The sequence below is a fragment of the Phormidesmis sp. 146-20 genome (assembly GCF_052939475.1).
This window is the reverse complement of sequence record NZ_JBJPHT010000055.1, coordinates 1-48,334: the sequence shown is the minus strand read 5'-3', so window position 1 is coordinate 48,334 and position 48,334 is coordinate 1. Positions and strand designations below refer to the sequence as shown.

General features: G+C 49.4%; 42 protein-coding genes and 1 tRNA gene. 22 read left to right on the top strand and 21 right to left on the bottom strand.

The genetic code is table 11. The features are described 5' to 3' along the window. Positions 1-326: 326 nt before the first annotated feature. The 8 genes from ACKFKH_RS28290 to ACKFKH_RS28255 all read right to left on the bottom strand — a co-directional run bounded on the left by ACKFKH_RS28290 (position 327) and on the right by ACKFKH_RS28255 (position 7,953). The gene (locus ACKFKH_RS28290; protein WP_446861699.1) at positions 327-1,457 is read right to left on the bottom strand and encodes a sensor histidine kinase; all 1,131 of its coding nucleotides are present in this window, start codon (positions 1,455-1,457) and stop codon (positions 327-329) included. Between the two features lie 152 nt (positions 1,458-1,609). Further along, a complete protein-coding gene (locus tag ACKFKH_RS28285) occupies positions 1,610-2,128 on the bottom strand; it encodes a GAF domain-containing protein (RefSeq protein ID WP_446861698.1) in 519 nt (172 codons plus the stop codon). Then, positions 2,125-2,946: a DUF3891 family protein gene (locus ACKFKH_RS28280; protein ID WP_446861697.1), complete on the bottom strand. Its 822-nt coding sequence runs from the start codon at positions 2,944-2,946 to the stop codon at positions 2,125-2,127. Before ACKFKH_RS28280 ends, ACKFKH_RS28285 begins: the two co-directional genes overlap by 4 nt. A gap of 30 nt (positions 2,947-2,976) precedes the next feature. Then, on the bottom strand, positions 2,977-3,675 hold the full coding sequence (locus ACKFKH_RS28275; RefSeq protein WP_446861696.1) for a DevA family ABC transporter ATP-binding protein: 699 nt from the start codon (positions 3,673-3,675) through the stop codon (positions 2,977-2,979). A gap of 16 nt (positions 3,676-3,691) precedes the next feature. Then, positions 3,692-4,930, bottom strand: a complete 1,239-nt coding sequence (locus tag ACKFKH_RS28270) for an FtsX-like permease family protein (RefSeq protein ID WP_446861695.1) — start codon at positions 4,928-4,930, stop codon at positions 3,692-3,694. A gap of 40 nt (positions 4,931-4,970) precedes the next feature. Beyond that, on the bottom strand, positions 4,971-6,125 hold the full coding sequence (locus tag ACKFKH_RS28265; RefSeq protein WP_446861694.1) for an ABC exporter membrane fusion protein: 1,155 nt from the start codon (positions 6,123-6,125) through the stop codon (positions 4,971-4,973). A 143-nt stretch (positions 6,126-6,268) separates the two neighbouring features. After that, positions 6,269-7,048, bottom strand: a complete 780-nt coding sequence (locus ACKFKH_RS28260; protein WP_446861693.1) for an ABC transporter permease — start codon at positions 7,046-7,048, stop codon at positions 6,269-6,271. Next, complete coding sequence (locus ACKFKH_RS28255) at positions 7,045-7,953, bottom strand: ATP-binding cassette domain-containing protein (protein WP_446861692.1); 909 nt, start codon at positions 7,951-7,953, stop codon at positions 7,045-7,047. The genes ACKFKH_RS28260 and ACKFKH_RS28255 overlap by 4 nt, the downstream gene beginning before the upstream one ends. A gap of 202 nt (positions 7,954-8,155) precedes the next feature. On the opposite strand from ACKFKH_RS28255, the gene ACKFKH_RS28250 reads away from it, so the two are divergent. The 8 genes from ACKFKH_RS28250 to ACKFKH_RS28215 all read left to right on the top strand — a co-directional run bounded on the left by ACKFKH_RS28250 (position 8,156) and on the right by ACKFKH_RS28215 (position 19,667). Continuing rightward, positions 8,156-8,695 (top strand): phycobiliprotein lyase, encoded by a 540-nt coding sequence (locus tag ACKFKH_RS28250; RefSeq protein WP_446861691.1) that lies wholly within the window; start codon positions 8,156-8,158, stop codon positions 8,693-8,695. Between the two features lie 347 nt (positions 8,696-9,042). Continuing rightward, entirely contained in the window at positions 9,043-9,846 is an 804-nt protein-coding gene (locus ACKFKH_RS28245; RefSeq protein ID WP_446861690.1) for a PEP-CTERM sorting domain-containing protein, read from the top strand. A gap of 967 nt (positions 9,847-10,813) precedes the next feature. After that, on the top strand, positions 10,814-11,026 hold the full coding sequence (locus ACKFKH_RS28240) for a DUF2811 domain-containing protein (protein ID WP_446861689.1): 213 nt from the start codon (positions 10,814-10,816) through the stop codon (positions 11,024-11,026). 36 nt (positions 11,027-11,062) lie between these two features. Beyond that, positions 11,063-11,857 (top strand): RecB family exonuclease, encoded by a 795-nt coding sequence (locus ACKFKH_RS28235; RefSeq protein ID WP_446861688.1) that lies wholly within the window; start codon positions 11,063-11,065, stop codon positions 11,855-11,857. A 544-nt stretch (positions 11,858-12,401) separates the two neighbouring features. Next, complete coding sequence (locus tag ACKFKH_RS28230) at positions 12,402-13,262, top strand: DUF1614 domain-containing protein (protein WP_446861687.1); 861 nt, start codon at positions 12,402-12,404, stop codon at positions 13,260-13,262. A 289-nt stretch (positions 13,263-13,551) separates the two neighbouring features. Beyond that, the gene (locus ACKFKH_RS28225) at positions 13,552-14,892 is read left to right on the top strand and encodes an efflux RND transporter periplasmic adaptor subunit (RefSeq protein WP_446861686.1); all 1,341 of its coding nucleotides are present in this window, start codon (positions 13,552-13,554) and stop codon (positions 14,890-14,892) included. After that, entirely contained in the window at positions 14,889-18,101 is a 3,213-nt protein-coding gene (locus tag ACKFKH_RS28220) for an efflux RND transporter permease subunit (RefSeq protein WP_446861685.1), read from the top strand. Before ACKFKH_RS28225 ends, ACKFKH_RS28220 begins: the two co-directional genes overlap by 4 nt. 261 nt (positions 18,102-18,362) lie before the next feature. Further along, positions 18,363-19,667, top strand: coding sequence for a nucleotide disphospho-sugar-binding domain-containing protein (locus tag ACKFKH_RS28215; RefSeq protein WP_446861684.1), 1,305 nt, complete (start codon positions 18,363-18,365; stop codon positions 19,665-19,667). A gap of 52 nt (positions 19,668-19,719) precedes the next feature. Here the strand turns inward: ACKFKH_RS28215 and ACKFKH_RS28210 are convergent, their stop codons facing one another. Beyond that, complete coding sequence (locus tag ACKFKH_RS28210) at positions 19,720-20,613, bottom strand: amidohydrolase family protein (RefSeq protein ID WP_446861683.1); 894 nt, start codon at positions 20,611-20,613, stop codon at positions 19,720-19,722. Positions 20,614-20,659: 46 nt separating this feature from the next. Here ACKFKH_RS28210 and ACKFKH_RS28205 point away from each other — a divergent pair, with 46 nt between their 5' ends. Next, positions 20,660-21,292 (top strand): Uma2 family endonuclease, encoded by a 633-nt coding sequence (locus ACKFKH_RS28205; RefSeq protein WP_446861682.1) that lies wholly within the window; start codon positions 20,660-20,662, stop codon positions 21,290-21,292. Here ACKFKH_RS28205 and ACKFKH_RS28200 read toward each other — a convergent pair. The 6 genes from ACKFKH_RS28200 to ACKFKH_RS28175 all read right to left on the bottom strand — a co-directional run bounded on the left by ACKFKH_RS28200 (position 21,289) and on the right by ACKFKH_RS28175 (position 28,903). Continuing rightward, on the bottom strand, positions 21,289-21,921 hold the full coding sequence (locus ACKFKH_RS28200) for a Uma2 family endonuclease (RefSeq protein WP_446861681.1): 633 nt from the start codon (positions 21,919-21,921) through the stop codon (positions 21,289-21,291). The two genes, ACKFKH_RS28205 and ACKFKH_RS28200, sit on opposite strands and share 4 nt — an antisense overlap. A gap of 289 nt (positions 21,922-22,210) precedes the next feature. Further along, on the bottom strand, positions 22,211-23,344 hold the full coding sequence (locus ACKFKH_RS28195; RefSeq protein ID WP_446861680.1) for a peptidoglycan-binding domain-containing protein: 1,134 nt from the start codon (positions 23,342-23,344) through the stop codon (positions 22,211-22,213). A gap of 446 nt (positions 23,345-23,790) precedes the next feature. Continuing rightward, a complete protein-coding gene (locus ACKFKH_RS28190) occupies positions 23,791-24,948 on the bottom strand; it encodes a hypothetical protein (RefSeq protein ID WP_446861679.1) in 1,158 nt (385 codons plus the stop codon). Between the two features lie 32 nt (positions 24,949-24,980). Further along, on the bottom strand, positions 24,981-26,453 hold the full coding sequence (locus ACKFKH_RS28185; RefSeq protein WP_446861678.1) for a hypothetical protein: 1,473 nt from the start codon (positions 26,451-26,453) through the stop codon (positions 24,981-24,983). Positions 26,454-26,521: 68 nt separating this feature from the next. Beyond that, entirely contained in the window at positions 26,522-27,847 is a 1,326-nt protein-coding gene (locus tag ACKFKH_RS28180; RefSeq protein WP_446861677.1) for a hypothetical protein, read from the bottom strand. A gap of 21 nt (positions 27,848-27,868) precedes the next feature. Next, positions 27,869-28,903: a hypothetical protein gene (locus ACKFKH_RS28175; protein WP_446861676.1), complete on the bottom strand. Its 1,035-nt coding sequence runs from the start codon at positions 28,901-28,903 to the stop codon at positions 27,869-27,871. Between the two features lie 473 nt (positions 28,904-29,376). Here ACKFKH_RS28175 and ACKFKH_RS28170 point away from each other — a divergent pair, with 473 nt between their 5' ends. Together ACKFKH_RS28170 and ACKFKH_RS28165 are read left to right on the top strand one after the other, a co-directional pair. Further along, positions 29,377-31,614, top strand: coding sequence for a ComEC/Rec2 family competence protein (locus ACKFKH_RS28170; protein ID WP_446861675.1), 2,238 nt, complete (start codon positions 29,377-29,379; stop codon positions 31,612-31,614). A 29-nt stretch (positions 31,615-31,643) separates the two neighbouring features. Continuing rightward, positions 31,644-31,728, top strand: a tRNA-Ser gene (locus ACKFKH_RS28165). Between the two features lie 289 nt (positions 31,729-32,017). Here the strand turns inward: ACKFKH_RS28165 and ACKFKH_RS28160 are convergent. Beyond that, positions 32,018-32,698 carry a hypothetical protein gene (locus ACKFKH_RS28160; protein ID WP_446861674.1) on the bottom strand — a complete coding sequence of 227 codons (681 nt, stop codon included), beginning with the start codon at positions 32,696-32,698 and terminating at the stop codon, positions 32,018-32,020. A 597-nt stretch (positions 32,699-33,295) separates the two neighbouring features. Here ACKFKH_RS28160 and ACKFKH_RS28155 point away from each other — a divergent pair. Further along, positions 33,296-34,639: a class I SAM-dependent methyltransferase gene (locus tag ACKFKH_RS28155; protein ID WP_446861673.1), complete on the top strand. Its 1,344-nt coding sequence runs from the start codon at positions 33,296-33,298 to the stop codon at positions 34,637-34,639. A gap of 385 nt (positions 34,640-35,024) precedes the next feature. Here ACKFKH_RS28155 and ACKFKH_RS28150 read toward each other — a convergent pair whose 3' ends face one another. From ACKFKH_RS28150 to ACKFKH_RS28135, 4 genes are all read right to left on the bottom strand, one after another. Continuing rightward, a complete protein-coding gene (locus tag ACKFKH_RS28150) occupies positions 35,025-35,264 on the bottom strand; it encodes a DUF3134 family protein (RefSeq protein WP_446861672.1) in 240 nt (79 codons plus the stop codon). Positions 35,265-35,407: 143 nt separating this feature from the next. Beyond that, positions 35,408-36,790 (bottom strand): UDP-N-acetylmuramoyl-L-alanine--D-glutamate ligase, encoded by a 1,383-nt coding sequence (gene murD, locus ACKFKH_RS28145; protein WP_446861671.1) that lies wholly within the window; start codon positions 36,788-36,790, stop codon positions 35,408-35,410. 692 nt (positions 36,791-37,482) lie between these two features. After that, a complete protein-coding gene (locus ACKFKH_RS28140) occupies positions 37,483-40,116 on the bottom strand; it encodes a CHAT domain-containing protein (protein ID WP_446861670.1) in 2,634 nt (877 codons plus the stop codon). Positions 40,117-40,126: 10 nt separating this feature from the next. Continuing rightward, the gene (locus ACKFKH_RS28135; RefSeq protein WP_446861669.1) at positions 40,127-43,312 is read right to left on the bottom strand and encodes a two-partner secretion domain-containing protein; all 3,186 of its coding nucleotides are present in this window, start codon (positions 43,310-43,312) and stop codon (positions 40,127-40,129) included. Positions 43,313-43,523: 211 nt separating this feature from the next. Between ACKFKH_RS28135 and ACKFKH_RS28130 the strand changes: the two genes are divergently transcribed. From ACKFKH_RS28130 to ACKFKH_RS28095, 8 genes are all read left to right on the top strand, one after another. Then, complete coding sequence (locus ACKFKH_RS28130; protein WP_446861668.1) at positions 43,524-43,709, top strand: DUF4278 domain-containing protein; 186 nt, start codon at positions 43,524-43,526, stop codon at positions 43,707-43,709. 257 nt (positions 43,710-43,966) lie between these two features. After that, the gene (locus ACKFKH_RS28125; RefSeq protein WP_446861667.1) at positions 43,967-44,203 is read left to right on the top strand and encodes a hypothetical protein; all 237 of its coding nucleotides are present in this window, start codon (positions 43,967-43,969) and stop codon (positions 44,201-44,203) included. A 147-nt stretch (positions 44,204-44,350) separates the two neighbouring features. Then, positions 44,351-44,788 (top strand): RICIN domain-containing protein, encoded by a 438-nt coding sequence (locus ACKFKH_RS28120; RefSeq protein ID WP_446861666.1) that lies wholly within the window; start codon positions 44,351-44,353, stop codon positions 44,786-44,788. Between the two features lie 250 nt (positions 44,789-45,038). Next, on the top strand, positions 45,039-45,374 hold the full coding sequence (locus ACKFKH_RS28115) for a hypothetical protein (RefSeq protein WP_446861665.1): 336 nt from the start codon (positions 45,039-45,041) through the stop codon (positions 45,372-45,374). Between the two features lies 1 nt (position 45,375). After that, positions 45,376-45,507 carry a hypothetical protein gene (locus ACKFKH_RS28110; protein ID WP_446861664.1) on the top strand — a complete coding sequence of 44 codons (132 nt, stop codon included), beginning with the start codon at positions 45,376-45,378 and terminating at the stop codon, positions 45,505-45,507. A 148-nt stretch (positions 45,508-45,655) separates the two neighbouring features. Then, positions 45,656-46,192, top strand: a complete 537-nt coding sequence (locus tag ACKFKH_RS28105) for an RICIN domain-containing protein (protein ID WP_446861663.1) — start codon at positions 45,656-45,658, stop codon at positions 46,190-46,192. Positions 46,193-46,372: 180 nt separating this feature from the next. Then, positions 46,373-46,678, top strand: a complete 306-nt coding sequence (locus tag ACKFKH_RS28100) for a hypothetical protein (protein ID WP_446861662.1) — start codon at positions 46,373-46,375, stop codon at positions 46,676-46,678. Further along, complete coding sequence (locus tag ACKFKH_RS28095; protein WP_446861700.1) at positions 46,581-46,916, top strand: GNAT family N-acetyltransferase; 336 nt, start codon at positions 46,581-46,583, stop codon at positions 46,914-46,916. The genes ACKFKH_RS28100 and ACKFKH_RS28095 overlap by 98 nt, the downstream gene beginning before the upstream one ends. Positions 46,917-47,030: 114 nt before the next feature. Here ACKFKH_RS28095 and ACKFKH_RS28090 read toward each other — a convergent pair whose 3' ends face one another. Next, a complete protein-coding gene (locus tag ACKFKH_RS28090; protein WP_446861661.1) occupies positions 47,031-47,207 on the bottom strand; it encodes a hypothetical protein in 177 nt (58 codons plus the stop codon). Between the two features lie 136 nt (positions 47,208-47,343). Here ACKFKH_RS28090 and ACKFKH_RS28085 point away from each other — a divergent pair, with 136 nt between their 5' ends. Together ACKFKH_RS28085 and ACKFKH_RS28080 are read left to right on the top strand one after the other, a co-directional pair. Further along, entirely contained in the window at positions 47,344-48,111 is a 768-nt protein-coding gene (locus ACKFKH_RS28085; protein ID WP_446861660.1) for a DEAD/DEAH box helicase, read from the top strand. Beyond that, positions 48,092-48,247, top strand: coding sequence for a hypothetical protein (locus ACKFKH_RS28080; protein ID WP_446861659.1), 156 nt, complete (start codon positions 48,092-48,094; stop codon positions 48,245-48,247). The genes ACKFKH_RS28085 and ACKFKH_RS28080 overlap by 20 nt, the downstream gene beginning before the upstream one ends. The last annotated feature ends 87 nt before the right edge of the window (positions 48,248-48,334 follow it).

Sequence of the window (48,334 nt, the reverse complement as noted above, 5' to 3'; positions counted from 1 at the left end):
TGACTAATGTAGCGTGAACTTAAACTTACTGTCAAGAGATTCGCTGGAAAATGTTTTCGATCTTCTCTAGATCCCGCACTGGACAAAGCTTTGGGCTTTCTTAAGTGGGGAAGTGTGAAACAGTTCGTCTCGTCTTGACAAGAAAATTAGAACCTTGACGGCTCCCCGTCCTGAAGTCCGAGGATTCTTGGATCATGGGGAGTCCTACGACTTTACGACTTTACCCTCACCAAAATTCACTGCGATTCGCCCCACCGCTGGGTCAGTTCTGAAATTGAGCAATCTTCTCCTTCCCAGTTCTGATTGCGACTGCTGATCAATCCACCCTAGCCAATCGGTAAATGCACGATAAAAGAACTGCCTTTACCGACTTCAGACTTAATTTGAATAGTGCCGTTATGGGCGTGGACAATTCTCTGGGATAGCTGCAAGCCTAGACCACTTCCGCCTCGTTTGTGTTTGCCCTGAACGAAGCTCTCAAATAGGGTGGCTTGCTCCTCCGGCGGAATGCCATAGCCTGTATCTCTGACTTCGATCCTGACCATTGGAATCCTTAAACCATACTCAGATTCTTGGTTTGACACTTTAGATAGGTTGATGTTCACAGAGCCTTGATCTGTGAATTTGATGGCATTGCCAATAAGGTTGGTCATAACGCGATTCAGTTCTAGCCGATCGCCTTTGATCATCAAATCCTGGTCGTCATTGGCTTTTTCAAGGTTTAGGGTTAGTCCCTTATCGATCGCCAGTGGGGAGAGCGCCTTCATCACCTCTTCGGTCAGACTGGCTAGATTGACGAGAGAGAATGTCAGCGTTTTACGCCCTGCCTCGTAACGGTAAACTTCTAATAGCATGTTTACCATTGTCAGCAAGTTTTCGTTGCTTCGGATCATGGTAGCGATCGCTTCTTGAATGTCGTCAGACAGGTCGCCCATGACACCTTGAGCCAGCAGATTTAACATGCGATCAGCAGCAACCAGGGGCGTTCTCAGGTCGTGGGTCAGACGGGAAACAAAATCTTCTCGTTGGCGAGCAATCTGGTCACGCTCATCGACGCTGTGTTTAAGTCGCAATAAAGCGCGGACTCGTGCCAAGAGTTCATCAAAGTGGACGGGCTTGCGAATAAAGTCGTCTGCACCTAGATCTAGACCTTGAGCGACACTCGGCTGATCGTAGGCAGTCGTTAGTAAAATTGGCATGAAAGGAAGGGCGCTGTTGTCGCGAATGCGTCGAGTCACCTCATACCCATCCATACCCGGCATCATGACATCCAGTAGAACCAAGTCAGGCGGCGATTGATTAATTTTATCTAAGGCATCTTTACCACTGTCAGATAACTCAACCTGGTATCCCTCGTCTTGCAGGATGGCTTGAATGAGTAAACAGTTGTCAGGGGTATCATCCACCACCAGAATGCGATCGACTTTGGGCAATTTGGTGAAGGGCGATGAGTTCATACGGGTAGCCGCAGCCGAAGGGCTGAGAATTTTATCAGTCTCTAAGTAATAAACCTTTCTTGGAGTCGCTTTGCGTCCTTCTTTTGAGAGATTTTTGGGGGCTTGTCAAAAGCTGTTGAGAGGTTGAGCTAAAAGTTCAAGCAACCGTTTTATTAGGGACTGTAAGTTTTGACATAGGCAACCGCTGTTGGCGTAACTTCTTGAATGAGTTGGTTGACTAGAGATTGTTCGTCCTGAGTCCAAATTCTAGAGCATCCAAACACACAAGGCTGCAAAACGCCCCAGAGTTGTCCGTGCTGACATACATGGCCATGAATTAGGGCACGGTGCCCAAAATTTTCTTTCTCAAACTGAGCGTTCAGAATTTCTGGACTGGTCGCCTCCACATCTTCTACAAAGATTGACGGTTCAGTCTTTAGAGCAGCCGCAAACATGGGGTCTTCGTCGGGCAAAGAGTCGGGTTCAGGTTTCCAGTCTTCGTCGTAGACCGTGGGAACGCTTGAGTCACGAGTCCAGCAAAAGGGCACTCGGCCCATCTGGGTTTGGGGATTGCGAAGGTAGAAGAAGCAGCGATCGACTTGCAAAAATTCTCCCACAGCAGGCATCAATGCAGATAAAAAATCTTCTGGGGGTAGGGAAGCGTCAGGAAGCGTCAGAGAGGATGAAATCATTTTGCAGCCTCAAGGTCTTTGACAAACGTCCATTCCAGAAGATCACGCGGAGCTTGTTTGAGAGCCTGAGTCAAGCTGGCATCGTCATCATATTTAATTTGTGAGAGGTGAGAAAATTCGACATTGACGGTGAAGCGATCGTCCTCAAAGCACCAAGGCATAACCGTGACCAGTCCATTGGCAGCTTGTTTAATGTCATAGCGCTGTCCATCCGGGCCTTTGCTGATTTCAAGAGCGCGTTCGTCTTCTGGAAGTTCTTGCTGACAAAGGATTAGAGAGAGGCGATCGCACCATTGCATGAAGTCATAGGCGCTGGCAGCATCATCTTTAGAGATACCAAGTTCTTCTCGCCAACGGGTTTGGTTTTCGATTTGCTCATCCAAGAACTGATCTCCCTCTTCTGACTCACCTCGAAAGCCTTCGAGCAGACGACTCTGGTGCATTGAGTTGAGCAAAGCAACCCAACGACCGCGATATAGAGCGCCTTCCATGTGCTTGCGAAGTAGTTTGTAGTCTGGCCCGGACTCATTTTGGGTGAAGTCCATCGGAGCACCTGCTTTGGTGATGATATTCTCCTGCCATTCTCTTTCGAGGTCATCGTGGTGAGACACTGCGGCGATCGTTTCATATAGGCGAGGAGGAGCGTCTTTTCTGCGCCATTGTCCACCAAGTTGGGCTGCAAGTAGGGCATGGGCACGGTGATAGATAACGTCCCAGCCGTCTTTTGCGGGATTGACAATCACGATCGTATCTCCTGAGTTGATAGAAGGGTAAAGCTGAATCAGCAGAAACCAGAATAGCTGTACTAAAGGCTTCACAAATCTATCGGACGGTCGAAAATTCGCGTTTTAGGCAGAAGTTGCTTCTAAAGAGGCGAGACGGCCGTCTTCCATGTGTAGGGTGCGATCGGAGAGGTCTAAAATTCGGTTGTCGTGAGTCACAAGCAGAATGGCTGAACCTTGTTTTTTTGCCAAGTCGTGCATGATTTCTACTACGTCTCGCCCCGATTTTTTGTCTAGTGCTGCGGTCGGTTCATCTGCTAACACGATTTTGGGATTGCAGACCAGGGCACGGGCGATCGCGACTCGTTGTTTTTGTCCGCCAGAAAGTTCGTTGGGGTAATGATGGGCCCAATCGCCCAGTCCGACAGCTTCTAGCATGGCTTCAGCGCGATCGCGAGCTTCACTAGCCGGAATATCGGCATGAAGTTCGATCGACATCTGCACATTTTGCCAAGCCCTGAGTGAGTTTAATAAGTTGTGCGCCTGAAAAATGTAACCAATGTTGCGACGCAGTTCGACCAATTGACCTTCTGAAGAGCCTCGGAGTTCTTGACCTAACACTTTCATGCTGCCCTCTTGGGTCGATCGCAGTGCCCCGATCAAAGTCAGCAAAGTTGTTTTTCCAGACCCTGAAGGGCCCGTCATAATCACCACTTCACCAGGGTCGATCGTCGCCGTTACCTCAAATAAAATCTGCTTTTTTAGGCGACCAGTTCCAAAGTAATGATTGACCTGATCGATCGCGATAATAGGTTCTTGAGACATGGTGAAAGTTTGGGATTTAGAAGATGTCTGCTGGATCAGCGTCTTGAACTTTGCGAACGGCAATAATGCCCGACAACATACACATGATCATTGCCAAAAACAGAACTAAAATCCCCCTCTGTAGGGTCATGTATACAGGTAAAGCCGTTGCATTTTTGGTGAGGTTGTAAATACCGATACAAAGCAGATATCCAGGAATATAGCCCATCACCGAGAGAATTAGAGCTTCTTGAAAGACGACCGAAAGCAAGTAGCGATTTTTGTAGCCCATTGCTTTGAGGGTTGCGTATTCTGCCAGGTGATCTGTCACATCTGTATAGAGAATTTGGTAGACGATCACCGTACCAACGATGAAACCGATTACCGTTCCTAGTGTGAAGATGAAGCCGATCGCAGTGCTGTCTTGCCAGTATTTTCGCTCAAATTCAATAAATGCCTTTTTGGATAAAACTCTGACATCTCCCACTACAAAATCCTCCCTGGCTTGTTCGGGAGTTTTGTTAGGATCAATTCTCTGTTCTCCAGGCAAGTTTTGTTTGAATCGCTCCAATGTTTTCTCTAGGTTGGCACCTGGTTCGAGCTTGATTAAACCGATATCGATCTGCTCTTTCTTTCTAGAAGTGAAGATGCGCTGAAAGTTTAAATCACTGGTGATCAAATTGCCGTCTGCCCCAAAAGAAGCCCCTAATCGAAATAAACCGACGACCTCAATTCGACGGCTTTCAACCTCGGTTTTGATGAATATGTTAGATGACTTTGACTCCTCAAACTTTGCTGGAATTGGGCCAAATTCAGGACGGGAGGCGCTGTCAAATATTACAACATCTGCTAACCGTAATTTATTCTCACTCGCGTTGACTTCTGGAAGTGAAAATACCTTATCTCCAGGAACCAGCCCGATCACCAAAATACTGCGAGTTTGGGGTTGAGGTGGGCCGTCCCAAAATGGGTTTTTCCAGATACCAAATCCTAGATAAAGAGGGCTAATAGACTCAACACCAGAGAACCCAAGCGATTGGTACAACCGTCGCTGAGGAAATGTCTTCATTGAAATGAGCGCTGTCGATTGAGGGCTAATCAAAAAAATGTCACCCTCCAAACTTTGGTGAAGCGTGATCGCACTCTCAAACAGCGCATCCTGAAAACCCAGTTGCAAAAACATCAAGATCACCGCAAATCCAATGCCTGCTAAAGCGACTAACAGCCGAATCTTTTCACGCTTTAGTTGTAACCAGGCAAGGGGAATCGCAAACATAGAAAAAGTATTTTTGACTGAACTTAGAATTGAACGTTTTTTAAGGAGCGATCGCTACCTTAACCTGTAGATTAGTCAATCCTGCAACTTTTTGACTGTCATCCAATTTGATTTTGACTTCAACAATTCGAGTATCGATTTTATCCACTGGATCGGTATTGAGAACTTCGTTTTTACGAATCTGTAAGCCAACTTTATCCACAGTTCCCGTCATTTCTCCAGGAAAGGCATAGCTGGTGATGGTGGCTCTCTGACCAGGTTGCACTTTGCCAATGTAGTTTTCATCTACTTCTGCAACGGCGTACATTTGGCGCGTTCGACCGAGTTCTATAATGCCGTCATTGCCAACCACTTCTCCAGGATCAGCATGAACTTTGAGCACCTGACCCTCGATCGGGGCCCGAACGATCGCTTTATCTAATTCTGTTTTTGCTTTCTGAAAATTGGCCATCGCCACATTCACCTGAGCCTGAGCTTGCTGAATATCTGTCGGACGCACTTCGGCCACGCTGCTCAACTCTTGTCGAGACTGCTCTAGGGCGAGTTTTGCTTGTTCTAATGCTTGTCTGGCTTGATCTTGCTGTTGTGCTCTAGTGTCTCGTGTGAGTTGTCTATTTTGTAGATCAAGTTCGGTAACGGCACCATCCTTAAAGAGTTGTCTGTAGCGATCGTATTCCAATTGGGCGTTTCTCAACTCAGCGTTGGCTTTGAGTAATTCTGCTTCTGCTTTGGGGATTTCTGCATTGGATCTCAGAACGTTTGCCCGTTGAGCATTGATGTCTCCCGGTTTGGCTCCCGCTTGCACTTGGGCGAGTTTGGTTTCTGCCTCTTTGACCTGTGCCTCAGCCTGCATCAAAGACGCATACAGCGTGTCTCCTTGATCCATGACGGCGAGGGGTTGATTTGCCCGCACCTGCATCCCTTCTTTGACGAGCATTTTAGAAACTCGCGCTGTCCCAAAGGCAGAAGGAGCGGCAATCTTGACAACACCACCTTCAGGCTCCAACCGTCCTAGAGCCGAAATCGCATCGGGATCATCATTGGGCGACGGTGACGCGATCGCAGTAGAAGGACTGGACGAAGGACGCAAAATCGCGTAGGAGAAAATGCCGAAACCCGAAAGCGCAAGCGCGATCGCTGACCCAATCAACACTACTCGGACTCCGGTCGGCTTCATCAAGGGTTTGGAACTCACAAGTCAACTCCTAATCAGCGAGAAAAAATACTTCGATCGTCGCAAGACTCTACCCAACGGATGTATCCAGATTTTATGAAGCCATCATAACTAACTATTAGATGCTTAATAATAGTGATTTTTCTATCGCATCTTTTTGAGAGTCAGTATCCGCTCAATCGACCACGCCGTTTTGTTTCCCTTTCTGCCCATCGAAATAAAAGCAGCCCTAGCCCAAGGTAGGCGGCTCCGTTGAGTAAGGCAAAACTCAGTTGAGTCAAGTCGATCGATTGTTGACGGGCCATCAGATCGCGCAGCAGTCCCGCCCCCGTCGTCATCGGCAAAAATAGACCCACCACTTTCATGGAGCCTGTCCAAGTTTCGCTCGGCACACTCAACAAAAAGAGTAACGCAAACTGAAAGATCCCCAATAGCTGTTGAATTCGTTTGAGCAATAGGGCGAGAGATCCGATCGCAAATGACATCCCATAGGCACCCATGATTACGGAAGCTAATGGGAAAATTAACACAGGTGGAAACGCGAGATATCGTCCTGTCAGCATCATGATTAGAATCAAAATGCTAGAGATTAGAACAAACTGAATCAATAGATCCGCGATCGCTCTAATCAAAAAAACTCGGGGTGCCCCGTATGGCGTGATGAATAGCTGCTCCAATGTTCCTGTTTGGGCTTCATTTTGCAACGTACCAGCAACGCTAAACAGAATAAACGTCACTAGAGACCATAGAACGTAACCGACAATAATTGCATCCAAACGATCGCCAAGCTGCAACCCCGGCCCCGCCACATATTTTGCACCAAGAAACAGCCCATAGAACAGCGACGTAATGATAAAAATACCCCCGATCGCTTCTGCGGGATAGCGAATAAACTGAATCCAACCCCGACGCAACTCTGCCGAAAACAACTTCAAGCCATTCATCCTTTGACCACCTGCAAGAAAACTTCGGTAAGATTTGCCTGTTCTTTTTCAACCCGAACGATCGACAACGGTTCCAAAACGTGCAAAATTTGGTAGAGCATTTCTGGCTCTCTCAGATGAATAACTTTCTGATCTACCACGCTGCCTAAATGCTGAATCTTGCTGATGCGATCGTCATCCAATTCTTCTGCCAATTCGATGGTGTAACCCGTCCCCGAAAACTGTCGAATTAGTTCTTGAGTGGTTTGCTCGGCGACGATCGTGCCCTGACTGATAATTGCAACTCGATCCGACAGTTCTTCTGCAATATCTAATTGGTGAGTTGTCAACAAAATAGCGCAGCCTTCACGGGCAATTTCTCGCACCAATCGCTTTACCGTTTGCGTCGCTTCGACATCCAATCCTAAAGTCGGCTCATCCAAAAGCAACAACTGAGGTTGATGGATAAGGGCAACGGCGATCGCCAGCTTTTGCTGCATTCCACGAGACAAAGATTGGACGGGCGTTTTGCGTTTGTGGCTGAGTTCAAAGCGATCGAGCAGTTCTCGACCCCGCTGTCTGGCTATTCGACGACCCAAACCTCGCAGTACGCCAAAATATTCCAGGTTTTCTTCGGGCGTGAGTCGCCAATAGAGGTTGCGATTGCCTTCTAAAACAGCTCCCAAAAGTCCTACCGCTCTAGAGTCTCGATGAGGATTTCTTCCCGCGATTTGCACTGTGCCGCGATCGGGCAAAATCAATCCCGCAATCATCTTAATTGTCGTTGTTTTGCCTGCTCCATTAGGCCCCAGAAATGCCAGCACTTCTTGAGTTGTAATTGTCAGTGAAACATCGCGCACCGCTTCGGTCACCTTACCGCTTTGTCGATAAGTTTTTTGCAAGTGCTGCACCTCAAGTAATGGCATGACGATCAATTGCTGAACAGTTTGCTAGATATCTCCCCATGATGACAGACCTGAGATACGCCCTGCGGAGAATTTCGTTTACGGGTTTCTAGAGTATATTAAGAAGCGTAACAAAATCAGAAATAATGGTTGATAATAGAGAAGTCTTATGCATTAAAACTTTCTATCAACTGCTGCCCACAACTCTCTGAGAGGAACTTTTATGACGACATCTTTGCATCTTCAGGCTCCGGCAAACGAATCGCTCATCGCAGCTTTTTTTAAGCAGTCAGAGGGTCAATGGCGATCGGAGCGACGATACTACACGCTGCCTGATGGGGAAGCAAAAGAGATGGTTAGTCTGGTGAGCATTCGTTTTTTGGAGCAGGGTTGTTCTGAGCTTGTTGAGTTAGCAGGGTTGCACGGTTTGGAAGACACCACGATTTTGACGTGTGGAGCGGCTGTCACCTGGGATAGTCAAGACTCAGTTTCGGGACAAAAGCAGTCCACAGGCTCGACGCTATTTGGAGTATTGGGTGAGACGCTGTATCGCGATCGCGGCTTTGCCACCTCCAAGCCTGTTACTGCTGGATTTTACTTCACCAACCCCGAAACACTTTGCTTGAGAACCGAATACAAAGATTCTGTTTTTGAAGAAGAACTAAAACTCGTAGGCAGCAAATACCGAACCCGTCAGACCATTATTTCTCGTGCGGGTGAGCAGCAGATGATCGGTCAATACTTAGAAAAACGACTCGGCTAACGGCTAGTCGCCTACCAAAAACTAATACATCCAGTGCCCAGGCAGAAATGTGGCTCAATGTTGAGTCTGTTTTTGCCGTGGGCATTCTATGTTTAAAGCTAACGTGAAGAAATTCTTCTAGCTCATGTATTTTTCATGACGAGACATAAAAGGGCTTGCATTTTAAAGTGATCACTAGGCGCTAAGCGATCGCTGCTCAAATCTATCTTTTGACTGAATTATTATTCTCTCGGCTCCACAACACTAAATAGGAAGTCTCTATGTTGTTCTTGTCTGCCATCCATTCCAAAGTCAACCAGAGAAGCGTCTACCAATCGGTTCACGCTTACTGTATAAATCCAACCCCTATGAGTCATCGTCTCGTCAATCTAGCCAGCACTGTTGCTGTAGTTTTGGGCCTGGTTGTCCCTGCTCAAGCCGCCACCATTGACTTTACTGGCACCCTGACTACGCTCTCTGACCCTGGTAATGTGACAGGCTACGATCCCAAAGATTTGAGAAACGCGATCTTTGCGGGCAGTTACACCTTTGATCCGACCACTCCCAACAGCTTTTACTCAACTAGCTTAGATTTTTACAATCCGCCCTCTGCCAATCTGCCTCCTGAGCAGTTTCCTTCGGGGCGCTACGTCCAGCCTGTCGAGAAATTTGCCGTCAATATTGGAAACACCACGATCGACCTGCCCAGTGGAGAAGGAACCGCTTTTTCGCGTCAGTTTGAAAACAGCGACACAGACTCAATCACGGTCAGCACGTTGGTAAAAGGCGCAGCAGCCAGAGAAGGCTACAAAGTGTTTCTCAGTCTTGCAGACTCCACAGGACGATCCCTCTCCTCGGTGTCATCCAACGCAGAATCAACTAGCGTTCCTCAATGGGACAGCAGCTACTTTCAACTATTTCGCACTGGATCAGAGTGTGATCAGACAGTTCCAGCGGATTGCTTGTTTGCAGAAGGTGTGTTGACTTCTCTGAGCGATCGCAACGCTTCAACCGCCCAACGCTTCACGACTAGATTGACCTCTGATCTAGCAGACACCCCTCTGTCTGAGCGCAGAACTCCTGTCCCAGAACCTGCGTCGATCGCCACAATCTTGGGCTTAGGTATATTAGGGGCTGCCCGTCGATTTAAACAGCGCGGTCTAAAAAACTAGTCTCTGCCAGAAATAGTTTTTGTCATAAAATAAACAACTCATCGCTACCTAAGTTTTGCTAAAAGTCGATGAGTAGGATTGTTGTGCGTGGGGCTGTTCCTCAAAATTGGAGCCAGTTCTCGGAATTTGATGTGTCTATTTTGCGTTTAGTTTTGGGTTGATCTAAGGGGAGCGGCGCGATCGAGTCGCTTTGGACAATTTGTTCTTGTTTGCGACAGTCTGAATCTGATTGGTTAAGATCAGTTGATTAAGATCATTGGATGGTTGGGCAAAAAGCTAATAGAAGTGTCTCCATCTCTACGTCTTAATCTTCAGACGACCGTTGATAGGGTTCATAGGAGACTAAAAAAAGGGTAGGCCCTCGCGGGTAACTCGAAGAGATTGCTTTTTCGTCTCCAGCAGATGCGCTCGGAAGTGAACAGCATGAACGTTCCCTGACAATTCTTAAGCTCAAGTTTGGCGGATTGGGGAATGCCAAAAACTTTACAAAACTTTACATTTCAAGCTGTTTTCCCCACACAATCCACAGGCATTCCACAGAGATTGAAAGCCTTTTCCACACTTTTTCCACAGGTTGAGAAAAGTTCTCCACAAGTAAATCCCCTCTGATCCGCTTGATTGGTTCTCCTGTGGATAACTTGCTAACAAGTCCAGAGGGACAAGAAAAAAGGGTGCTTGTGTAAACTTATGTAACGAAAAACCGCTTGAAACCCTTATTCATTCGTTAATCAGTTTTTACTCTTAAGCCCACTGTTACAAACTGCAACGTTGATCTTCTGAGACCGATCGCGCAAAATATAGCGACTGACCTGAAGCGCTCAGACCTCCCAAAACTTCGCCTCTGCTAGAAACGGATTTAACAGAGAGCAGTTCTCAGGAGGTCTGGCTTGCGCGAATTTTTCCTGTGTTGATTCACAGGTAGAAGTTCAGATCGTTCCCGCCATTCGTTCAATTCAAGAGGCCTCCTATGGATACCAACGTCAGCATTCTGGTCGAGATTCCTGAAACCCTGCACCAGTCTTTTTTAAGCTATTTAGAAGCACGTCCTGACTGGGATCAAGACCGGGTATTTTCGGCAGCGCTGTCTCTGTTTTTGCTGCAAAACCGCACGACCAACGATCGCCAGACTGCCCGTGTCTACCTCGATTCGCTGTTTAAGCGTCCGCTCGAACAAGTCTAAACGTTTCGTTTTCAACCCCCCTACCACGATCGGGTTATGAGTTACCAAATTTCTGCAACCAAACTTCAAGCTTACAGTCGGTGTCCTTACGCCTACTACCTGCGCTATGAGAGACGGCTCAGTTCTAATGAATTTTTTGGATCTGCGGCTCTAGGGTCTGCACTGCATCAAGCGTTAGCAAAATTTCATCGCGACTGGCACTACAACGAGCCGATTCCAGATGTGCGCTGGGTAAACCGCTGTTGGGATGAGAATTCGGCGGGCTTAAGTCCAACGCAAATTGTTGAAGGGCGAGATATCTTAGAGGGCTACTATCAAAAGTTTGTGGCGGGTGAGTCGTCGCTGCGACAGCCGTTGGCCGTGGAGGGCAAAATTCAGGCTTATCTACAAGTCGAGAATCTAGAGTTTTGCATCACCGGACGATACGATCGCATCGACTACTTAAAAGACGGACTGGAACTAATTGATTACAAGTCAAGCCGAGAATTTAAGCTGCCGGACGCGGATGAGATGGATCTGCAAATTGGTCTATATTATTTGGCGTTAGAGCAAACCTATCAGCAAAGCTTGAAATACTTGAGTCTCTTGTTTTTGAGAACGGGTGAGATGGTGCGCTATCGAGCGACTCGCAAACATAAGAAACAGGTACAGCAGGTCATTTCTCATTTGGCGGTGCGATTGCGCCATGACCAAACCTGGGAGCCGACCCCAAATAAACAGTGCGATCGCTGCTCTTATGCCCGTTATTGTCCCGCTGTCTCTAGCGAACCGTTACCCCTTCCTGCCTCATTAGGAGCCTCTCCCGAATTACAACTCGCCCTCAGCCTCTAATGTGACGAATCTTTTTCGTTAAATCTAACAAGCCCCTCAACTTATTGAGCGAACCGATCGAGGGGTTCGCTTTTTTAATGTAAATCAATATCTATCGCTACACTCGATTGATGGCTCATCAAACTCAACACTTATCGCAAAGATGGCAACCGCTTGTGAGCTTCTACAACTAACATCAAACGGTTATTAAGCACTTCCCCCGGAGATTGATGAGTTATACCAACTTGATCTTTGAGGGCTACAGATCTGGGAGAGCAACCTAAACCCCTCACTTGTAGGAGACTTCAAGCCAAAGAAGTCTCGGATTCTCAAAGTCCCCCAGAATGAGGGATCTAGGGGGCGAAGGATCTGTAGCATTAACAAATTGATTTGGTACTACTTGATATAAGCCACGAATGTCAATGCCTTCTATCTGCTGTTACTGCATCAATTGGGCAACCGTTAATTTCGCCACTGTGTCATTTCTACACTAGCGATCGCTCCAATGCATAAAGTTAGCACTGGCAACTGATAAAGAGTCTAACCATCTCTACTTCTCTTGGCCATGCGTTCTATCAGGCATCAACTAATCTATTGGTTTGCTCTAAATTTTGACTTGATTAGAGAAGAGTCCGGCTGGGTTATTTTACCGAGATCTGGTCAAGGTCGTCTTTTGCTTTTGCTAGTGTTTCTGCCATTTGTGCTGCTCTCTTTTGGCTACACAATCTTTCTGATTTTCAAAATTTATCCTATTGTCTATTCCACTCTGATGACTCGGTTAGGCATTGCGTCTGGGCTGGGTTTGCCGCTTGTAATTACAGCTTTTCTTGGGTGCTTTATCAATTTGCCACTTTTCATCTTGACTAGGCATGATCCATCAGGACGAAGAAGAATCGAACTCCTGCCGCTCTGGTTGTTAAAACGCTGGGCTTCAGTTTCCGATAGAACTCGATATCAACCTTATGGTTACATTGGCATAAATTTAGCTGGGGGACTGATTCCGATCGTCTTGGCACTTTACCAATTTCATCGCGTTCAACCACTAACTATTTTGATCGTGACTGCGATCGTCACCTCCATCAGCTACTTTCTCGTGACGGTCGTTCCAGGAAAAGGCATTGTGACCCGACGACCAAGATTTTGGCTGATCACGACGATCGCTGCCCTGTCAGCAATGGCTTTGGTGTCTGGTGGAGTCGATCGCGCTTCTGTGGCATTTGCGGGGGGAGTTTTGGGAACGACGATCGGGGCTGATCTGCTTCATCTTAGAGCTGTTCGCCCTGAAAATGCAGGATCTCCTCTCAGCATTGGAGGAGCAGGCTTTGATGATGGGATCGTTCAGTGTGGTCTGTGTGCCCTGATCATTGCAGAATGGCTGCCTGCGGTAGTGGGCTATGTGTTGGGGAATGTGTTGGGGAATTTTTAGTATTCCTGTCATATTCCTGTCAGATTCTTCTGAGACAATTATTCCAAGTTGTTTTGGGCTACGGGGCGTAGAGAAATTAGGGTGCTACAGCTCCTGCAATGATTTCAATGCAAACAATTTGATAAATCATGTAGGATCTCTGTAGCGGCTTGAATTCTTAATGTTTAATTAATCTTTCTAGCAGCTTTTTTGTCCCAGTTCTATTGCTTGTTTATTTGAGTTCTGTGCGATCGCTCACTGCAACGTTTGAAGTCTGCTTTGTCCTCTAACCCTCGATCGGTCACAAATCATGGAATCTTCCAACGCTCAAGATCAGCCTATTACTCCGACGCAAACGACAGAATCCCCTGATCCCAACCGTCGCAAGCCCTGGATCTGGTTCGTGTGTGCGATTGCTCTGACGACTAGCGGACTGGTTGCCTGGCGATGGTTTAGTCCAGCGGGAACTGCTCGACCTGCGGTGGCTCAACCTCAAAAACAACCGCCTCGCGCCGTCGAAACCGTTCAACTTGCTGCGGGAACTGCCAGTCGGAGTGTGCAGCTATTGGGACAGGTCGAAGCCAGCCAACAATCGACGATTCGCGCTCAAACAGGCGGCATTGTTGAAGAAATTCGAGTACAGCCCGGCGATCGCGTCACAGCGGGGATGACGATCGCGGTTCTTGATGACGCTGACCAACAGTTAGGCATTTCTCAGGCACGGGCCCAACTGGCTCAACAGCGCAGTAACTTAGCTCGGCTCGAAGTCGGGACACGACCCGAAATCATTGCTCAACGACAGGCGGCCGTCAGTGCAGCCAAAGCGCGAGAGCGAGAAGCCCAAGACAACTTACAGAGAACCAACAGCCTCGTCAGAGAAGGGGCCATTTCTCAACGGCTACTCGTCGAAGCCAAATCCGCAGTCGATGCAGCAAAGGGAGAACGACTTGAGGCAGAAGCGGAACTAGCAGAAGCAAAAGCGGGCGTGATTCGCGAAGAAATCGATGCTCAAAAAGCCAATGTTGCAGCGGCTCAAGCAAGCTTAAATCAGGCAGAACTCGCCCAACAACGCACCCAAATTGTCGCCGCCGAATCGGGAATTGTACAAACTCGACACATCAGCCGAGGCGATCTGGTGCAGAGTTCAGGTCAGGTGGTAACGCTAGTTTCGAGTGATCAGTTCGACGTGTTTTTAGAATTGCCCGAAGACTTGAGCGGCAGCGTTTCGCCAGGAATGCCGATCGCTCTCACCACCCGCGCTTTACCCAACTGGAAAGGACAAACCAAAATTACCGCCGTGGTGCCTTCTGCGGACAGTGCTTCGAGGCGACAAAGAGTGAGAGTTCAGTTGACCAATCCGCCCAAAGGACTGCTGCCTGGAATGGCGATCGCGGGCACATTGACCCTGCCTTCCAATCGATCGAACTTCGTCGTTTCTCGCGATGTGTTAACGCGCCGACAAAATCAGTGGCTTGTGTTTACGATTGCTGATGGGAAAGCAAAGCCAACTCCTGTGGAAATGGTTTCTGACATGGGAGAGAAAGTCGCGATTTACAGTAACGAATTGAAATCAGGACAAGCGATCGTGATTCGCGGTGGAGACGGTTTGAATGAAGGAATGCCAGTCAAAGTCGTAGGAGACAAGTCATGAAATTGATTGAAACCGCCGTCCGCTGGCGACACGGAACCTTTGTGCTGTTTTGCTTGTTAGCGTTGCTGGGTGTGTTCTCTTTGCTGAGACTACCGTTAGAATTGCAGCCTGGAGGCGATCGCCCCGAAATCACCATCAACACTGTTTATCCGGGTGCCGGGCCGTCTGAAGTTGAAGATTTGATCACGCGCCCGATCGAAGAACAGATGGAAGAAGTGCTAGGCGTTAAAGAAATCAGCAGTGCGTCTCGTGCGGGACGAAGTGCCATTACATTGGAATTTCAAGAAGGCACGAATGTGAACGATCGCTTAGTGGATGTCATCAACCGTCTGCAACAGGTGCAGAGTCTCCCTCCCGAAGCGCAAGAATCGAATGTGGAATTAGTGGGCGGCAACAGTTCGCCGATGATGTGGATTCCGTTTGATACCAGGGATGGGTTTGAGCCAAATCCCGATCGCTACCGTGACCTGGCCGAAGAAGTCGTCTTGCCGAGGTTGCGTCGGATTCAAGGCGTAGGGCAATTCATTGTAGTGGGCGGTCGGCTGCGCGAAGTCGAAGTCAAAATCGATCCCAAAGCCTTGTCTGATCGCAATCTGACGATCGGGGATGTAGTGCGCGTGTTGCGAGAAAACAATCGAGACATTCGGGGCGGGCCCCTGGAACTAGGACGACGGGAATATCGGGTTCGCACCCTGAGTCGATCGCAGGACATCGATCAGATTGCTGGATTTGTACTAAGACGCGATCCGAGTGGAATTGTCTACATTCGCGATGTGGCACAGGTGCAAATGGGGCGCAAGCTTCAGGATAGTGCGCTGTTGTTTAAAGATAAGCCTGCGGTGGCGGTCGGGATCATTCGTCAAATTGGTGCCAATGTTCCAGAAGTCTCAAAAGGCGTGAGAGCGGCGATTACAGAACTACAGGAACAGTTCGATCGCCAAAATGAAGGCATTCGCTTTGTCTATAACTATGATGAGAGCGAATACATTAACCAATCGATTACCTTTGTTCAAGAAAACCTGATCGGAGGTGCATTATTAGCAACAGCCGTTCTCGTATTATTTTTAGGTTCCATGCGAACCGTTGCCGTCATTGCCATTACCATTCCAATTTCGTCGGTCATGATATTCACAGTCATGGCACTGTTGGGACGCTCTCTAAATATTATTAGCCTGGCCGGATTGGCCTTTTCGGTTGGCATGGTCGTGGATAACTCGATCGTCGTGATCGAAAACGTCTTTACTCACATGCAGCAGGGCAAGAATGCGTTTCGAGCGGCGATCGACGGGACGCAAGAAGTCTGGGGCGCGATGCTCGGTTCCACTTTGTCCAACGTGGTCGTCTTCATTCCCTTACTAGTCGTGACGGGTGAAGCGGGACAACTCTATGCAGACATGGCGATTACGCTGTCTTGTTCGGCGATCTTCTCGCTAGTGGCGGCGATTACCTTAGTTCCGATGCTCTCTGGCTTGTTTCTCAAAGAATCGGAAGCCATGCAGATGATGGAAGGTGGGGAATATCGCGGCGGCAATTGGTTTGAGCGATCGATTGCCAAATGTTCTGCGGTGTTTCGCCACTTCCAGGGCAAGCTCGAAGCCTTTTTGTCTAAGACGGTGCGCTGGTCGATCGGGCGAGGCAGAATGGGCCGTCGGCTGCTCGTTCTTTCGATTCCCGTCTCTCTGTTGGTTGCCAGCTTTTTTCTCCTGCCGCCTGCCGACTATCTGCCCGAAGGCAACCGCAACCTGATTCAGTGGCGCTCAGAACCTTTGCCAGGAACCAGTATTGCAGAGTCGATTCGCCAATCGGAGCCAGTCCGAGCCTTTATTAGAGCGCAGCCGGAAGTCGATCGTGTCATGTTTGTCGATCGTCCTGGGGCATTGCGGGCGATTGCGGCGATTCTCAAGCCAGAATTTGCGACGACTCAGGGATTGGCCGACATGGTAAATCGGTTTCGCGCTGCGAGTAACAACTTCGCTGGATATCGGTTTATGGTGCCAGTTCGACCCTCAATCTTTCGCGACCCCGGCAAGGAATTTGAGGTAGATATTGTCGGATCTGACCTGATCCAGTTGAGCAACGTCGAGAAAGAAATCACGGGCAAACTTCGCGCCTTTAACGGCATTCGCAATGTGCGATCGAACTTTGTCATGGGTGCCGGAGAACTTCAGGTCATTCCCAACCGAGAACGGCTGGCCGAAGTTGGGCTTTCTGAATCTGAGGTGGGTTCTGTCGTCGAAGCGGCTCTAGGCGGTCGTCTTGCATCAGACTTTATCGACGGCAAAGAAGAATTGGATGTCTCGGTCGAGCTACAAAATACCTTTGTGCAAACCCCCGAACAGTTACGCCAACTGCCCCTCTACGCGAGAGGAAGACGAGTACAACTCAGCGACGTTGCCGAAGTGCGAGAAGCCACCGGAGCCGATGTGATCAATCACGTTGATTTGGAGCGATCGATTACCCTCACCGCTTCGCTCAATCCGGATGCTCCGTTAGCGGCGATCGTTCAACGGGCCGAAGAGGAAGCACTCGCGCCCTTACGAGCCAATCTGCCTGCTGGTGCTCGATTAGAACTCGCTGGCACGGCTGACCAACTAGCCACAACGGTTTCTCAGTTAGCGACTGCTTTCTTGTTGTCGATTTTGATCACCTACCTATTACTGGTCGCGTTGTATAAGTCATTTCTCTACCCAGTCGTAATTATGGCAACAATTCCGATGGGAATGAGTGGCGCACTGTTGAGTCTAGTAATCGCGAATCGAATTCCCGGTGTGTCTGCGGCGTTAGATATGATTACTGCGTTGGGATTCCTGATCTTGACGGGAGTCGTGGTTAATAATGCGATTTTATTGGTCGATCGGGCCCTACAGCTTCAGGAACAAGGAGTTGACTACGACACCTCGCTCTATCAGGCAACTCAAGATCGATTACGCGCCATTTTTATGTCTGCGGGAACCAGCGTCTTGGGAATGTTGCCTCTCGCCATCTTACCCGGTCAAGGCTCAGAACTCTATCAAGGATTGGGCATTGTTTTAACGGGCGGACTTGCTTTCTCCACCATTCTCACGCCCACCGTTGTACCCGCCTTGATGGGGCTGTTGCGCGACTTTTCGGGTGCAAGATCTAAGTCCAGTCAGCCTGCCGAAGTCATCGAGGAATCCGTCCCTTCGAGCTACCCGCAAGGAGTCGCCACGTCCAAAGTCGATGTTTGAAGTCTCAAAGTTCACACAAAATTGAGAGAAGGCGAAGGCTCTGAGCAACCATTTAAGAGTCAGTTTTGGATGGAGGAGAAGACCATTCGCAAAAGCCATCGATACCAATGTGGGGAATATAAAGTGTGACGGCTGTGGCAATAGCAGAGTCAATCTAATGTCTCGGTTCCAGTAGACCAGCCGAAGGCACTTGCGAAGCTAACATTAATCACCAGGCATTCTGGCAGATAATAGAATATTGACCAACGTGAGGTGAGTGGAATGGCTAAGTTTCTCATCGGAACGATTCCTGTGGTGGGGCATGTGAGTCCGGCCCTCTCGATCGCGCGTGAGTTAGTCAATCGAGGACACGAAGTTTGTTGGTATACAGGAAGTGCATTTCAGGCGAAAGTCGAGTCTACAGGAGCACGGTTTGCGCCGATCGCTTCTGGGCTTGATTATTCTTATCCAGAAAACGTCCCGCAGGACTGGACAACCCAACGCAATGCGCTACGCGGTGCCGCCCAACTCAAGTTTGACCTGAAGCACTTCTTTGTTGATGCCGCCGTGGGGCAGGTAAAAGACATGACGGCTATTTTGCAGGACTTTCCGGCAGATGTGCTGCTGACAGATTTTTGCTTTTTGGGCGCTGCCTGGATTCACGAACAAGGCGGGCCACCGTGGGCAGGATTTGGCATCTCCGCTCTGGCATTTAGCAGTCGCGATACAGCCCCGTTTGGTCTGGGACTCAAACCAGATGCCTCCCCCTTCGGGCAGTTTCGCAATCGGGGATTAAACTGGCTTGCTCAAGCGCTGCTGTTTCGAGAAGTGACGGCATACACGAATCAAGTTCGTGCCGACTTGGGGCTGCCTCACAGCACAACCCCTTTCTTTGACACCCTCTCACCTTTTTTGCACATCGCTGGAACAGTTCCAGAGTTTGAATATCCTCGTCGAGATTTACCTGCTCAAGTCCATTTTGTGGGGCCGCTACTTTCTTCAATTGCAACGGAGTTTACGTCCCCTGCCTGGTGGGATGATCTCAAAGGGAGCCAGCCTGTTGTTCATGTGACTCAAGGAACCGTTGCCACCGATCCAGACGTGTTAATCGTGCCAACCCTACGGGGACTTGCCCAGGAAGAAGTCTTGATTGTTGCGACTACAATTGGCAAAGCGATCGAGAGTATTGCGCCTGATGCAATTCCTGCCAATGCTCGAATCGAGTCGTTTATTCCTCATTCTGAGCTATTGCCCCATGTCGATGTGATGATTACAAATGGCGGATACAACGGTGTGCAGATGGCTTTGGCGGCGGGGGTGCCTTTAGTGGCGGCGGGACAATCAGAAGATAAGCCTGAAGTGTGTGCGCGAATTGAGTGGGCGGGTGTTGGAATTGATTTGAAAACAGGAAAGCCGACTCCTGAGCAGATTCGCGCTGCGGTGAAAAAGCTACTATCCGATCGTCGCTACCAGACTCGCGCTAAGGACTTTCAACGGGCAATTCGTCAGTATGATGCCCCAATGCTGGCGGCAGCGCGACTAGAACAACTGGCAATCACGAAACAACCCGTCATTAGAACTGAATAAACCTGACTCTACTGTTTGCACGATGCCAGCCACAGACTAAACCTGTAGGGACTCAATCCAGTTCTTTCGCTTCGTTAGTTGAATTCTTCTGCCCCCCAAGCTGCCAATTCTGGCGGACTTTATGACTGTTCGAGCTACAAGTTCTTATCAATGAGCAGGCGCATGATGAGCTGTCTCTGAGCCATTGCGCTCTGTCACGGGGATTGCTAGTTCTTTGAATGCTTCCGTGAATCAGTTTTAATAAGTTCTTGCCGAGTATTTGGTCTAGTTGCTGTGGGGGCAATCCTAACAAACGAACCTTCTGTAACTCCAGACCCGGATGTAGCCACGGCCCATCTGACCCAAACAAAATCTTGTGAGTGCCCGCCCGCTTGATCGCTTGCACCAGATAGTCAAATCGGCGCACCCCAGATGTATCGGCATAGACATTAGGAAACCTGACAAGCTGGTCGATCACGCGCAGATGGGCACGCCAATCATCCCCAAAGCTACCCAGGTGAGGAATAATAAAGTTGACTTTGGGATATTGACTGGCTAGTAGATCCACTAAATCTGTCTCATTGGCAGGGTCGTAGAGCAGTGGTAGATTGAATGCTTGAGCCACTTCGCAGACTTCACGAGTCGCGGGTGCGTCATGGCGATGGACTTTGATGCCGCGAAAGTTCCACTGAGTTACGGCTTGATGCACCATTGGGTAAATGCGATCGCGGTCTCGTTCACAATGCACCATCGCAAAACCAATGTATCGTTTGGAATGTTGAGCAATGATTTGAGCCGTGTTGCGGTTGGCTTTCGCATAGTCGCTATGAAAAGGGGCAAAGATGACAGTGCGATCGATGCCTGCGGTTTTGGCACGACGCAGATAAGATTCCACGGGGGCATCAGTACTCCAGGGGCCCGTCAGTAGGTCGCCTTTTCCAGCATGACAGTGGCAATCGATAATCATACGCTGTATCCTGTAAAGTGAAAGTACCAGTTTTTTAGTCGAATCTATGACTGCAACAGTGTTTGCGACACCTGCTGAAATAATTCACCTGTCGGGGATCAGGTGGCAGACCTATGAGGCGCTACTGGAGGAATTGAGCGATCGTCGTCTGCGACTAACCTACAACCGTGGCAATTTAGAAATCATGGCTCCTTCTCCAGAACACGAACTGAGTAAAAAGGTGATAGGACGGTTTGTAGAAACGCTGGCGGAAGAGCTAGAAGTGCAAATTTATCCGCTAGGTTCAACTACATTCAAACGACCTGAATTGAGTGGAGCTGAACCAGACGAATGTTTCTACATCTTTAACATTGATGCCGTTCGGGGGAAGCGACGGCTGGATCTCAAGGAAGATCCTGCACCGGACTTAGTGATTGAAGTTGATGTTACCAACAGTTCCAAAAATCGTCTTCAGGTTTATGCAGATTTGGGGGTCGCAGAAGTTTGGATTTATAACGGAGATTCGTTGGTGGTCAAACAACTACAGAACGGAACCTACATCACCTCCCCGGAAAGTCAATTTTTTCTAAATCTGCCAATTTCAGACATCGCTGTATTTTTACAACAAGCCGAAACGATCGATTACCTGGAACTCGTGAAAGTTTTTCGCAAATGGGTGAGAACTCAAATTGAGCATTAGCGGTTCAACTGTTGTCTGAGATCTCGAATTGCGGCACTGGTGTTGCGATCGTAGGCAATCTGTAAACACTGAGCGATCGTGCTTTCGAGGTCGATGTTTGGGAAATAGCGGCTCTGGGTTTGCAGTTGATAGGTTGAGTTCTGCAACTGATAAATCAACAGTTTTTGCTGCTTGAACAGCCAGACTTCTGGAACTCGATAGGGCAAATAATCGTTGATCTCAGAGTAGCTAGTCACATCAATTTCGATTACCAAATCGGGAGGCGGATCGGTTTGCCAGTCAATGCGCTTTTTGCCTGACACGGCTTGCCAATTGTCGATGTAGAAACAGTAGTCTGGCTCAATCCCGCTCTCTTCTGGCAAGGTCATTGTGACGGGAGTAAAGGCATCGTATTCGCGATCGTTGTGATCCAGGAGCGTGATCACAATCTGGGCGATCAAATGGGCATCTCGACCGTGGATGGGCAAGGGCGACATTAGCGAGACTTCTCCATTGTGATACTTGATACGAGGAATTGATCCATCACCGCGCTGCTGGCAGAGTTTTTGGTAGTCTTGCCAAGTTGCCGGAAGCCGCAAGACCGTCCCTGCGGGAAGTTGAATTTTTTCGGGTGAGACGAGGACGTACATCGTTAAAAGTCCTTCTGCTGCCAGTCATTGTCATCATAGCGTGGGTGAGCGATCGCCCCCAATTCTGGCGTTGCTGATTGGAGGGATGAATCTGTGGGAAATGTCCATCTTTTCGCCCCCTAAATCCCCCAAAAATGGGGGACTTTGAACCTTGGGTTTCCCACCGCTTTGGGGCACACCCCCTGATTCAGCAACGCCTCTAAGTCAAGTTGACTGTGGAAGGAGCGATCGTAGAAAGCGTGAGTGATGAGTTGCCAATAAATACGCAACGCTTACGCCACCTATACCTCTAACAAATCTTGCCGCAGAACCCATTACCGCTATAGATGGACGGAATGGTGGCAAGTCGCCGACCTTTGGGATGCTTGTTTGAGTATTCACACCAACGGCACTGTTGACCCGCACAGACGCTGACCGGATGCCCAAACACTCTGGGATTGTCTAATTGAGCAGCGAGATGGTTAAAGAGATCACGGGCAAAATTGACTGAATCTTGACCACAGTTAACGGCAGTGTTGCAGCCATGCAGAACAAATACAACATCTTGCGCTAAGACTGCGGTTGGAATCTGAGAAACACTGCGGCCGCCTGATTGGATAGTTGCACAAGTGCTGCGGGCTGAGTCTCGATACAGTCCTACACAGTCTCCATCGCCAATGATTCCTTCGGGATAGGAGTGGCTGAAAATGTGAACTTCTTTGAGGCGTTGATTGAGGCAGCGAAAGGTTTCATTGATGGCTCTAATGATGTCTTCGCCTGTGCGGTAGGGAGTTGCCCCGATCGTGCCACAAGCATTGGTTGCAGTTGGGTTGGCGATCGCGCTAATTCGCTTTGCCCAACGGCCCGCCTGATTGGAGAAAAATCCACTGGACTTGTTGCCTTGTTGATAGAGACAGAGGCTGGCTTTTGGGGTTGCCTTTTTGGATGTGGACTCAAACAATTCGGATTCATAGGCTGGCATTTCTAGCGCGGCTGAAGGCACACCGCATCTGGGTTCGGTAGTCCGAGTTGTAAACAATCGATCGAGCCGACTCAGGGTGTTTTTGCCGACAATGCCATCTGGTTTTAGTCCGTATCTCTGTTGAAATTTGCGAACCGTAGCAGTTGTTTCCGCTCCATAGATGCCGTCAGGGGTGCCCCGTCGTCGAGTTGAAATGGGCATGGGAAACTTCAAATCAATCAGAGCTTGTTGAAGAATTTGTACCGCCTGTCCTCGTTCTCCTGGCCGCATCGGGGGCTTGTTGTTGGCGGCAGCTTGGAGGCGTGCGTTGTTGCGAAATCGAGGTGAGCGAAGGCCGACGGGCAATGCTTCCCATTCGGTGAGTTGCTCAAAGTTTTCGTTGAGATTTTCGTTGAGTCCGTTGTAGTGAGAAGCGCTTTCTAAATTAAAGGGCACTTCAAACAGCCATTGTTGCTGGTTCATGGTCAGAGCCTTGGTTATTCAAAGAAATTTCATTGTGGAGGCGTGAGGTGTGAGAGAACTCAAAACGGTCAGAAACAATAGATTGGCTTGTGAGGAATGAGGTGCGATCGTTCTCCAGCCCTTACAAACTCGGCAAAGGTTGGACGCGAATCACGCAGTTCTGAACTTGTTTGATTCAGTTCTGATGTCAAATTTTTGAGTTCCGAACACGAATCTTTGAGTTCCGAACACGAATCTTTGAGTTCTGATCTCGAAGGTTGCAGTTCTGAACGCGAATTATCCAGTTCTCAACTTAAAAGCTGGAGTTCTGAACTCGAACGATGCAGGTTAGAGGTCAAAGGCTCCGCTTCTGAACTTGAATGTCGGTGATCGAACCTCAAATACCAGTGTTCTGAGGCTCAATCTTCGATTGTTGAACTTGACCGTTTGAGTTTGGCTGTCTGAGGCTATCCCACAATTCGCGGAGCGGGCATCCTGCCATTCGATCGCCCCATCGCTGGATTGTGACGCATTCCATTAGGAGGCGCTCCGGGTGCATAGACTTGACGCGGCGGCGGTGTAGGACGGCTCATCCGCATTCCTTCTTCACTAGAAATCCATTCCTCGGTGTACTCTGCAATCCGCAGCAGCAAGGCTTCAAACTCGGTGCGGTTCTTCTGAAGTACAAACGGCTCTGCTAACCAACGAATCACTTCTCGTCCTGCGACGGCCATGCGGTTCATCGTGCTGGCGTGAACGGATTCCTGGAAATATTGCCAGAGGACGAGTTCGATCAGTTCCCAGGCGTTGTCTGCCCCAAACTGAGCGCGCACATCGGGCGATTCCAGCACTTTAAAGCATTCCGCCAGCGCCTGACTGGTCTCCACCCGCAGCACATTGATGTAGCCGTAGGAAGAATTTTTCAGGTTGTTTCGCAGATCCAATCCGGCTCGCCGAACGATCGCGATCGACCCAAAAGTCGGATCAGTTGCCCGTTCGCGAATGACTTCACTGACTCGCTTATCGCGCCAATATTTCGCCGCTTCGCCAATAAAGTGTGTAAACAATCCGTGAAACTGAGGATTTGGACGCGCACCGGGGCCAGGATTTGTCGTCGTGTAGCCAAAGACGCGCCGATAAGCCCGCATCCGTTCTTGTTTGTGGTAGCGCAGAATGTTGTGCTTGTCGAATCGGTAGAGACCATAAGCCCCTTCACCGCTCGAAATTCGCAAAGTTCCGGCTCGAAACAGTTCTTGTAGTTTGTCGATGACGCGGAAAACGCCTAACCGTTCGTGCATATAGATGTAATAGAGATCGGCACTGGCTAGAATGCGCTCGCTTCTCACCGTGTCGTCATAGTCGATTACGCCGCTAGAAATTTGAGCTTCTCCCAGGTCGGTTGTGCTGTCTTTGCCCAGACCAATGAGATCCGCCAGTCCGCCATCGGCTGGAGAAGCTTTGCCTGATTGTGATTCCTCATATTTTTGTAGTTGGTCATCCACCATCCGATTTAGCACTTCTGCTAGTTGGGGATTGGCGACCAGTTCGGGGCCGAGTTGCTCGATCGTATTTTGCAGCAGGGCTGCCACCTGGTCATTGCGGCGATCGTAGTCGCGTGCTTTCATGATTCGCTTCCTCTCAAAGTTAGTCAATAGATTTAGCCAATGGGTCTGGTCGGTGTGATGGGTGACGCAGACGACACGCTACCCACGCCCAGATCTGCCAGCGTATCGAGTTGAAACACAAGCTCACTCAAGGTTTGCTGTACCCGCTCAAAGGACAAGACTCTACCCAGCAGCTTGGTTTGATTGCGCTTGTTGAAGACACCACCGTTCGATAAGTTATTGACATCAGGCGTGATGGCATAAAGCACAGAGGCGATCGTCCAGAACAGCGTGTCTGCCTGATCAGTGACAAAATCTAAGCCAAACTGTCCCGATGTAGACAATAGAGAAGGCGCTTCGAGGGTTGTAAACCGATCGACCCATTCATCAAAGTCATTGACCGTAATGTTGGGTAAGGCAAAGTTAGCGGTGATGGTCAAATTCGTGCCGTTGTTGCCGCTGCTGATCGTTATAGAACCGGGGGATTCTAACGTGTCAAACAGGGCCGCATCCGATCGCCGTTCGCTTTCGGTAAAGCCGACTGAATCCATTGCAGACATCAGACTTGCATTACTATCACTGATCACCGGGAGCATAATGCTGGCGCGGGAGAGTCGCTCGCTGTATCGTCCGGTGACTTGAGTCTCGATCGAGGTCGTAATGTCATACTCAACCCAGATTCGTCTCAAGGTATCAACGTAATTAATCAACAGTTCAAATCCAGCAATCTGAGTTTCGTCCCCCAGTGTCACAGGCAGCACCGCCTCGACTTGACCATTGCGATTGATCAAGCGGGCTTTTTCACCAAACTTAAGTAGAGAGCCGCCGATTAACCGATTGCCCCCACTCTCACTGCCTACAGGACTTTTGACACTCAGCGTATTGAGGTAAGTTTCTACTCGCTGTTTGCGCGGTTCGTCTAAGCGACCAAACTCATCGACTAGCGTGCGAATTTGAGACTGGATGAGCGATCGCAGGGCCTCAACCGCATCCACATCCGCCGTCGGATCAAAGGACGTTAATCCTTCCAGCACTTTCAGCGCATCCTGCCCAATAATGCTGCCTTGACGATATAAATTGGCTTGCGCGACCGAAAGCTGACCCGTCATGCCGTTTAGCTCATTGGGATTGTAGAGCGATACTAGACTGCGGGCTGGAGTCATCATCACCTGACCATTCTTGGCAGTCGGAAAGGCACTGTTCAACGCGCTGATGAATCCATCTGAGCCACGACCGGGGGCGCGTCCTAACACCTGCGTCAGGGCCCGCTCGACTTGCTGCGATAGACCGTTGGCGGCACTGGAGGCCGTCGATCGCGCAGAACCATTGTCATAAACCGTGGTTTCGTTGCCAGCAGAATGACTCAAAATCCGAGTAATCTGTGACAGTTGTTCGGCTACTGGATTGTCGGTAAGGGTGGGTTGAGCAAACAGAAATTGATCAATGAAAGTTTGTCGAAGTTGCTGTAATTGTTCAGCCGTAAAGGGACTGGTCTGACCAGCCGTGACTAGATAGGGAAATGTCATCGTGACTACCTCGTGTGATCTAGGGATGAGGGATGAGGGAGGAGGTTCTAGATCTGTTGTTGGAAAATCTAGCGCCGTCCTAACATGCGGTAAAAGTTGTCTGTAATGGCTTGGGGGGTGGCAAGTTGCTGATCTATCGCGAACCGAGCCGCACTCACCATCAGCCGGACGGGAATGGCTCCTGGATCGCTGCCTGCTGCCAACCGTCGTCCGGCCTGTTCGATTAGATCCAGTTGCGCGGGCGTAAAGTCAATCACCTGCGCCATCGACTTGTTGCCAAACTGAGCATAGGGCTGAAATACCAGCGTATCCACAACCATTTCCGCAGCCGGGTAGAAGGTTTTCATGAAAAAGGGCGGAATCTGATCGGGTGTAATCCGGGGATAGAGGCGCTGCCAGACGCGGGCCAGATCGGAGGCTAGTCGATCGAAGCCCAATCGCCGTAGCAAAATTAGATTGATCAACACGCGCAAATAGGGCGTAGGATGAACCGCCTCAGCACTAAACTGCAACGTACTGGCAGGCGATCGCCCCACCACATCCATGAGCGACTCAACCGCAGCCGTTCCCCCCAACATCAGCGCAAACATATCGGCCATCGTTTCTTTGTGCCACCGCGCCCACACCTGCGCCACCTCCGGAGAAAATCGTCCTTCTGTCGTTAGACGTTGAAACAGTCGGACTGGAATGACTTCCCATAGCCCCAAATCTGCTTGTAAATTGTGAGACACTTCATGCAAAACGCTGGAGAGCGCCCACACATTGTCTAATCGGTGCTGCGGCAGCATAATTAAGGGAAACAGGTTGGAATTGTAGCGCAGCTTTTGTAAAGGAACCCCCCGTCGAAAGGTCGCCGGACTAAAGCCACTATTGGCATAGCTAAAGGGCAACAAACTGGGCATGGGTTGCGCCGTACCTAGCCCCACATAGACTTTTTCGTAACAGTTGATGGCAATGCGATCGATGGCTCTCAACCGCTCCCCAAACGAAGACAGCCGCTGCACAAATAAATCAAAGTAGAAGTCCCAAATGCCTTCGAGGTAGAGCACCTGATTACTCACTGTCTCTTTGCGTTCTAGCAGCACTCGAAAGCGATCGCCCGTAGGGTCTCGACGAGCCGCACTTGCTGCCGCTTCTACCCAGCGCGTTTTCTCAATCAACTGCACCCGAAAGCGATCGACAAAGCGATTGACGGCTTCGATGTGGGCTTCGCTAGGAGCAATGGGGCCCGTCCCAAATTCGTCTTTGGCAAAGGGCCGTAGTGACTTGGCATGGCGGACTAGATTGAGCGATTGAATGTTGAGCCAGTTGTCGAGTAAGCGTTGTTCGCCGATCGAGCTTGATTTTGCAGGCTGAGTCGTCAAACTCGGCTGCGGGGAAGCGGCTGAAATCATCGTCCTTTCTCCTACGGGTGATTAGCGACCTGCACAGGTTGGGCAACTGGCGCTGGCGGCTCGACGCGGATTCATCGGATTGCGGGCGCTGGAGGGCGCTGTTTTTTGACGCACCGCCAGATTTTGAGTGATCGCTTTTTGCAGCTTTTGCGGATTGGTCATCACTTGCTGAGTGGCTGCCGCCATTGCTTTTAGGGCTGTGGCACTGTTGATGGGTTGACCTGCACGAGCCGCCGATTTGAGCGTTGCGATCGCCGTTCGATCCATTGCGGGCACGGCTCGAAGAATTTGTTTCCCCGCCGTTCCTTGTTGGTTCAACAGGCGAGAACGCCGAGCGCTGGCTTGTGCCATTGTGGCGACCACGGGACGCAGGGCCCGCTTACCGCCCATGATCGAAATCGTAATCGGTAGAGTGGCCGCAATCATGGATTCAGCTTCGGCTTCGGTGGTTGCTTCCGCTGCTTGAGCCGCCATAAATTCTGTTAGCGCTGCTTCGTAAGCGACTTCGCTCGTGCCAATTTCGGCTTCAAACTCGTTGTTGCCAAAAAATTCGGCTTCCATTTGGGATGCTTCCATTTCGCCTTCTCGCAGCATGGCGCTGGTGAGTTTGCCCGCTAGAGGAGCCGCGATCGCCCCAACTCCAGGAATCAGACTGGTCAGCGATCGCACCACACTGGGCGCAAATCTTTTTGCAAGCGGCAACACATTCTTTTTAAGAAAGCGACCGATTTTTTTGAAGAAGTATTCGCCTTCTTGCTCATATTCTGGATTTGCGTAACCTTGATGATAGTGGTTCGTTTCCTGCTGTTCCCATTCGTCCTCAAACTCTGGATTGGCGTAGCCTTGACTGTGATTTGCAGCTTCGTGCTGTTCCCACTCATTTTCAAACTCAGAATTGGAGTAAGGATTCGCTTCCTGCTGTTCCCATTCAAACTCAGAAGTGGTGTAGGGGTTCGTTTCCTGCTGTTCCCACTCGTTTTCAAACTCAGGATTTGAGTAAGGGTTTGCTTCATAGGAAGCAGGTGATTCAAACATTGCTTGACTTTGCATAGTCATGAGAAGTCTCCTGACAGTAATAGTGCTATCAAATTCAACAACGGACTATTTAATTGGTCGATCGCCCGTCTTAGCCAGGTGAAGTAGAGACAGTGATTAGAGGATGGAGTTCTGCATATTCCATTAACTGACCCTCAGTATGTCTTTCACCGAGTCAAGCAGGGTATCCCAAAACAGGTCGGTTCTTAAGTTCTGAATCAGTAACCAAAGAACTTGATGTACTTGAAGAATTAGGAAACTCTTCACCACAAGAATGACTTTCTACTCTAGCGATCGCTATTACCCATCAGGGTGCTTCTCAGGGTGTAGAACGATGAATTTTTACAACGTTGTAGAGTTACATGATGTTGAGCGTCGTTACCTCTCAATCTTTCTCAATGCTCACAGTTAGTCAAATTCTTAGACGGGTCGCTTAAGCGCGTTTCACAATTGGGCACTCTGAAGGGGTTCTTTACCCAACCAAGCGCCTGACTATGCCTAAAAATGCAGCGCCCATTATTCTAAGTTTGGCCTACATTCTAGGATTGCTGGCGACGGCTGTTCCTTGGGGTGGCGTAGGAGTGCTGATTTTGGGCGGAATCGCGGCGATCGCCCTACCTCGATTCTGGAAGGGTAAACTCAGTCCCAAAATTTGGATTGTAGCAGGCATCGTCGGGTTGGTTGCCAGCCTTTATTTTCAAATTCGACTTCCTCAACCGGGGGCGTTTGATATTAGTCGCCTGGTGCCAACAATCGCAGAAAAACAAACCGTCACCGCATCAGGAATCATTACCGAAACGCCTCGCCTGACTCGAAGCGGCAACGCTCAACTTTGGCTAGACGTGAATCGCGTCGATGGTGCCAATTCAAAAATTGCGCCCGATCGCTTCCGAGGAAATCTCTACGCAACGGTGCCCCTACTTCAAGCAACGGGACTACACCCCGGACAAACGATCGCCCTCACAGGCTCCCTTTACAAGCCAAAACCTGCGACGAATCCCGGTGGCTTTGACTTTGAGGCGTATTTGGCGCAGTCAGGCTGCTTTGCAGGACTCAAAGGAAAATCCCTGGAAGTAGTCAAGGCTGGCAATCCCTGGGGCTGGTGGGTGATTCGGCAGAAGATTGTACGATCGCAGATCGAGTGGCTCGGTAGTCCAGAAGGTCAACTGGTCAGTGCGATGGTGTTGGGTGGTCGAGTGGTTGACTTGCCGTTTGATGTCAAAGATCAATTTATTCGTATTGGATTGTGTCACGCCCTTGCCGCTTCTGGGTTTCAGGTTTCTCTTATCTTAGGGGTCGTTTTGGAGTTGACCAAACGATTCTCAGAGCGCATTCAAGTCGGGTGTGGTGCATTTGCACTCCTGGTCTTTTTGGGATTAACAGGATTACAGCCTGCCGTTCTTAGGGCCGTGATCATGGGCGGCGGTTTATTAATCGGACTTGCAACAAAACGTCGAGTCAAACCACTCAGCGGACTGTTACTTGCCGCCATGATTTTGCTATTAGCTAACCCCATCTGGATCTGGGATCTGGGGTTTCAACTCAGCTTTCTAGCAACGATGGGCTTACAAATCACGGTTTCACCCCTGGTCAAACGACTGGACTGGCTGCCGACAATGATCGCCACGTTGATCGCGATTCCGATCGCTGCCTACATCTGGACGTTGCCGTTGCTACTCTATGTGTTTGGCGTGGTTTCTCCCTACAGCATTCTTGCCAATATTATCGTCACGCCTCTGATCTCAATCATTAGTATTGGTGGAATGATTAGTGCTCTATTCGCGCTGGCATCTCCGATCGCAGGCACTGTTTCCGCCTGGTTATTACACTATCCAACTTTTTGGCTGCTGACCATCGTCGATTTTTTCTGCCAACTTCCTGGGAATGCGATCGCCGTTGGTACAATTTCAGCCTTTTCTCTGATAGTTCTCTATAGTCTGATTGGCTTGCCCTGGCTGCGTCCCCAATTTCAGCGACACCTGTGGGTAATTGAATTGGCTGCGATCGCGCTCGTGTTTGTCCCCGCCTCTTATGCAAAAGCAACCTTATTTCAGGCAACCGTGTTAGCAACGTCTCAAGATCCTATTCTGGTGATCCAAGATCGAGGCAAAGTTGCCTTAGTCAGTAGTGGAGACGAAGCCACGGTGCGATCGACGCTCTTACCTTTTTTGCAAAAAGAAGGCATCAATGCGATCGACTGGGCCATCTCAACCCCCTCAACTCGTCGATCAAACAGCGGTTGGACAACCCTACTCGACCAGATGCCCGTCAGATCTTTTTACCAGACCGCACCCAATTCTCAACTGACCGACGCGATCGCTGCTCAAAAAGGACGCTACCTGCCTTTGTCGGTGGGGCAGCGCATAAACCTTCAATCGACCTCTGTACAGCCCATCAGCCGCAATCCTGACATCCTTCAGCTACAAGTTGGCGATCAGCGGTGGCTGTGGCTCAAAGATTCGCTCAAAAATCAGCAGGTTGCTTCTGACGGTTTACAACGTCACTCGGTGTTGTGGTGGTCGGGTCAGGCGATCGCGTCCGATTGGGTAGAGAAATTGCAGCCCAAAGTAGCGATCGCATATTCCCACCAGGTGGATCAAGAAACGGTCGATCGGCTCCAAACTCACCAGACGCGAGTCTACCAAACCCGCCAGGATGGAGCCATTCGCTGGACGGGCAAACGATTTGAGCAGACTTTAGGAATTCGTGAAACCGACGCTTCACCCTTGTAGTATGATTGGATAGGACGCTAACGCTCCTTGGAGAGGTGGCAGAGCGGTTGAATGCGACGCACTCGAAATGCGTTTTGGGGCAACTCAACGGGGGTTCGAATCCCCCCCTCTCCGTTGATTTCAGAGATTTTGACAGATCAGAGCTATGAATTAAATGGCCTGAAATTTCTCGTGAGAAAAGTGTTGTTAGGTAACACACCCAACGGATCAATCAGGCTTTATTTAATTCGCATCCTGAATGGTGACCTAAAGACCTGTGCATCAGTTTGAGGCGACAAAAAATATCTGACCCATGACCCACGATCGCGACATGGGTAGTTTATTTAACTTCGCAGAATACTCAATCTCGATCGTGAGTATCCATTCACATCACTGATGCTACTGCCCCTGGTCAGGAAGATCATTACTTGGACTGTGCTCCTCGCTCAGGGTTGAGCTTGTACTGGGCAGGATTTTCTTGGACTTTGATGTAATCCTGTCTTCGTAGCCCGTGAGAAAACATCAGCGCAACACTCTGGCGCGTTCTTGGCAACACCGACTCATCTAACGATCCAAAGAGCAACTGAATCATTTCATCGGTCGTAAAAACCTGATCAGGGGAAGCGATCAGCACCTGCTCCATTGCTTTGGCAGGGGTCAAATCTTTGAACTCGCGTTTGAGTTTGGGAGCTTCAAAGGGTTTGTCAGAGGAAGACTTGGCTTTGCCTTTTGGCTCAACAGACTTGACCTTGATGTTTGATTTGGTTTTTGCAGAGGAGTCCGGGGCTTTGCCTGCTTTTTGGGTGTTAGCCGCTGTCTTACGGGGGACTCTCTTTTGGGTAGGTGCTTCTTCTGGTTCTGATGTAGCCTCTTCAACGAGAGACTCAACCACACTAGCCTGACTGCTTCCATTGCTGGCGCTATTATTAGGAGAAGCCACAGCCGCTCCCCCTAACAAAGCATTGATATGATCTAGGCTGCGATCGATGGCTGTCGTCGCCTGTTCGATCGCGGATTGCACGATAGCATCGCGCTCAGTCGTCAAACGCTCGCGTTGTTGTTCGAGGAGTTGTCTAAAGTCATCGGTTAGAACACTGGCTGACATTTTTGTTTCCTATGAGGTTAATGGTTTGATTGTATGTCCTGTGTGCGAAAATGGTGCAGTCTAATTCAATTAAGTTAGTTAGTTTCTATTCTAGTGATTTGATTGGGCGGTTTTATTGGGGGTCAAATCGATCGTGAGTGGTTCAGGTAGTCACATTTTTGCCCCGATCGTGATTAATCTACAGTTGCGTTCTTTTACTGGTACGGGTTGTACTTCCGGTAATACAGACCCAATCCACCAGGCCTATGAGCCGCGTTATGAGAAATGGTGACTCGACTTGTCTGGTGATCTACTCGCACGATCGACACTAAATCGTACAGTAACATTGTTCTAGAATTGGTGAGTTCTAAAATTGTCGAGTTCTAGAATGCACCGTGAAGTGGTGGTGTGAATTGCCTCAATGTCTCTCAATGCCCAAAACTGGCTTTACATCCGGTTCCCTCCCTTTTTAAGGGGATTCAGGGGAGATTTGCCAGCTAGTAACCGACTAAAGGGGTTTATTCGGGGGTTTATTTGTGATCTTCTGGCAGTGAGACGATGATAGCGTAGAGTCGATCGAGGCTACTGGCTCAAATTCACACTAAAGGAGACGACTCTGTGAATCCGCAAAATTCTGACCTGTTTGAGAAGATTCGGCAGCAGTTTGATAGCTCACCTTATCCGAGAACGCCGATCGAGAAATCTCCCAAACAAGATGCCAATGCGCTCTATATCCATAATTTTGTTACGCCATTCTATCTGTATCATCAAAAACGCATTGACCCCCAGGAAATCGCCATTCTAGATGTCGGCTGCGGGACGGGCTACAACACGCTACTTCTAGCAGAAGCCAACCCTGGCGCAACGATCATCGGCATCGATCTCTCTCAACAATCAGTCGAACTAGCCCGCGAACGATTACGATTTCATGGCTTTACCGAGATTCAGTTTTATACGCTGCCCCTCAACGAGGTTTCTCAGCTAGGCATGAAGTTTGACTATATTAACTGTGACGAAGTGCTGTATTTGATGCCTGATCTCGTCCAAACTTTGCGGACGCTAAAAACCGCGCTCAAACCAAAAGGCATTCTGCGGGGCAATTTGCACAGTCTCTATCAACGACAAAACTTCTTTCGGGCGCAGCAGTTATTTACGGCGATGGGTTTGATGCAGCGCAATCCGGGAGAAATCGAGATTGGGGTTGTCCTCGAAACAATGAAGGCGATTAAGGAAGAAGCCCCCCTCAAACGGCAAACCTGGAACCCTCAGCAGGCGATCGACAGCCCGCAAGAGTATGTGTTGATGAACTATCTATTTCAAGGAGACAAGGGTTACACCATTCCTGAACTGTTTGCAGCGCTGCGGAGCGCCAATCTAGAATTTATCTGTATGGTCAATCAGCGCGATTGGGACTTGATGAGTGTCTTTCAAGAGCCTCAAGCGTTGCCAAAGGTGTGGGAATTGAGTTTGCCAGAATTGTCGATCGAAGACCGTCTTCAACTCTTTGAGCTAATTGCTCCGGTGCATCGTCTGCTCGATTTTTGGTGTGGGCAGGGTCAATCTGAGTCGTTGCAGCTTCCCCAAGCCTGGCCAATGGAGGTCTGGGAAACCGTACAGATTCACCTTCATCCTCAACTACAAACCGCGATCGTAAAAGCCAGTTTGATCGACGCGATCGGACAACAGCGATCGTTTAATCTCAGTCAATATTTATCTGCTGCGGCACCGTCTCAAGCTCAAGTGTTGTTGAGTCCCCATCTTGCTGCGGGCCTACTCCCTTTATGGGAAGCACCACAGTCGTTTCTAACCCTGGTACAGCGCGTGTTGATGATTCGTCCTTGTGACCCGGTTACTTTAGAACCGACAAACCCCCAGCGAGCGGCTCAAGACTTGCGCGATGCTTTGGTTGGTTTGGAAATAAGCCTTCATGTTCTGTTAGAGCGGGGAAAAAATGAGGGATGAGGGAGGACGGAGGACGGAGGACGGAGGAGAAAAATCTATCGTTCTGCATTGATTGTTCTGCACTTAGAACGCTTATAGGTTGTTCCTCATCCCTATTGCCAATTCTGGGTGAAGTTGTATAGATCTAGATCCCCCTGGCCGCCTTAAGAAAGGGGAACTGGACTCTATTCCTCTCTTTTTAAGAGGGGTAGGGGGATCAGAAGATGTGTAACTTGATGGTGAATTGGTACAAAGTCTTTTTTTCTTGGCGTTGCTGATTGGAGGGATGACTCTGTGGGAAGTGTCCATCTTTTCGCCCCCTAAATCCCCCAAAAATGGGGGACTTTGAACCTTGGGGTTCCCGCCGCTTTGGGGCACACCCCCTGATTCAGCAACGCCTTTTTCTTTAATCCTCCAGGTCAAGGTCGTCTTCTTCTTCTTCCAGGTCGTAGATTGCAGAGGTGCCCATGATGGCTTCTAGTTCTTCTGCTTCTATAGCACTTTCGGGGCTGTCACCGAGTTCGTAAGCGAGAAATCGACCTGTGCCTTCAATCCACTTAAAGAGCGATTCTAGTTCCCGTGGGGGGATGATGCTGGCTTTCGCATTTTTGGGTTCTTCACGGAGAGAAGGGTTATAAATTGTCACAATCTTTGCTGATCTCTTAGTATGGCTGCTGCGATCGTAGCGTTGATTGAGACGTTATACCAATTCGCTCGTGAATTAAGCCAAATCTGGTAGAAGACTTTGGACTGAACGACCTTGAGAGTCTACTGTCTTCTGCCTTTGGTCTAACGTCTCTGGTCTCCTGTTGACAACAGATTCAAGCAGAGTTGACGAAAGTCTTCGCCTCGTTGCTCAAAATTGGGATACTGGTCAAAACTAGCACAGGCTGGAGAAAGTAAAACAACCTGAGCAGACTGAGGGGGAGCAATCTCGATCGATCGCCGCACTGCTCTCTCCATCGTTCCGACAATTTCGTAGCGAGTGTAGCCGACATCTTCTAAGCGGTTAGCAAAGCTTTTGGCCGCATCTCCGATCAGTAAAACAGCCGCCGCTTGCAGTTGAATTGCCTTGATCCAGGCGCTATCGTCTCCCAATTTTGCCTCGCCGCCCGCGATCAGGATTACGGGACTTTTGACCGCAGACAATCCGACTTCGGCAGCATCATAGTTCGTCGCTTTGCTGTCATTGATGAAGTCGATTCCTTGCCAGGTGCAGATGTGTTCGAGTCGATGAGGAACGCCCGGAAACTGAGCGATCGCTTCCTGAATTGCCGCTTTCTCAACGCCTGCTAAATGGGCCGCCGCCACGGACATGAGTAGATTTTGCTGATTGTGCGATCCTGGCATTCGTAAGGTACTGACCTGAACGATCGCTTCTCCGCGCACGATCACCCACCCGTCTTGAATGTAAGCCCCCCTATCGGGATTGCCCATTAGTTCTGATTTACCATTGATACTCGTCCAGCAGGCCTCTGAGGTAATGGGAAAGGCGCGCTGTGTGCCAAGACTTCTTAGATAAGGATCGTCCCCATTGAAAATTTGCTGTTGAGATTGTTGAAGCAGACGAGCTTTGATGTTGAAGTAGTTTTCTAAGGTTCTATGACGAGCCAGGTGATCGGGGGTAAAGGTTGTCCAGATACCAATGCGAGGCGCGATCGTGGGAGAGGCTTCGATCTGGTAGCTGCTGAGTTCGGCGATCGCCCAGTCGGGTTTGGGGTTTGACATGGCGACTTCACAGGCCGCCAGCCCGATGTTGCCAAAGGCGGGAGCCTGAAAGCCTGCGGTTTGAAAGATGGCGGCAACCAGGGCAGTGGTGGTGGTTTTGCCGTTGGTGCCTGTGATGCCGATCCAGGGGCAGGTTTGCAGATGTCGCCACGCGAGTTCCATTTCGCCGATCGTTTCGATGCCCAGATTTCTTGCCCGCGTCAAGTTGGCAGCATCCCAGGGCACACCCGGACTGACGACGACGAGATCCGGCTTTTTGGCATCGGGGCTAAAGGTTTCTCCCAGTCTGACTTTGATGCCGTCGGCGTTGAGTTCTAGCTGCTGTTGTTGAAGGGCGGTGGTGGTGCCGCGATCGCTCACAGTGACTTGCCAGCCTTCGCGCTTGAGTAATCGAGCCGCTGCGTTTCCTGATTTTCCCAGACCGATCACATAAGCGTTGGGCATAGTCTTCTCGAAATCTATCTTTTGGCACCCTTTATGGTACTGCTTAACAGTTCATTACAGGCATCTGAATTGCGATAGGGTGAATTTGCCAATTTGATGCTCTGGTCAATGTGAGTTGGATGAAAGATGAGATTCTCCGTTTCGTACGCTTCAAGATACCCACAAGGGGTCGCTGATCCGGATTGCCTCCCAAATCACCTACAAATAGAGGACTCTGAACTGGAAATCTTGGTTTACCCCAAATCCATTTTTAGGCACAATGGCTCCTTGACCTCCCCCAATCTCTCTTTTGGCTACCGTGACACAAGTCGTTTTCGCTTCGTTTCCATCGGCCAAACCCCTAAATTCCCTAAAGCTTAGTTCAAAGTCTCTCTTTTCAAGGAGATTTAGGGCGATTGAGATTCGGTGATCAAGGATTTAGAGTAGATGAAACCTATTTTGACGTAATGACAATTTGGCGTTGCTGATTGGAGGGATGAATCTGTGGGAAGTGTCCATCTTTTCGCCCCCTAAATCCCCCAAAATTGGGGGACTTTGAACCTTGGGTTTCCCACCGCTTTGGGGCAATTCATCCCCTGATTCAGCAACGCCGACAATTCCAGCCAAAGATTTAGAATGGTACAGGGCTTGAAAGCTCGATCGCTCCCCAAATTCTCAGGCTTTTAGCGATCGATGCTTGTTTCAGTGGCCTTTTATAGCCAATTGCCAATCAAGACATAGGGGGCCCAAAATATGGGTAGCTGATATTCTGGGGTTTTTAGTAACGCAAGTTGGGCACGGCGTAAGCTCTCAGCTCTCGGTTGAGATTGATTGATTAGCGTCTGGTAAAACTGATTCATTAACAAAGCGGTCGATTCGTCATTTACGCTCCATAAAGAGGCGATCGTGCTGCGGGCCCCGGCTCGGATTGCTACCCCTGCTAACCCCAGGGCGGCTCGTTGATCTCCGGCTGCCGTTTCACAAGCACTGAGCACCAGAAGTTCTAAGGGTTGCGATCGCTGTTCGGTTGATCGCAGCAGGGTATTGAGTTCGTTGACGTTGATGGCTTTGTCCCATGCCAGAATGAAGGTTTCATCTGCTTTTGAGCTAAATTGACCGTGGGTTGCTAGATGAGCGATCGCAAACGATTGTGAACTCATTTTTGTCTGAAATGCTTGCGTTGTGAACTGTTGATTTAGTAATACTTGACTCTGCACCTCTGATTGAATTTGCTTTAACTCATGACTGACATTGGGCAGGCGAGAAAACCCATGCCGCGCTTGATCCAGCCCCACAGCGAGAGTATTTAACCGACCTGGCTGTAATGGTTTGGGGTCAAATAATTGAAGACTGGGCGAGAGTGCTACCGCATAGGTTTCGATCAGGTATTGGTGTCCGTCGTACAGGGCTGACATGGGAACATTTCGCAGCAACCCATCCAGGACAAATACTAATGTCTTGGTCTGACTTTGGGCGATCGCTTCAATTCCAGGTTGAATCAGCCAGCTATAGACTTGTTGCGATTGAATCTGGGTCTGACGTAGCGCGTCTGGTTCGGCAATGTTGCGGCGCAGTTCTGTCAGGGTTTTTTCGACTTGGCTTTGGGGTAGGCGGGTAGCATAGTGGCGCAGGGGTTGTTGTGGTAGCTTGAGAATTACTTCGACGCGATCGCTCAAAATCGTGGCATAAATGACTGCTGCGGTGGGATCAGCTTGATCAACGACGGCATCTAGTTGTTGTTTTGGGGTTAAACAAGCAGCGCGAAAGAAGTTATCTAACTCGGCTAACTGAAGGGCTTCGATCGTGCTTCTAGCTTGACGAATGTTGTCTTGACTTGGCTCCACGCTATTGTGTGTTTGCAACAGTAAATCGACGAATTGCCGATAGACAGGTTCAACCTTGTCTCGAAACGAGAATTGCACATCAGGATTGACGCTCACTAAGTCATAGCGAATCGCCTGAAGGCTTTTGACTGCTTGATCGTAAGCTGCGATCGCCCCGGTAATGTCTTGCTGTTGTCTGAGCAATCTTCCTAGCTGCCACTGCCATTGATAAGTGATATCGGCTGCATCAAGGGTCTGGGCGATGCGTAATGCCTGCTGAGTCAGTGTCGTTGCATCTGACCATTGCTGAGTCTGTTCATAGAGATGTCCCAATGTGCCGATCGCATAGGACTCAGCGCGGGCATCTTGTAGGCTGCGGGCTTGTTGGGTTGCGATCGCTAACACCTGGGCTGTTTGTTTAACATCCTGATTGTTCAGTTTCATCAGACTTTGAGCATAATCAATCCGGGCGTAGACGGCAGTGCGGCTGAGGGGTAAGTTGTTAATTTGTGTCTGAAGTTGTGACAGAAGTAATCTTACAGAGCTTGTCGAAGTCGATCGTGCTGCTGGTTGTTGTCGATCTAGTAATAAATCGAGTTGGTGAAGCTGGGCAGGAACGGCCGTCAGCAAACCGTAAGTCGCTGCCTGTTGATAGAAGGCGATCGCGGCGGTAGTATCTTGTTGAACGGTGGCAGTGTTACCCAAACTAAGTAGCGCTTCTCCCATTTCTTGAGAGTTGGCGGTAGCTTTGCTGTTGCCGGAGGCAATCGTGGTTGCGACCGTTAGACTTTGCTGCAATACTTGGCGAGAAGTAGTTAAGTTGCCAGTCACGCGCAAAACATTGCCCAAACTGCGTAGCCCGATCGCCTTCAAGGCTGAATCAGGCTGCTTCTGAAGGATTTGAGTCGCTGCTGTGAGTTGCTTCTGAGCTTGAGCATACAATCCAAGGCTTTGTAGAGCTTGAGCTTGATTGATCTGATTGCGAACTAGTCTCGATTGATCCTTCAGTTGAGTGTAGAGCGTTGCTGCTTGTTGCCAAGTGATTAGAGCCGCTTCCGCATTTCCGCGCGACAATTGCAGACGACCTTTGACTTCTAATGCTTGAGCGAGCAGTTGTTTTGAGGTTTGAGGTTTGAAGTTTGAAGCTTGAATTAAAGTAAGACTATTCGCGATCGCTTCACTCGCTTTGTCCCATTGTCCCAACTGCTGATAGGCCAGAGAAAGATTGCTCAATGTTTTGGCTTGTCCTAAGCGATCGTTCTGTGCTTTGAAGGTGGCGATCGCTTGTTGCCAAAACATAACCGCTTCAGCATATTGCGCCGCTTCGTAGCGCTGTCTCCCTTGCCGATCGAATCCTTTGGCATCCGAGCCAGTTTGAGTCATTTGAAGAACAGGTTTGGGCGTAGTTGATTGTTGAGCGGCGATCGGTAAACCCATCCCTACTACAAACAGAGCCACTAGAAACAGAAGCATTGTTTGGCGATGTAGTGAGCCGCGAATTTGTTCAAACCATTTTCTGGTCATGCTGTGATCCTCAAGGGCAGGGAACTAGACGATCGGGCAAGGGAGCAACGGGATCTGGGAGCGCTGCCATCAAGAACACAGTACCATCTGCCATGACCTGCAATCTTTGAGCTTCTACAATGGGAGGCGCGATCGTTGGGGCTGGCTGATGACGCTGCGAAACGGGTGGTATACCTTCAACATCGGCGGTGACTAACTTTACCTGAATGGCATCTTGATTCACGGCTTCGTTGGGAGTCGGCGGCAAACCACCGCGCCCGGTAATGATGAACTCATTGGATTGCTGGGCGATCGTACTTCCTGTAGGACAGGCTTGCACAATCAGCCGAGAAGCATCGGTGAGATTCACGGGAAGCTGCACGAGTCCTCGATTAGGATCAACATCAGGTGTATTGATGTCCACAACCCCCGCCACACCAAAGTCAGAACTAGCCGTAATGTCACTTAGGGGAGTCAGTTGGAGACGAGGCTGAATGCCAAAAATGCTTTGAGCGCTAATCTCGACTCTGCCACCTCTACCAGTAAACGCATTGGCGCTAATATCGCTATTCTCATTAGGCACCGCCACAATGAAGTTGCCCTTAGAAGTAATGTTGCCGCCATCGCCCCCAGCCTGAGCCGTTCCCGCTGTGGTGGAAATCAAACTACCCCGCCGCAACAGCAAGTAATCCTGCACTTGCAGGTTGATGTTGCCTCCCTGCCCCAATGCCGTTTCTGCCTGAATCGTACTCTGATTATCCAGACGAAGTTGACGAGCCGTCACGTCTATGTTTCCCGCATCCCCTTGACCTTGAGAAGAAGCGGCCAATATTCCCCCATTTGTAATCGAGAATAACCCGGTCTTAACCGTAATATTTCCACCCTGACCCGTAGCGCTAAAATCCACAGCACTATAAGCACCACTGGAAAACCCAGTCCTGCCCACCCCATCAAAGGATACTGCATCTCTCGCAACAATGGTGATATTCCCCGCGTCTCCTTGACCAGCCGTGCTAGCATTTACAACCGATCCATTGGTGAAAGATAGAGAACCTGTGGTGATGCTAACATTGCCTCCCTGACCAATAGCGTCAACAGCCACCGCGCTACCAGCACCACCACCATCATCAAAGGACACCGTATCTCTCGCCGCAATGATGATGTTCCCCGCATTGCCTCGCCCAAATGTACTAGTCGTCACTCCTCCTCTATTGGTAAAGGAGAGTGTAGCTGTGGTGATACTGATGTTGCCACCTCGTCCAATGCCTTGGCGATCTACTTGGCTGAAAGCAGTACTGGGAATTCCTTCACTGCCTACCCCATCAAAGGACACCCTATCAGTTGCCGTAACGATAATATTTCCCGCGTCGCCTTGACCGTATGTATTGGTATTGAGAATCGCTCCATTAGTGAGAGAAAGCGAACCTGTGATGATATTGATGACACCGCCCTGCCCAATTCCTCCAGGCCCTACTTGACTAAAAGCACCACTCTCTCCATCAAGGGACACCTTATCAGTTGCCGTAATAGTGAGATTCCCTGCATTACCTTGACCAAACGTGGCAGAACCGACTTGCGCTCTGTTGGTTAAAGAGAGAGTGCCTGTGGTGATGCGGATGTCACCACCCTGACCTACGGCTCCACGCCATACCGAACTGGAAGCAAAGCTGCTCCCGTCAAAAGACACTGCATCTCTTGCCGTGATGCTGATGTCGCCCGCATCACCTTGACCAAATGTACTGACTTCTACTCCCCCTCCATCGGAGAGCGAAAGCGTGCCTGTAGTGATGCGGATGTCGCCTCCCTGACCAATGGCTCCAGTTTCTATAGAACTTAGAACACTACTGGCAAATCCATTAGGATTTCTACCATTGATGGACACCGAATCGCTTGCCATAATGGTGACATTTCCGGCATTTCCTTGTCCACCACGTAGACTAGCATTCCTCCGCCGTGTACTAGCAGTTACTTGCCCTCCATTGATCAGAGAGAGTGTGCCTGTAGTGATGCTGATGTCGCCTCCCTGACCGATAGCTCCCCGATCCACACTGGTAAACAAAGCAGTACCAAATCCATTATCACTCGTACCATCAATGGTTACCCTATCTCTCGCCGTGATGGTGATATTCCCTGCATCGCCTTGTCCCTGCGTGATGGCACTCACTTGTGCCCCATTGGTGAGAGTGAATGCGCCTGCACTGATATCAATGTTGCCAGCTTTACCTGTGCTGCCTGGTTGAATTGCGTTAAGGATGAGACTTGCATTGATGTCAACAGACTCTGTTGCGTTGATGTTAATGTCTCCGGCTTGAGCGCCTATAGTTCCTGAGCCTGCGGCGATGCCTGCACGCACCCCCGTTCCGACTCCCGTAATCGTCAAATTGCGAGCGGTAATGGCAATGCTGCCGCCGCTACCCGCGCGAACATTCACATTAGCATTATTGCCGATCGCCACATCTGCTCTCGCTAACCCATCCGGTATATTCAATCGCCACTCTTGCCCCTGCTGCGTCAGTCCCACCTCGCCTTCGCCTGCCACGCCTGCTAATCCCACCCGTCCCCCCGGTACTAGCAACTGTCCACCATTCACATTCACAGTGCCGCCTGCCAAAGTTAAAGTTTGACCATTGAGCACCCGTAAAATTGCTCCCTGCGATCGCATCTCCCCCGAAGTACTGCCAAATTGCAAGCCGATCGGCGCAGTGACGGTCAGCAATGGTGGCGCTTGTGGATTTGTGGCGCTAAAGGCGAATCTATTATCAAACACAAAACTATTGGCTGTACTGGCGATGAATGATCCACCCAACCCTAATTGAGCATTGGAACCAAACAGAATGCCGTTGGGATTGATCAAAAACAAATTGGCATTCCCCAGTACGCCCAAGGTGCCGAGAATCTGAGATTGATTGCCGCCAGTCACGCGCGTCAGAATGTTGGCAACGCCAGCCGGATTACTGAAATAAACACCTCGTCCATTATCAATGTTGAATTCTCGAAAGCTGTGGAAGAGATTCGCACCGCGCTGTGCACCCCCATTGATTTGATTACTCGGCAGACCATTAATCACTTGATTGGGTGAGACGATCGATCGCTCATTGCCCAGAGTGTCATCGGCGATCGGGGCGAGTTGCGCGACAGAAAGCGGCGAAAGGGCAAGAATGCCGCCAATCACCAAAAGTTGTAAAGGCTGTTGCCAACATGCCGAACTTTGAGTCATTGCCAAACTAGCCTCCTCAAAAGCACTTGCTGACTGAACAATAGTTGATTATCAGAGAAAAGTCGATAAAGTCATCATTTTTTGCAGTGGCGACACCTGTCGTTTTCATGTTCACTCCCTCAACTGCATCAGTTAAAAACACCGCCACCTACTAACTGTCTGTAAAGGGGCAAGCTTGATGAGCCTGCCTGATCAATCGAGGAAAACAATCATGGAACTCTGTTATCGCGGCACTTTCTACCAATCTGAGCAACTGACCGTACCGACTCAAAAGCGCGATCGTCCCATCATCGGCAAGTATCGCGGAGTCGCTCTGAAATTGAATTCATCCACCCCAGCAGCTTCGTCTCAAGCACCTCAAAAGCTGACCTATCGTGGCGTAACCTATTTCAGATAGTAGTCTTTGATGACGAGTCCGCTTCAAGCAAGTCGAACTTGATAGTCAAAAAAACTCAACTTCTTTAAGGAAGCCATCATGTCTACTCATTTCAAACAATCCGTCAAAGAAATCGTCTTGCTCTCTCTCGGTCTGGTAATCATTGGCGGTTCTGCTACTTTTTGTTTTGTGACACTGGCGAACAGTTGCTCACGGTTGATTACCAACCCTATCTTTTACCCATTGTCCTGGCTCTCTCAAATCTCAGCGGAGGTCAAATGCAAGGCAGTTTAAGCACTTACAAAATAATCGTTCCTTCCACGCAGCATCACTCGGTTCAGCCTACTAATGTTGCAGCAGTGAATGTCGTGCTTGGTTCTCTAGCGATCGCTTTTCCGATTGTGGTGGGCTGCGCGATCGTGAGTTATCGAACACACCGAGCTATGGTTGTTCGGCGGCAAATTCAACGGTTGAACCGGATCTGGCAGCTAGACTCAAGCAACAACCTGTCTTAATCGAGTCGCATCTGATGCTTTGTTTTGCAAGCCTTGACTCACTTCACGAAACTCACTGCATCAGTTCAAAACACGGGCCTCTATCAAGTGATGTAAGCAGATGGATGCTTATCGATATCCAAATCTCAAACAACAAGGAGAAAAACAATGGCAGTCAGATTCAAGAACAAACAGAGTGGACTGTATGCTGGAATTAGAGAGGCTAGCACCGAACCCGGCCCTCAACTACTGCAATGGCATAGAGCCGATGATGGTTCTCAAGTTTTTGAGGTGATCTCACAGCGAACCCCGCAAAATCCAGATAACAGATATTCTAGGATTCAGAATGTCAAAAGTGGATTGTATGTCGGAGTCCGTGAGGCTTCCCTGAACAATGGAGCAGACCTTCTACAATGGACTGGCGCTAACGATGGCTCTCAATATTGGTATCTGATTGATAAGGGCAATGGTTATTGCCTGATTCAAAACGCACACAGTAGTAAGATGTGGGGAATTTTCAATGGTTCTACCAATGCAGGAGAGGTTGTAATCCAATGGGATAGCAGCGGTGGGGATGATCAACTCTGGTATCTCGAAGCAGCGTAGCATCGACGACTAACTAGGCAGTGTTTAAAGATCCTTAGCTCTTCCCTAGCCCTCCTTTAAAGGGAGGGAACCGAACCGCGCTACGGTTCTGCGGCGGTAAATTCAACAGTTGAATCGGCTAGGCAGTTAAGCTCTAGCAAGAACCCGTCTTAATTACATTACAGACAGCACAACCCAACATTTTTGAAACGTTGGGTGTCGCAAATTTCCGTTTGATTTGATGTACACAACAACACAGAGGTACCCGCTCATGAATACTAAGAACGTATTAGGGATTGTAGGGATTGTAGTAGTTGCTTATCTGGGATGGTCGGCATTAGGGGGTGATGGCAATAGGAACCTTGGAGTTACCGGCCCAGGAGGATTTGGGCTGACTGCCTCTAGCACCCGTTTAGATCCTAATGGCAATCCAAAAAGTAGTAATAGTAAGATTAGCACCTGGACTTGCTACAACAAGGGCAAATCTGTTGGAGATGCCCAAATCTGGTGGAGTCATCAGAAAGAGGATGCTGAGTGGGCGTGCAACAACTGGATCTCCACCTGCGGGAACGAAGGAGGATGCCAAGTCAGTAAGATCAGCGAGTAAAATGGAACAAAAGGGCGATCGCGCTTCCGATTGTTGTAGCCTGCACGATCGTGAGTTATCGAACACACCGAGCTATGGTTGTGCAGCGGCAAATTCAACGGTTGAACCGGATCTGGCAGATGGAATCCAGTAACAACCTGTCCTAGATTTCCCTACACCTATTTTCAGTTGCTCACATTAGCCAAATGCATCAGTTTCGATCGCTGTGATTCAGATTCACTTCACGTATGACAGTTTCAGTACAAGTTTGGATCGAATAGACCTCAGACAAGCTGAATCTGATGTTCAAAAAAACTCGACTTAGAGGTAAAACAATGAGCTACATCACGCTGAAACGAAAAGTACAGGGCGCGATCGTACTTTACACATCTCTCATGACGCTATCAATGGGTCTACCCGCTCAAGCTGCATCCCCAAACCAACTGTGGTATTTTGATGCCATGGATAGGGGTACTACAACAATTCGTAGCTACTTCAGTGGGCTGTGCTTGAGTGGCAGTGAGTTCGCGAAAAATGGTACGATTCCGATTCTACAATCCTGTAACGGTTCCTTGAATTGGTCTATTAGCCCCACTGGTGATGGATACACTTATTATATCCGTCAGACGAAAAGTAAGTATCTCAGTATTATGACTCAAACGACCGCTGACGGGGGATGGGTCGGACTGTGGGATGGTTATGGCGGAAATGATCAAAAGTGGTATTTCCGAGGAGGACCTCGTGAGTTTCAGTTAGTAAACTACAACAGTGGTAAGTGCCTCTCGGTCGCAAACTGGAACCCGAATGTTGGTGCAACTTTGGTGCAGTGGACTTGTTGAAAAATTGCCGTTAGGTACATCTAACAACTTTGATCAATTGAGAAAGAGTGATTCCGCTACTTATTGGGGTTATTAACGTTTGCCTCACTAAGTAATCGTTGCTCCCGATCGCAACATTGGTATTCGTTCAGTTCATTAAAACCCTGAGAACACAGTTGGATATTAGGAAGCCATTCTGAAATGTACACATTCAAGTGTCTGGATAATGCCTTTGCTGCGATCGCCTATCAGTCTTTCACCTTTCCACTCTACCGATCGCGATTACAAGCCCCAAAATTTGCACCCTCGACCGTCGTGATCGCCGCTGCTGATACTAACAATCAGGCGATCGGACTAGCGCTGGCAGAGATTCATCCCGATGGACGATCGGCAACGCTCGCTCCTCTCGATTTTTGTAAAGCCAACTCACCGTCAGCAAGGCGCAGGGACTGCATTACTAACTCAATTAGCAGCAGAATTAAGGGTGCGGGGTTGCGACCAGGCTGATTTGGTTTACACCACCGGACAGCCCACCACGCCAGCATTAGAACGGCTGCTGCAAAACGCCAACTGGACACCGCCGCAATCTCGAATGTGGGTCTGTCGATCGACCACTGAAACGTTCGCGAACGCCCCCTGGATACGGCGAAAAACCTTGCCAGCAGCTTATGAGATCTTTCCCTGGCAGGACATTACAACGGATGAGTGTCAAGCCATTGGGCGATCACAGTCTACTTCTCCCTAGATTCCCAGAGATCTATATCCCTTCCAGCCCGAAGAGAACTTGGAGCCGTTGAATAGCGTGGGGTTGCGGTATTAGGGACAGGTAGTAGGCTGGCTGATTACTCATCGTTTGAACTCAGACACCATTCGATATTCCTACGGCTTCGTTCGGCAGGATTTGCAAAAAATGGGGCGGTTGATTTTTCTGATTGCCAATGCGGTTCAGCTTCAAATCAATGACAAAACGGTTCCAAATATGATTTGTGTAGTTTCCTGCGATCGCGCCCCCATGCTTCAGTTTGTCAGAAAACACATGGCTCCCATTGTTCTTAATCAAACAATGAAATTAAGAGGCAGGTGCGAGATTTACAGGACGCACTGAGCCGGATTTACGATAGTGGGGATGAATAATTGAGATGCGTCCGTCAATCTCTAGGTGTTAACTGCCCATGACAATTTATACCCCCGGCTCTGTTGTGACCTGCCGCGATCGCCAATGGATTGTTCTCCCGTCGGGTCAAGCAAAAATTATTCGATTACGTCCGTTGAGCGGTGACGAGGATGAAGTGTGCGGCATTTATGATCCTCTAGACTTGGACGCATTAGCATCGGCAAATTTTCCGACTCCTCAGCCGAGCAATGTGCAGGATCAATTGGCAGCCTTAATGCTGATGGATGCGGCGCGGCTGAGTTTGCGGAGTGGTGCGGGCCCGTTTCGATCGCTCGGTCGCTTATCGCTGCGTCCGCGTCCTTATCAAGTTGTGCCGCTCCTGATGGCGTTGCGGTTGGAGACGGTGCGACTGTTGATTTCAGATGATGTGGGCATCGGCAAGACGATCGAGGCTGGATTGATTGCGCGGGAATTGCTCGATCGAGGCGAAATCCAACGAATTGCGGTGCTGTGTCCACCCCACTTGTGCGATCAATGGCAGCGAGAACTGCGGGATAAATTTAACATTGATGCAGTAGTGGTGCGATCTGGAACGGTTTCTAAACTAGAACGACAGTTGCCGTCTGGAGATCAGCATATCTTTCGGTACTATCGCCATGTGATTGTGAGCTTGGACTATGCCAAATCAGAGCGGCGACGAGCGAGTTTTATCGCACACTGCCCGGATTTTGTGATTGTGGATGAAGCGCATACTTTGTACTCGTCCGGGTGGACAAAGTGCTGCCCAACAGCAGCGGCATCAACTCGTGCAGGATGTCGCGGCTAAAGCTGAACGCCATCTCTTATTGCTGACCGCAACGCCGCACAGCGGGATTGAAGAAGGGTTCTTATCGCTGTTGGGGTTGTTAAAGCCTGAGGGCACCTCGATTAATTGGTTTTGGGTGAGATGGGATCTCAAATGAGACAAAAAGTTTCGACTTAGAACTCTAATTTCTTAGAGCTGATTTATAAAGAGAAGCTAAAGGGGTGCTGGCTCGATCTTGAGCAGA

What these genes read in the sequence shown, in the direction of transcription:
- murD (WP_446861671.1), bottom strand. Translation starts at nt 36,790, where the DNA reads ATGCCCAACGCTTATGTGATCGGTCTGGGAAAATCAGGAAACGCAGCG.
- ACKFKH_RS28160 (WP_446861674.1), bottom strand. Translation starts at nt 32,698, where the DNA reads ATGTCAGCCAGTGTTCTAACCGATGACTTTAGACAACTCCTCGAACAA.
- ACKFKH_RS28175 (WP_446861676.1), bottom strand. Translation starts at nt 28,903, where the DNA reads ATGACTATGCAAAGTCAAGCAATGTTTGAATCACCTGCTTCCTATGAA.
- ACKFKH_RS28130 (WP_446861668.1), top strand. Translation starts at nt 43,524, where the DNA reads ATGGAACTCTGTTATCGCGGCACTTTCTACCAATCTGAGCAACTGACC.
- ACKFKH_RS28255 (WP_446861692.1), bottom strand. Translation starts at nt 7,953, where the DNA reads ATGCCATTACTTGAGGTGCAGCACTTGCAAAAAACTTATCGACAAAGC.
- ACKFKH_RS28240 (WP_446861689.1), top strand. Translation starts at nt 10,814, where the DNA reads ATGGATACCAACGTCAGCATTCTGGTCGAGATTCCTGAAACCCTGCAC.
- ACKFKH_RS28260 (WP_446861693.1), bottom strand. Translation starts at nt 7,048, where the DNA reads ATGAATGGCTTGAAGTTGTTTTCGGCAGAGTTGCGTCGGGGTTGGATT.
- ACKFKH_RS28180 (WP_446861677.1), bottom strand. Translation starts at nt 27,847, where the DNA reads ATGATTTCAGCCGCTTCCCCGCAGCCGAGTTTGACGACTCAGCCTGCA.
- ACKFKH_RS28140 (WP_446861670.1), bottom strand. Translation starts at nt 40,116, where the DNA reads ATGACCAGAAAATGGTTTGAACAAATTCGCGGCTCACTACATCGCCAA.
- ACKFKH_RS28170 (WP_446861675.1), top strand. Translation starts at nt 29,377, where the DNA reads ATGCCTAAAAATGCAGCGCCCATTATTCTAAGTTTGGCCTACATTCTA.
- ACKFKH_RS28210 (WP_446861683.1), bottom strand. Translation starts at nt 20,613, where the DNA reads ATGATTATCGATTGCCACTGTCATGCTGGAAAAGGCGACCTACTGACG.
- ACKFKH_RS28285 (WP_446861698.1), bottom strand. Translation starts at nt 2,128, where the DNA reads ATGATTTCATCCTCTCTGACGCTTCCTGACGCTTCCCTACCCCCAGAA.
- ACKFKH_RS28235 (WP_446861688.1), top strand. Translation starts at nt 11,063, where the DNA reads ATGAGTTACCAAATTTCTGCAACCAAACTTCAAGCTTACAGTCGGTGT.
- ACKFKH_RS28125 (WP_446861667.1), top strand. Translation starts at nt 43,967, where the DNA reads ATGCAAGGCAGTTTAAGCACTTACAAAATAATCGTTCCTTCCACGCAG.
- ACKFKH_RS28115 (WP_446861665.1), top strand. Translation starts at nt 45,039, where the DNA reads ATGAATACTAAGAACGTATTAGGGATTGTAGGGATTGTAGTAGTTGCT.
- ACKFKH_RS28200 (WP_446861681.1), bottom strand. Translation starts at nt 21,921, where the DNA reads ATGTACGTCCTCGTCTCACCCGAAAAAATTCAACTTCCCGCAGGGACG.
- ACKFKH_RS28205 (WP_446861682.1), top strand. Translation starts at nt 20,660, where the DNA reads ATGACTGCAACAGTGTTTGCGACACCTGCTGAAATAATTCACCTGTCG.
- ACKFKH_RS28135 (WP_446861669.1), bottom strand. Translation starts at nt 43,312, where the DNA reads ATGACTCAAAGTTCGGCATGTTGGCAACAGCCTTTACAACTTTTGGTG.
- ACKFKH_RS28225 (WP_446861686.1), top strand. Translation starts at nt 13,552, where the DNA reads ATGGAATCTTCCAACGCTCAAGATCAGCCTATTACTCCGACGCAAACG.
- ACKFKH_RS28190 (WP_446861679.1), bottom strand. Translation starts at nt 24,948, where the DNA reads ATGAAAGCACGCGACTACGATCGCCGCAATGACCAGGTGGCAGCCCTG.
- ACKFKH_RS28120 (WP_446861666.1), top strand. Translation starts at nt 44,351, where the DNA reads ATGGCAGTCAGATTCAAGAACAAACAGAGTGGACTGTATGCTGGAATT.
- ACKFKH_RS28100 (WP_446861662.1), top strand. Translation starts at nt 46,373, where the DNA reads ATGTACACATTCAAGTGTCTGGATAATGCCTTTGCTGCGATCGCCTAT.
- ACKFKH_RS28270 (WP_446861695.1), bottom strand. Translation starts at nt 4,930, where the DNA reads ATGTTTGCGATTCCCCTTGCCTGGTTACAACTAAAGCGTGAAAAGATT.
- ACKFKH_RS28110 (WP_446861664.1), top strand. Translation starts at nt 45,376, where the DNA reads ATGGAACAAAAGGGCGATCGCGCTTCCGATTGTTGTAGCCTGCACGAT.
- ACKFKH_RS28105 (WP_446861663.1), top strand. Translation starts at nt 45,656, where the DNA reads ATGTTCAAAAAAACTCGACTTAGAGGTAAAACAATGAGCTACATCACG.
- ACKFKH_RS28195 (WP_446861680.1), bottom strand. Translation starts at nt 23,344, where the DNA reads ATGAACCAGCAACAATGGCTGTTTGAAGTGCCCTTTAATTTAGAAAGC.
- ACKFKH_RS28245 (WP_446861690.1), top strand. Translation starts at nt 9,043, where the DNA reads ATGAGTCATCGTCTCGTCAATCTAGCCAGCACTGTTGCTGTAGTTTTG.
- ACKFKH_RS28250 (WP_446861691.1), top strand. Translation starts at nt 8,156, where the DNA reads ATGACGACATCTTTGCATCTTCAGGCTCCGGCAAACGAATCGCTCATC.
- ACKFKH_RS28230 (WP_446861687.1), top strand. Translation starts at nt 12,402, where the DNA reads ATGCGTTCTATCAGGCATCAACTAATCTATTGGTTTGCTCTAAATTTT.
- ACKFKH_RS28290 (WP_446861699.1), bottom strand. Translation starts at nt 1,457, where the DNA reads ATGAACTCATCGCCCTTCACCAAATTGCCCAAAGTCGATCGCATTCTG.
- ACKFKH_RS28275 (WP_446861696.1), bottom strand. Translation starts at nt 3,675, where the DNA reads ATGTCTCAAGAACCTATTATCGCGATCGATCAGGTCAATCATTACTTT.
- ACKFKH_RS28215 (WP_446861684.1), top strand. Translation starts at nt 18,363, where the DNA reads ATGGCTAAGTTTCTCATCGGAACGATTCCTGTGGTGGGGCATGTGAGT.
- ACKFKH_RS28220 (WP_446861685.1), top strand. Translation starts at nt 14,889, where the DNA reads ATGAAATTGATTGAAACCGCCGTCCGCTGGCGACACGGAACCTTTGTG.
- ACKFKH_RS28185 (WP_446861678.1), bottom strand. Translation starts at nt 26,453, where the DNA reads ATGACATTTCCCTATCTAGTCACGGCTGGTCAGACCAGTCCCTTTACG.
- ACKFKH_RS28085 (WP_446861660.1), top strand. Translation starts at nt 47,344, where the DNA reads ATGACAATTTATACCCCCGGCTCTGTTGTGACCTGCCGCGATCGCCAA.